This is a genomic window from Tropicibacter sp. S64 (assembly GCF_049803835.1).
Taxonomy (GTDB): Bacteria; Pseudomonadota; Alphaproteobacteria; order Rhodobacterales; family Rhodobacteraceae; genus Pacificoceanicola.
Window position 1 is genome coordinate 245,539 of sequence record NZ_JBNAGK010000005.1, and the last position, 50,593, is coordinate 296,131.

Annotated in this window: 46 protein-coding genes, 3 tRNA genes and 1 riboswitch (1 of these 50 cut by a window edge); of the genes, 19 read left to right on the forward strand and 30 right to left on the reverse strand. The window is 66.3% G+C overall.

The features are described from left to right. Positions 1 to 554, forward strand: partial view of an aldo/keto reductase gene (locus tag ACP159_RS10355; RefSeq protein ID WP_425099613.1) — the 3' portion only. Its footprint begins 445 nt before the window's first position; only the last 554 of its 999 coding nucleotides appear in the window; its start codon lies off the left edge, out of view; it ends in the stop codon at positions 552 to 554. A gap of 61 nt (positions 555 to 615) precedes the next feature. On the opposite strand, the gene ACP159_RS10360 is transcribed toward ACP159_RS10355, so the two are convergent. The 5 genes from ACP159_RS10360 to ACP159_RS10380 form a co-directional block, all read right to left on the reverse strand. Next, positions 616 to 1,206: a hypothetical protein gene (locus ACP159_RS10360; RefSeq protein ID WP_425099614.1), complete on the reverse strand. Its 591-nt coding sequence runs from the start codon at positions 1,204 to 1,206 to the stop codon at positions 616 to 618. 116 nt (positions 1,207 to 1,322) lie between these two features. Beyond that, positions 1,323 to 1,407: transfer RNA gene (locus ACP159_RS10365), tRNA-Leu, on the reverse strand. A gap of 53 nt (positions 1,408 to 1,460) precedes the next feature. Beyond that, entirely contained in the window at positions 1,461 to 2,186 is a 726-nt protein-coding gene (locus ACP159_RS10370; protein WP_425099615.1) for a LamG-like jellyroll fold domain-containing protein, read from the reverse strand. An 81-nt stretch (positions 2,187 to 2,267) separates the two neighbouring features. Further along, positions 2,268 to 2,810: a tetratricopeptide repeat protein gene (locus tag ACP159_RS10375; RefSeq protein WP_425099616.1), complete on the reverse strand. Its 543-nt coding sequence runs from the start codon at positions 2,808 to 2,810 to the stop codon at positions 2,268 to 2,270. 31 nt (positions 2,811 to 2,841) lie between these two features. Beyond that, positions 2,842 to 3,312: an Lrp/AsnC family transcriptional regulator gene (locus ACP159_RS10380; RefSeq protein ID WP_425099617.1), complete on the reverse strand. Its 471-nt coding sequence runs from the start codon at positions 3,310 to 3,312 to the stop codon at positions 2,842 to 2,844. 158 nt (positions 3,313 to 3,470) lie between these two features. On the opposite strand from ACP159_RS10380, the gene putA reads away from it, so the two are divergent. From putA to ACP159_RS10395, 3 genes are all read left to right on the forward strand, one after another. Continuing rightward, on the forward strand, positions 3,471 to 6,914 hold the full coding sequence (gene putA / locus ACP159_RS10385; protein WP_425099618.1) for a bifunctional proline dehydrogenase/L-glutamate gamma-semialdehyde dehydrogenase PutA: 3,444 nt from the start codon (positions 3,471 to 3,473) through the stop codon (positions 6,912 to 6,914). Between the two features lie 92 nt (positions 6,915 to 7,006). Beyond that, positions 7,007 to 7,744: a rhomboid family intramembrane serine protease gene (locus ACP159_RS10390; RefSeq protein ID WP_425099619.1), complete on the forward strand. Its 738-nt coding sequence runs from the start codon at positions 7,007 to 7,009 to the stop codon at positions 7,742 to 7,744. Then, positions 7,741 to 8,118, forward strand: a complete 378-nt coding sequence (locus tag ACP159_RS10395) for a GFA family protein (RefSeq protein ID WP_425099620.1) — start codon at positions 7,741 to 7,743, stop codon at positions 8,116 to 8,118. The genes ACP159_RS10390 and ACP159_RS10395 overlap by 4 nt, the downstream gene beginning before the upstream one ends. A 125-nt stretch (positions 8,119 to 8,243) precedes the next feature. Here the strand turns inward: ACP159_RS10395 and ACP159_RS10400 are convergent, their stop codons facing one another. The 5 genes from ACP159_RS10400 to ACP159_RS10420 form a co-directional block, all read right to left on the reverse strand. Next, positions 8,244 to 9,032, reverse strand: coding sequence for an inositol monophosphatase family protein (locus ACP159_RS10400; RefSeq protein WP_425099621.1), 789 nt, complete (start codon positions 9,030 to 9,032; stop codon positions 8,244 to 8,246). Between the two features lie 94 nt (positions 9,033 to 9,126). Further along, positions 9,127 to 9,450 (reverse strand): hypothetical protein, encoded by a 324-nt coding sequence (locus ACP159_RS10405; RefSeq protein WP_425099622.1) that lies wholly within the window; start codon positions 9,448 to 9,450, stop codon positions 9,127 to 9,129. 509 nt (positions 9,451 to 9,959) lie between these two features. Further along, a complete protein-coding gene (locus ACP159_RS10410) occupies positions 9,960 to 10,457 on the reverse strand; it encodes a MarR family winged helix-turn-helix transcriptional regulator (protein WP_425099623.1) in 498 nt (165 codons plus the stop codon). Between the two features lie 281 nt (positions 10,458 to 10,738). After that, entirely contained in the window at positions 10,739 to 11,002 is a 264-nt protein-coding gene (locus ACP159_RS10415) for a succinate dehydrogenase assembly factor 2 (protein WP_425099624.1), read from the reverse strand. A 1-nt stretch (position 11,003) separates the two neighbouring features. Then, positions 11,004 to 11,402 (reverse strand): helix-turn-helix domain-containing protein, encoded by a 399-nt coding sequence (locus ACP159_RS10420; protein ID WP_425099625.1) that lies wholly within the window; start codon positions 11,400 to 11,402, stop codon positions 11,004 to 11,006. Positions 11,403 to 11,526: 124 nt separating this feature from the next. Here ACP159_RS10420 and ACP159_RS10425 point away from each other — a divergent pair, with 124 nt between their 5' ends. From ACP159_RS10425 to ACP159_RS10435, 3 genes are all read left to right on the forward strand, one after another. Further along, positions 11,527 to 12,729, forward strand: coding sequence for a pyridoxal phosphate-dependent aminotransferase (locus tag ACP159_RS10425; RefSeq protein ID WP_425099626.1), 1,203 nt, complete (start codon positions 11,527 to 11,529; stop codon positions 12,727 to 12,729). Positions 12,730 to 12,745: 16 nt separating this feature from the next. After that, a complete protein-coding gene (locus tag ACP159_RS10430; RefSeq protein ID WP_425099627.1) occupies positions 12,746 to 13,147 on the forward strand; it encodes a hypothetical protein in 402 nt (133 codons plus the stop codon). A 172-nt stretch (positions 13,148 to 13,319) separates the two neighbouring features. Continuing rightward, entirely contained in the window at positions 13,320 to 14,243 is a 924-nt protein-coding gene (locus ACP159_RS10435) for an HNH endonuclease (protein ID WP_425099628.1), read from the forward strand. A 105-nt stretch (positions 14,244 to 14,348) separates the two neighbouring features. Here ACP159_RS10435 and ACP159_RS10440 read toward each other — a convergent pair whose 3' ends face one another. The 5 genes from ACP159_RS10440 to ACP159_RS10460 all read right to left on the reverse strand — a co-directional run bounded on the left by ACP159_RS10440 (position 14,349) and on the right by ACP159_RS10460 (position 18,649). Beyond that, positions 14,349 to 15,011 (reverse strand): DUF1194 domain-containing protein, encoded by a 663-nt coding sequence (locus tag ACP159_RS10440; protein WP_425099629.1) that lies wholly within the window; start codon positions 15,009 to 15,011, stop codon positions 14,349 to 14,351. Continuing rightward, positions 15,008 to 15,691 (reverse strand): DUF1194 domain-containing protein, encoded by a 684-nt coding sequence (locus ACP159_RS10445; RefSeq protein ID WP_425099630.1) that lies wholly within the window; start codon positions 15,689 to 15,691, stop codon positions 15,008 to 15,010. Before ACP159_RS10445 ends, ACP159_RS10440 begins: the two co-directional genes overlap by 4 nt. A 4-nt stretch (positions 15,692 to 15,695) precedes the next feature. Then, a complete protein-coding gene (locus ACP159_RS10450) occupies positions 15,696 to 16,130 on the reverse strand; it encodes a VOC family protein (protein ID WP_425099631.1) in 435 nt (144 codons plus the stop codon). A 77-nt stretch (positions 16,131 to 16,207) separates the two neighbouring features. After that, positions 16,208 to 17,653 carry a surface lipoprotein assembly modifier gene (locus tag ACP159_RS10455; protein ID WP_425099632.1) on the reverse strand — a complete coding sequence of 482 codons (1,446 nt, stop codon included), beginning with the start codon at positions 17,651 to 17,653 and terminating at the stop codon, positions 16,208 to 16,210. Between the two features lie 9 nt (positions 17,654 to 17,662). Further along, positions 17,663 to 18,649 carry a hypothetical protein gene (locus tag ACP159_RS10460; protein ID WP_425099633.1) on the reverse strand — a complete coding sequence of 329 codons (987 nt, stop codon included), beginning with the start codon at positions 18,647 to 18,649 and terminating at the stop codon, positions 17,663 to 17,665. Positions 18,650 to 18,856: 207 nt separating this feature from the next. Between ACP159_RS10460 and ACP159_RS10465 the strand changes: the two genes are divergently transcribed. The 4 genes from ACP159_RS10465 (at position 18,857) to parE (ending at position 23,283) form a co-directional block, all read left to right on the forward strand. Further along, complete coding sequence (locus ACP159_RS10465) at positions 18,857 to 19,648, forward strand: thymidylate synthase (RefSeq protein WP_425099634.1); 792 nt, start codon at positions 18,857 to 18,859, stop codon at positions 19,646 to 19,648. After that, entirely contained in the window at positions 19,648 to 20,121 is a 474-nt protein-coding gene (locus tag ACP159_RS10470; protein ID WP_425099635.1) for a dihydrofolate reductase, read from the forward strand. Before ACP159_RS10465 ends, ACP159_RS10470 begins: the two co-directional genes overlap by 1 nt. Positions 20,122 to 20,125: 4 nt before the next feature. Continuing rightward, positions 20,126 to 20,662, forward strand: coding sequence for a hypothetical protein (locus ACP159_RS10475; protein ID WP_425099636.1), 537 nt, complete (start codon positions 20,126 to 20,128; stop codon positions 20,660 to 20,662). A 662-nt stretch (positions 20,663 to 21,324) separates the two neighbouring features. Then, positions 21,325 to 23,283 carry a DNA topoisomerase IV subunit B gene (parE, locus tag ACP159_RS10480; protein ID WP_425099637.1) on the forward strand — a complete coding sequence of 653 codons (1,959 nt, stop codon included), beginning with the start codon at positions 21,325 to 21,327 and terminating at the stop codon, positions 23,281 to 23,283. A gap of 64 nt (positions 23,284 to 23,347) precedes the next feature. Here the strand turns inward: parE and ACP159_RS10485 are convergent, their stop codons facing one another. Next, on the reverse strand, positions 23,348 to 23,545 hold the full coding sequence (locus ACP159_RS10485; protein ID WP_425099638.1) for a CsbD family protein: 198 nt from the start codon (positions 23,543 to 23,545) through the stop codon (positions 23,348 to 23,350). A gap of 138 nt (positions 23,546 to 23,683) precedes the next feature. Between ACP159_RS10485 and ACP159_RS10490 the strand changes: the two genes are divergently transcribed. Next, positions 23,684 to 24,370 carry a hypothetical protein gene (locus ACP159_RS10490; RefSeq protein WP_425099639.1) on the forward strand — a complete coding sequence of 229 codons (687 nt, stop codon included), beginning with the start codon at positions 23,684 to 23,686 and terminating at the stop codon, positions 24,368 to 24,370. A gap of 9 nt (positions 24,371 to 24,379) precedes the next feature. Here ACP159_RS10490 and ACP159_RS10495 read toward each other — a convergent pair whose 3' ends face one another. Both ACP159_RS10495 and ACP159_RS10500 read right to left on the reverse strand, forming a co-directional pair. Further along, positions 24,380 to 24,778: a c-type cytochrome gene (locus ACP159_RS10495; RefSeq protein WP_425099640.1), complete on the reverse strand. Its 399-nt coding sequence runs from the start codon at positions 24,776 to 24,778 to the stop codon at positions 24,380 to 24,382. Positions 24,779 to 24,874: 96 nt separating this feature from the next. Further along, positions 24,875 to 26,347, reverse strand: a complete 1,473-nt coding sequence (locus ACP159_RS10500) for a hypothetical protein (RefSeq protein WP_425099641.1) — start codon at positions 26,345 to 26,347, stop codon at positions 24,875 to 24,877. 256 nt (positions 26,348 to 26,603) lie between these two features. On the opposite strand from ACP159_RS10500, the gene ACP159_RS10505 reads away from it, so the two are divergent. Beyond that, complete coding sequence (locus tag ACP159_RS10505) at positions 26,604 to 28,649, forward strand: S8 family serine peptidase (RefSeq protein WP_425099642.1); 2,046 nt, start codon at positions 26,604 to 26,606, stop codon at positions 28,647 to 28,649. Positions 28,650 to 28,970: 321 nt separating this feature from the next. Here the strand turns inward: ACP159_RS10505 and ACP159_RS10510 are convergent, their stop codons facing one another. Next, a complete protein-coding gene (locus ACP159_RS10510; RefSeq protein ID WP_425099643.1) occupies positions 28,971 to 30,053 on the reverse strand; it encodes a phosphatase PAP2 family protein in 1,083 nt (360 codons plus the stop codon). A 161-nt stretch (positions 30,054 to 30,214) separates the two neighbouring features. Here ACP159_RS10510 and ACP159_RS10515 point away from each other — a divergent pair, with 161 nt between their 5' ends. Further along, complete coding sequence (locus ACP159_RS10515; protein ID WP_425099644.1) at positions 30,215 to 31,819, forward strand: transcriptional regulator; 1,605 nt, start codon at positions 30,215 to 30,217, stop codon at positions 31,817 to 31,819. A 3-nt stretch (positions 31,820 to 31,822) separates the two neighbouring features. On the opposite strand, the gene ACP159_RS10520 is transcribed toward ACP159_RS10515, so the two are convergent. After that, a complete protein-coding gene (locus ACP159_RS10520) occupies positions 31,823 to 33,073 on the reverse strand; it encodes a lytic murein transglycosylase (RefSeq protein ID WP_425099645.1) in 1,251 nt (416 codons plus the stop codon). Between the two features lie 169 nt (positions 33,074 to 33,242). On the opposite strand from ACP159_RS10520, the gene ACP159_RS10525 reads away from it, so the two are divergent. Then, positions 33,243 to 33,485: a hypothetical protein gene (locus ACP159_RS10525; protein WP_425099646.1), complete on the forward strand. Its 243-nt coding sequence runs from the start codon at positions 33,243 to 33,245 to the stop codon at positions 33,483 to 33,485. Positions 33,486 to 33,564: 79 nt separating this feature from the next. Here the strand turns inward: ACP159_RS10525 and ACP159_RS10530 are convergent, their stop codons facing one another. The 6 genes from ACP159_RS10530 to ACP159_RS10555 all read right to left on the reverse strand — a co-directional run bounded on the left by ACP159_RS10530 (position 33,565) and on the right by ACP159_RS10555 (position 40,791). Continuing rightward, entirely contained in the window at positions 33,565 to 34,728 is a 1,164-nt protein-coding gene (locus ACP159_RS10530) for an iron-containing alcohol dehydrogenase (protein WP_425099683.1), read from the reverse strand. Positions 34,729 to 34,740: 12 nt separating this feature from the next. Beyond that, positions 34,741 to 35,178 carry a 6,7-dimethyl-8-ribityllumazine synthase gene (locus ACP159_RS10535; protein WP_425099647.1) on the reverse strand — a complete coding sequence of 146 codons (438 nt, stop codon included), beginning with the start codon at positions 35,176 to 35,178 and terminating at the stop codon, positions 34,741 to 34,743. Positions 35,179 to 35,249: 71 nt separating this feature from the next. Then, positions 35,250 to 35,389, reverse strand: a riboswitch (FMN riboswitch). Positions 35,390 to 35,467: 78 nt separating this feature from the next. Then, a complete protein-coding gene (locus ACP159_RS10540; RefSeq protein WP_425099648.1) occupies positions 35,468 to 36,376 on the reverse strand; it encodes a pirin family protein in 909 nt (302 codons plus the stop codon). Between the two features lie 313 nt (positions 36,377 to 36,689). Then, entirely contained in the window at positions 36,690 to 38,108 is a 1,419-nt protein-coding gene (locus ACP159_RS10545) for an RtcB family protein (protein ID WP_425099649.1), read from the reverse strand. Further along, positions 38,108 to 38,485 (reverse strand): hypothetical protein, encoded by a 378-nt coding sequence (locus tag ACP159_RS10550; protein ID WP_425099651.1) that lies wholly within the window; start codon positions 38,483 to 38,485, stop codon positions 38,108 to 38,110. Before ACP159_RS10550 ends, ACP159_RS10545 begins: the two co-directional genes overlap by 1 nt. A 752-nt stretch (positions 38,486 to 39,237) precedes the next feature. Continuing rightward, positions 39,238 to 40,791, reverse strand: coding sequence for a vWA domain-containing protein (locus ACP159_RS10555; RefSeq protein WP_425099652.1), 1,554 nt, complete (start codon positions 40,789 to 40,791; stop codon positions 39,238 to 39,240). A 185-nt stretch (positions 40,792 to 40,976) separates the two neighbouring features. Here ACP159_RS10555 and rtcR point away from each other — a divergent pair, with 185 nt between their 5' ends. Then, positions 40,977 to 42,545 carry an RNA repair transcriptional activator RtcR gene (rtcR, locus tag ACP159_RS10560; protein WP_425099684.1) on the forward strand — a complete coding sequence of 523 codons (1,569 nt, stop codon included), beginning with the start codon at positions 40,977 to 40,979 and terminating at the stop codon, positions 42,543 to 42,545. Positions 42,546 to 42,683: 138 nt separating this feature from the next. Here the strand turns inward: rtcR and ACP159_RS10565 are convergent. Both ACP159_RS10565 and ACP159_RS10570 read right to left on the reverse strand, forming a co-directional pair. Continuing rightward, positions 42,684 to 42,757: transfer RNA gene (locus ACP159_RS10565), tRNA-Arg, on the reverse strand. Between the two features lie 180 nt (positions 42,758 to 42,937). Continuing rightward, positions 42,938 to 43,399: a GNAT family N-acetyltransferase gene (locus tag ACP159_RS10570; protein ID WP_425099653.1), complete on the reverse strand. Its 462-nt coding sequence runs from the start codon at positions 43,397 to 43,399 to the stop codon at positions 42,938 to 42,940. Between the two features lie 357 nt (positions 43,400 to 43,756). Between ACP159_RS10570 and gspD the strand changes: the two genes are divergently transcribed. The 3 genes from gspD to ACP159_RS10585 are packed head-to-tail and all read left to right on the forward strand — an operon-like array spanning position 43,757 to position 48,292. After that, complete coding sequence (gene gspD, locus ACP159_RS10575) at positions 43,757 to 45,628, forward strand: type II secretion system secretin GspD (RefSeq protein ID WP_425099655.1); 1,872 nt, start codon at positions 43,757 to 43,759, stop codon at positions 45,626 to 45,628. Then, the gene (locus ACP159_RS10580; RefSeq protein ID WP_425099656.1) at positions 45,564 to 47,087 is read left to right on the forward strand and encodes a GspE/PulE family protein; all 1,524 of its coding nucleotides are present in this window, start codon (positions 45,564 to 45,566) and stop codon (positions 47,085 to 47,087) included. The genes gspD and ACP159_RS10580 overlap by 65 nt, the downstream gene beginning before the upstream one ends. Beyond that, positions 47,084 to 48,292 carry a type II secretion system F family protein gene (locus tag ACP159_RS10585; protein WP_425099657.1) on the forward strand — a complete coding sequence of 403 codons (1,209 nt, stop codon included), beginning with the start codon at positions 47,084 to 47,086 and terminating at the stop codon, positions 48,290 to 48,292. Before ACP159_RS10580 ends, ACP159_RS10585 begins: the two co-directional genes overlap by 4 nt. Before the next feature lie 27 nt (positions 48,293 to 48,319). Here ACP159_RS10585 and ACP159_RS10590 read toward each other — a convergent pair whose 3' ends face one another. Next, the gene (locus ACP159_RS10590) at positions 48,320 to 50,119 is read right to left on the reverse strand and encodes an ABC transporter transmembrane domain-containing protein (RefSeq protein WP_425099658.1); all 1,800 of its coding nucleotides are present in this window, start codon (positions 50,117 to 50,119) and stop codon (positions 48,320 to 48,322) included. Positions 50,120 to 50,223: 104 nt separating this feature from the next. Further along, positions 50,224 to 50,297 (reverse strand) — tRNA-Gly (locus ACP159_RS10595). Between the last annotated feature and the right edge of the window lie 296 nt (positions 50,298 to 50,593).

Consider the following 50,593-nt stretch of genomic DNA (forward strand, 5'->3'; position numbering starts at 1 on the left):
AATGCAAGCAGATCGGCTTTTCCGAGATTGCCCCCTCCTCTCTGCGCCGCGCCCATGCGGTCTACCCGGTTGCGGCAGTGCAGTCGGAATACTCGCTCGCCACCCGCTTTCCCGAACTCGGCCTCGTACAGACCTGCGCGGAGCTTGGCACGACGCTGGTGGCCTTCTCGCCGGTCTGCCGCTCGCTGCTGACCGATACGCCGCTCAGCGCCGAGATCATCCCGAGCCTGCCCTTCCTGAAATCCGCGCCGCGTTTTCAGGAGCCGAACCTGTCGGCGAACCTCGCGTTGACCGAGCCGTTCCGTGCCCTCGCCGCCGAGATGCGCCTGCCCGCGTCCGGCCTCGCCATCGCCTGGCTGCTGGCGCAAGGCGCGCACATCCTGCCGATCCCGGGCACCCGCTCCGTCAGCCATTTCCGGGAACTGGTCCAGGGGGCCAACACGGTGCTGTCTCAGGAGGACCTGCGCCGCATCGACGCCATCCTGCCGGTCGGCTGGGCTCACGGAGACCGCTACAACGACGCGCAATGGATCGGGCCGGAGCGGTATTGCTGAACGCCACGCGGTGACGGTGAGAAAATTTTTAGTCTAAAAATTTGCTCACCGTCACCGCAACTCACTCCGGCCCGGCGTCCTTCAGGCGTTCCCGGGAGGCATCGAGCCGGGCGATGTAATCCTTGCCGTCGCCGTAATCGAGGAACCCCGCGTAGCGCGGATGCGCTCCGGCCACCTTCGTCGCGTGCTTGATCGGGCACCAGAAGGCCTCGGTCCGGCCCGCCACCTCGCGCACATAGGCGACGACGCCGTTGCAGTAGCCGCAATAGGCGCAGTAGATCTTCTGGAACACATTGAGATAGGCCAGCAGATGCCGGTCGATCTTCACGAAGGCGCTGCGCCGGACCAGCGGGATGCCGTAGACCGGGAAGCAGATCCACATATAAAGCGTCACCCAGAGGTCGATGATCACAAACGGCACGATCAGGCTGAAGATCACCGGCCCGGTCAGCAGCTGCCCGATCGGTGTGCGGTGGCGCAACTCCCTGAGCGTGACCTTGTGCTTGCGGTGCTCCGCCTTCGTTTGCGCATCGAAATGCGGCTTGCCGCCCTTCATCCGAAAGCACCCGTCGCAGGCCCGCCGCGCCGTTTCGGCATCCAATTCGGCTTGCAGGCGGTCGATTTCCCGCGTGATTTCTTCAACTCTGGACATGGGGCTTCGCTCTGATTGTGTTCGCGGCGGCACTTTATCCGCTGGAGCGCCACAGTCGAGCCGGGATTTCCGGCGGCGCACCGGCCCGCCCGCATCCGCTGCTGACGAAGAAACGCTGGTACCCGCGGCCGGACTCGAACCGGCACGGCACAGGGCCTGGAGATTTTAAGTCTCCTGTGTCTACCATTCCACCACGCGGGCCAGCCGCCCCTGTCTACCAAGCGCGGCGGCGAAGTACAGATGGAATGCGCCGCTCAGCCGCGGCGGCGGCGCAGCGCGGCCACACCACCCAGACCGGCGAGCAACAGCGGGAGGGAGGCCGGGAGCGGCACTTCGGATGTCGGAACCATACCGTTCGCGAGTTCGCCCGAGTAGACCGCGAAATAGTCGATGCTGCCCCGGAAATATTCGCCGAAGCCCTGGAACTGCGCCCCGAGGCGGGTCTGCGTCGCGCCGGTGGCCGTCGAGGGGGCGAGGTTCAGCTCCGAACCGGAGAACACCTCGGTGCCGTCAATGTAGAACTTCGTGCCGAACGCGTTTCCGGAGGTCAGCACGTAGGTGTGCGCCAGCCCGTCGCTCGGCATCAGCACACCGCTGTTGATGTGATTGTCGGTCAGCCGCATCTGCCGCGTGTTGTTCGCGCTCGAGCCGGTCCCATGGCCGATGTAGAAGCCGCCACCGGATTTGCCCTGGCTGACCATCTCCATGTAGTTGGTGGAAAGCGGAAGCGTCGCCGTCGCGGTCAGCACCACGGAGAAATCAGCACCTTCCGTGGGGATCAGGTAGCCATAGAGGTCGATGTAATCCCCCGCCCCGTCGAAATGCGCCTGCCCGCCGGAGACGTAGGTGTTGCCGATCATCGTGCCGCTGACGCCGACGAAATCGGTGTTGTCGAAGGTGAATTCGTGCATCAGGGTGGCCGCATTGACGGACCCGGCACTCAGGACCACACCGGCCGCAAGCAAAAATCGTTTGAACATGGCGAACGCCTTTCGGAAAAATACCTCATAATCCTAAGCGAGCCGGGTCTTCGCGTCAATTCACGCAACTTGCCCAGCGCCTTACAATTTCTCGCCCTCTGGCTCTTTCAGAAGCCCGCGCTCCGGCAGCCAAGGATTGAGCGCCAACGCGTCGCGCAGCACCCGCTGCCCGTCCGCCTCGCGCCCCAGCTTCATCAGGGTGAGCGCTTTCCCCGCCAGCGCCGCGACATGGCCGGGGTTGATCTTCAACGCTTCATCGAGATCGGGCAGCGCCGCGAGATAATGCCCTTGCAGATAAGCGGTGAACGCCCTCTGATTGTAGCCTTCCGCATAGAACGGGCAGTAACCGACCAGCGCGTTCAGCCGCGCCTCCGCCCGCACCCAATCCGCCGAACGCATCGCCGCCATGCCTTCGTCCAGCATCCGCTGGCTGGCCTCGTCCGGTGCCTGCAGCCAGAGGTCCCACAGCTGCGCCGACAGACCCCGCGCCGTCATGTAGTCCGGCGCGGCCTGCAGCCCGAGCAGCACGTCCGCCTGCGCGGCCTCCACCTCCGGCGCGACGGGGCAGCCATCTGCGAAAGCAGGGCCAGCCAGGCCGCAAAGAACGATCAGCGTCTTCCACATGCCGTCCAGCCTGCCACAGCACCGCCTCCGATCAAGTCACATCCGCGAGACCGTCATCCTTGACTGCCTGCATGGCGACATAGGTGGAGGTCAGCGAAATCCCCGGCAGGGTCGACAGTTTCTCCGCGAGAACCCGCCGATAGGCCCGCATGTCGGCGGTGCGCACCTTCAAAAGGTAGTCGAAATTCCCGGCGATCAGATGCGCGGATTCCACCTCCGGGATCGCCGCGACCGCCTTGTTGAACGCCTCCAGCGCCGCCTCCCGCGTGTCGCTCATCCGCACCTCGACAAAGGCCACGTGATCGAGCCCGAGCCGGATCGGGTCCAGAATGGCCCGATACCCCCGGATCACGCCGCTTTCCTCCAGCCGCTTCAGCCGCGCCTGGGTCGGAGACTTTGACAAACCGATCCTGCGGGCCAATTCTGTAACGGAGATACGGCCTTCCTCGGCCAGCGCCATCAGGATTGCCCGGTCGAACGTATCCAGGGAGTCCGTATCCATCGGCATTGCGATCCCTCCGTATTGCCACTCATGCGCACTGCCAAATGCCCAAAAATCCGTTCATTCGGCTGCAGACAACAAAATCATAAGGCGAATTTCCTGCAAGGGATAGCGTAAAGAGACAGTGTATCCCGCGCCCGCAACCCGAAAGGCCGCCCATGTCGCTCGACCGTTCCGATTCTCTCTCCCCGCGCCAGCGCATCCATCACGGCACCTATGCCCACGAGCAGACGGTGGTTGACGCGCTGGTGGCGCAGGCGGCCCTCTCGCCGCAGGACCGCGCCGCGATCACCAAACGCGCCGCCGGGCTGGTCAAGGACATCCGCGGCACCTCGCACCCGGGGCTGATGGAGGTCTTCCTCGCGGAATACGGCCTGTCGACCGACGAGGGCATCGCGTTGATGTGTCTGGCCGAGGCGCTCCTGCGGGTGCCGGATGCCGAGACCATCGACGCGCTGATCGAGGACAAGATCGCGCCCTCCGACTGGGGCAAGCACATGGGGCATTCGACCTCGCCGCTGGTCAATGCCTCCACATGGGCGCTGATGCTGACCGGGAAGGTGCTCGACGACGAGCGCCCGAGCCCCGTCCGCGCCCTGCGCTCCGCCATCAAGCGTCTGGGCGAGCCGGTGATCCGCACCGCCGTCGGCCGCGCCATGAAGGAGATGGGCGCACAGTTCGTGCTGGGCGAAACCATTGAAAAGGCGATGAAACGCGGATCGGCCATGGAGGCGAAGGGTTACACCTACTCCTACGACATGCTGGGCGAGGCGGCTCGGACCGAGGGCGACGCCCGCCGCTATCACCTCGCCTATTCCCGCGCCATCGGGGCCATTGCCGAGGCCGCGAAGGGCAACGACATCCGCACCAACCCGGGCATTTCCGTCAAACTCTCCGCCCTGCATCCGCGCTATGACGAGCTTCAGAAGCAGACCGTCATGGACGAACTTGCGCCTCGTCTGCGCACCCTCTGCCAGCTTGCCCGCTCCGCCGGGATCGGCCTGAACATCGACGCGGAAGAGGCCGACCGGCTGGAAATCTCGCTCGACGTGATCGAGGAAGTCCTCGCCGAACCCTCGCTCAAGGGCTGGGAAGGTTTCGGCGTCGTGGTGCAAGCCTACGGCAAACGCGCCGCGCCGGTGCTCGACTGGCTGCACGAACTGGCCGAGCGGCTCGACCGCAAGATCATGGTGCGGCTGGTGAAAGGCGCCTACTGGGACACGGAAATCAAGCGCGCGCAGGTCATGGGTGTCGATGGTTTCCCGGTCTTCACCTCGAAGCACGCCACCGATGTGAGCTACATCGCCAACGCCCGCAAGCTGCTCGGCATGACATCCCGCATCTACCCGCAATTCGCCACCCACAACGCCCACACCGTCGCCGCCATCCTGCACATGGCAGAGGATATGGGCGTCGATTCAACCGCTTACGAGTTCCAGCGCCTGCACGGTATGGGCGAGACGCTGCATTCGCTCGTGAAGGACAAGGAAGGCACCCGCTGCCGGATCTACGCCCCCGTGGGCGCACATCGCGATCTGCTCGCCTACCTCGTGCGCCGCCTGCTGGAGAACGGTGCGAACTCGTCTTTCGTGAATCAGATCGTCGACGAGGACGTGCCGCCGGACGTCGTCGCCGCCGATCCGTTCGAGCAATTGCAGCCGGCAAAGCTGACCACCGGCCCGAACCTTTTCCAGCCGGAGCGCGTGAACTCGAAAGGCTTCGACCTGCGCAATCGTCCGACCTTGGAAGACGTGGAGAAGGGCCGCGATGCCTTCCGCACACACCGCTGGAACGCCGCCCCGCTCTGTGCCGTAGAGGCCCCCGCCGGGGAGGAAACCCCGGTGCTCAACCCCGCCGACCCCTCCGACACCGTCGGCACGGTCACATGGGCCACGCCGGAGACTGTCGCCAGGGCTGCGCAAGCCGCCAGGCCCTGGGAAGCCAGCCCGGAGGAGCGGGCGCTGACCCTCTCCCGCGCCGCCGACCTCTTCGAAGCGCATTTCGATGAATTCTTCGCTTTGCTGCACCGCGAGGCGGGCAAGACGCTGATGGACGCCGTCGCCGAACTGCGCGAGGCAGTGGATTTTCTGTGCTATTACGGTGCCCGGACGGAAGGCGCCGCCCCGCAGGGCGTCTTCACCTGCATCTCGCCGTGGAACTTCCCGCTCGCCATCTTCACCGGGCAGATCGCTGCCGCCCTCGCCGCAGGCAATGCCGTGCTGGCGAAACCCGCCGAGCAAACCTCTCTCATTGCCTATCGTGCCGTCGAACTCCTGCATGAGGCAGGTGTGCCGCAAACGGCCCTTCAACTCCTTCCCGGCGCAGGCGAAGTCGGCGGCGCGTTGACCTCCAATCCGGCCACAAACGGCGTCGCCTTCACCGGCTCCACCGACACCGCGCAGATCATCCACCGTTCGATGGCGAAACACCTCGCCCCCGGTGCACCGCTGATCGCGGAGACCGGCGGCCTCAACGCCATGATCGTCGACAGCACCGCCCTGCCCGAGCAGGCCGTGCAAGCCATCGTGGAATCCGCCTTCCAGAGCGCGGGCCAACGCTGCTCCGCCCTGCGCTGCCTCTACGTGCAGGACGACATCGCCCCGCATTTCCTCGAGATGCTGCAAGGCGCGATGGACGCGCTGCGCATGGGCAACCCGTGGGAATTGACCACGGACGTCGGCCCGGTGATCGACGAAGAGGCCCGTCAGGGCATCGTGAGCCACATCCGCAAGGCCCAGGCCGAGGGCCGCGTGCTGAAGACATACCCGACGCCGGACAACGGCTTCTTCGTCGCGCCGACCCTGATCCGCATCGGCGGCATCAAGGACCTGGAGAAGGAGATCTTCGGCCCTGTCCTGCATGTGGCGACCTTCAAGGCCAGCGAGTTGGACAAGGTCATCGCGGACATCAACGCCACCGGATACGGCCTGACTTTCGGCCTGATGACCCGCATCGACGACCGCGTGCAGCACGTCACGGACGCGGTCCACGCGGGGAACATCTACGTCAACCGCAACCAGATCGGCGCGATTGTCGGCAGCCAGCCTTTCGGCGGCGAGGGCCTCTCCGGCACCGGACCCAAGGCAGGCGGGCCGCTTTATGTCGACCGTTTCCGCAGGCACCCGGCCCCCGCCGAGGGCACCGCCTTCGACAGCCCGCAGGACCTCGATGCGCTGAAAGCCGCGCTGAAGAAGCCGGGCAAGGTGCCGGAACCGACGCGCACGGAACTCCCCGGCCCCACCGGCGAGGCGAACCAGTACGGCACCTTCGCAAGGCCGCCGGTGTTGTGCCTTGGTCCCGGCGCAGCGGCGGAGCAGCAGGCGGAGGCCATCCGCACGCTCGGCGGGCAGGCGGTCACGGCCTCCGGCGCGGTGGAGGCGAAGGCGCTCGAGACCCTGGGCGGCTTCTCGGCAACGCTCTGGTGGGGCGACACGGAGACCGCCCGCGCCTACCGGCAGGCGCTGGCCAAACGCAATGGCCCGATCCTGACACTCATCACCGGCGCACCCGACGCGGGCCACGCCCGCGCAGAACGCCACGTCTGCATCGACACCACGGCCGCGGGCGGCAACGCCGCCTTGCTGGCCGGATCGGAGAACTGACCCTCCGGAACGGTGAGCAGATTTTCAGTCCAAAAATCTGCTCACTCTTCGCACCCCCTTGACCCCGGCCAAACCGGGGTCATTCTGCACCCATGTTTCCGATCCGTGACCATAACCCCTCGGGCCGCGCACCTTACGTGACCTGGATGCTGATCGCCGCCAATATCGGCATCTTCCTAAGCACCTGGCACCTGCACGGCGACCAGCGGGCCCTGTTCGCCTTCTACGCCGACTGGGCGCTGGTTCCGGCCTTCATCTCCGACGGACAGGGGTACACGGGGCTGTTCACCTCCATGTTCCTGCACGGCGGCCTCGCCCACCTTGGCGGCAACATGCTGTTTCTCTTCATCTTCGGCGACAATGTCGAGGACGAGATGGGCCATGTCCCCTACCTGCTCTTCTACCTGGCCTGCGGCCTCGGCGCGGGCCTCGCGCATTACTTCTCCGAGCCGTTCTCCAACATCCCCACCGTCGGCGCTTCCGGCGCCATCGCCGGGGTGATGGGCGGCTACCTGCTGCTCTTCCCGAAAGCGCGGGTCGACATCCTCGTCATCCTGATCGTGGTCTTCCGCGTCATCCCCCTGCCCGCCTGGATCGTTCTGGCGCTGTGGTTCGGCATGCAGCTTTTCGGCGGCTTCGGCACACCCGCGGGCGCGGGCGGCGTGGCCTACTGGGCGCACGCGGGCGGCTTTGCCCTCGGCATCGCCCTCACCGTCCCGCTCTGGCGTCGCCTGGGAGGCCCGCGGTTCTGGGCGCGCACCCACGGCCACCCGCCCCATCCGGACGCGCGCTATTCCACCACCCGAATCCCGAGAGTGCCCCGCCGATGACCGATCCCGTCCGAGCCACCTGCCATTGCGGCGCCGTCGAACTGCGCGTCACGTTGTCCGACGGTTTCAACACCGCCCGCCGCTGCGACTGCTCCTTCTGCCGCCGCCGCTCCGTCCCGGTGGTCTCCGCCCCTCTTGACGGCATCGAGATCGTCCGGGGCGCGGACAAGCTCACGCTCTACGAATGGGGCACGAAGACCGCGAAACACCACTTCTGCTCGGTCTGCGGCATCTACATGTACCACCGCCGCCGCTCCAACCCGAACGAATACGGCGTCAACCTCTATGCCATCGAGGGGGCCGAGCCGAAGGCGTTCGAGCCGGTGCCCTGGCATGACGGGGTCAATCACCCCTCGGACCGGACCGCGGACTGAAACCGTGCATGGGTATTTGAGCCAGGAAGAAACAGATGGACGAAATACAAGGGGCGCCGCCCGCCTTCTTGCGCCGCGCCCCGTCTTCTTCTTGGTCCAAATACCCGAATCCGACCCGCCGCGGGTCAGACCGACCGGATGATCTTTGCGAAAGGGTCGAAGATGTTGTTGCTGGCGCAAAGGATAGAGCCCGACTCGAGCGGGTCCTGATCCTCGCGCACCCCTTCGAGCAGCGCTCCGGCTTCCTTGGCGATCAACGTGCCCGCTGCGATCCGGTGCAGGTCCATTTCCCGCGCCCAGAACCCGTCGAACCGGCCCGCCGCCACGTAGGCGAGGTCCAGCGCCGGGGCCCCCCACTGGCGCGCACCCGCGCATTCCGGCATCAGTTTGGCGAGATCCTTGATCGTCGCGGGCAGCGTGCGCCGGGTGCTGAACGGCACCTCCGTTGCGAACAGCGCTTCCACCATGCGGTGCCGGCCTGAGACCCGCATCCGCTTGGAATCGTTAAGCCAGGCCCCGGCGCCTTTTTCCGAGTAGAACATCTCGTCCTTGGCCGGATCGAAGACGATTGCCGAGACGATCTGTCCCTTGTGCTCCAGCGCGATCGAGATGCACCAGTGCGGCAACCCGTGCAGGAAGTTCGCCGCACCGCCGAGCGGGTCGACCAGCCAGCGGCGCGTCGGGTCCTCACCCGCGATTTCGCCCGCCTGGCCACCCACCCAGCCATAGCCGCGTGCGCCCATCAATTCCTCGCGCAGGATCTCCTCTGCCGCCGCATCGGCGCGGCTGACGAAATCGCCGGCGCCGCGCATGGACACCTGCAGGTTCTCGACTTCGCGGAAGTCCTTGACGAGGGAGCGGCCGGCCTTGCGGGCGGCCTTCATCATGATGTTGAGATTCGCGCTGCCCTGCATCGGTTCGGCCCTTCGTAAGCAATCAGGCCGCGCGTATACGCGGCCTGACCTCAAATGCCAAGAGCCGAGGCACCCGCCCCGGCCAGCATCACGTTCACCGGTAGATGACGCCCTTTTCGCCCACCGGCGCATAGGCCGCCGGGGCGCGGACCTTCTTCTTCGGCTTGTACGCCGCCTTGCCCCCGGCACGGTTGATGTACGGGCCGGCATTCGGCACGCCGCAGCAGATCACGCCGCCCAGCGTCACGGGCTGCAGCCCGGCGGGGCAGAAGTTCTCCTTCGAGGGGTAGCTGTGCATCAGGAAGTTGGAATTGGGATCGTTGGTGGCGTCGCCCCTGTACGCGTCGCCCCAGGCGAGCGCCGCCCCGGCGGTCATGGCAAAGCCCGCAGCGAGGCCGAGAGTTCCGAGAATACGCATGATGTCCCCCATCATTGATCGGCAAGAATGAAGCGTTGCCTGTCAGGCTACCAGCCATCCGGCGCAAGTCAATTTTTTCCTTTTGAAAATCCGGGATTTAATGCGCCTCGCCGCAAAACGGGGATACGGGTCCCCCCGTCGCATCCGCGTCGGGTTCGGAGCCATCCGTCAAACCGGGCTTCGGACTGCGCCGTCCTGTGCGGTGGCCCGGCCGGGCCCTGTCCAGGCCGCGCTCGGGGCCAGGGTGCGGAAGCGCAAGGCGATGCCGGACCGGGACCAGCCATGAGTCGCGGCGCCACAAAAGGCCAATGGGCCGCGGCGTGGCGTGGGTCAGCGATGGAAGGAGAGGATCGGGAAAGGATCGCGGAGATTGGCATCGGCGCCGGCAGTCCGGCGCGGGAGGGAGCGGGTGGAGCAAGAGCGGCCTTCTGCCGGTCCGACTGCTCGCTGCCTGAAGGGGCGAACCACGCGGCGTTCTGCCTGCGGGGCGCGCGGAGGTCGTCGGTCTTTCAGTAGATGTAGCGGATCTGGTCGGTCCAGTACCGCTCCACCCGGCGCAGGGAGTTGGTGATTTCGTCGATGCCATCGAGGCTCAGGACGTTCTTGCCCTGCAGGCCCTCGGCATGACGGCCGAAGAGATCGGTCACGATGTCGCGGATCTCGCGGCCGCGCTGGGTCAGGCGCACGCGCACCGACCGGCGGTCGATCTCGCAGCGCTGATGGTGCATGTAGCCCATCTCGACAAGCTTCTTGAGGTTGTAGCTGACGTTCGAGCCCTGGTAGTAGCCGCGCGACTTGAGTTCGCCCGCCGTCACCTCGTTGTCGCCGATGTTGAACAGCAGCAGCGCCTGCACCGCGTTCACGTCGATGATGCCGAGCCGCTCGAACTCGTCCTTGATGACGTCGAGCAGGAGTCGGTGCAGCCGTTCCACGAGGCTCAGCGCGTCCAGGTAGCTGGCCATGAACCCCTGCTCGCCGGGTTTGGCCACCGTTGAATGTATGCTCATGTGTGTCTCCGCCTGATTTCGGTGTCTGCGGAAACTGCCCCTTAAAGACCAATATTGCGTTAAATGACGGCGATACTGTGGAAAATGCGATCTATATTTTCGCCTCATTTCAATCGACGGGCATGGCATCGCGTGCTGCCCCGTCCGCGCGTCCCCGGAACCCGTTTCGGCGGGCGCGGGCTCCCTCCCCCATGGGGAGGGCCGGGGTGGGGGCCGAGCGCCCGGTAGCCGTCCAGAGGGCGATGTTCAGCGAGGGACAGGGGGAGACCAGGACCCGGCGGTCACCCCGCGCCCGATGCCACCGCGCGGATGCTGTCCACCAGCGGGGCATGCGCGGCCGGAGCCGGTTTCTGCCCGGAAATCCACTGGTAGAGGTCCTGATCGTTTTCTTCAAGCAGCGCCTCGTAGGCGTCGAGTTCCGCATCCCCCATCGCCGCAAGCCGCGCGTCGCGGTAGCGGATCAGCAGGATGTCCATCTCCTTGGTCCCGCGCCGCATCGAGCGCATCGCCAGCCGCTTCTTCCGTGTCTCACGGTCCTCGGACATCTCAGCCCTTCTCCTTCAGCAACAGCCGCAGCGCCTTCTCCAGGCGGCCCAGCTTTTCCGCCTGGCCCTTCATCTTCGCCCGCATGGCCCGAATCTCCGCCAGGATATCGGCGACCTCCGGCGACAGAGCCTCCTCGTCTGGTGCGCTGACCCCCTCGCCCTCGCCGGTGATCAGCCAGACCATGGAGACGTTGAGCAGACCGGACAGCATCGACAGCTTGTTGGCGCGTGGCTCGGACATGTCGTCCTCCCAGCCCTGCAGCGTGCCCAGCTTGACGCCCAGCCGCTTGGCCAGGCTTTCCTGGGTCATGCCCGAGGCCTCGCGGGCGGCGGCCAGGCGGTCGCCGAAGGTCGCCGCGTCGGGGCCGTACCAGTCGGTTTCGGTTGTGGTGTCGCTCATCGTTCTCTTCCTTCCCGGGCGGCATCCAGACGGCAGCCCCTCAATGCACCCGGCGCAAAGCCTTGTGCGCAGGCACCGTGCAAACTAAGACAGTCGGCGGCACATTACAAACGGATGACCCCGCATGTCCTTCCTCTCCGAAACGCTGGCGCGCGTGCAACCTTCGCCCACCGTCGCCATCACCGCACTTGCCGCCGATCTGGTCCGGAACGGGCGGGATGTCATCGCGCTCAGCGCCGGTGAGCCGGATTTTGACACGCCGGAGACCATCAAGGCCGCAGCGATTGCGGCAATCCAGGCCGGAAAAACGAAGTACACCGCGCCCGATGGCATTCTCGAGCTGAAACAGGCGGTCTGCGACAAGTTCGCGCGGGAGAACGGCCTGACCTACACGCCGTCGCAAATCAGCGTCTCGACCGGCGGCAAGCAGGTGCTCTACAACGCCCTCCTCGCCACGCTCAATCCCGGCGACGAGGTCATCATTCCCGCGCCCTACTGGGTCAGCTATCCGGACATCGTCCGCCTCGGCGGCGGCGCGCCGGTCATCGTCACCGGCGAGCGCCAGATGGGCTACAAGATCACCCCCGAGGCGCTGGAGGCGGCGATCACCCCCGCCACCAAGTGGTTCATCTTCAACTCGCCATCGAACCCCACCGGCGCGGGCTACACCCGGGACGAATTGAAGGCCCTCACCGACGTGCTGCTGCGCCACCCGCATGTCTGGGTGATGTCCGACGATATGTACGAACACCTCGCCTACGATGGCTTCGAGTTCTGCACCCCCGCGCAGGTCGAGCCACAGCTGTATGACCGCACCCTGACCGTCAACGGTGTCTCCAAGGCCTACGCCATGACCGGCTGGCGCATCGGATACGCCGGCGGGCCGGAAAAGCTGATCGCCGCCATGCGCAAGCTGCAATCGCAGAGCACCACCAATCCGTCGAGCATCTCGCAATGGGCGGCGGTGGAGGCGCTGAACGGCCCGCAGGACTTCCTCGCGGAGCGCTGCGCCGCCTTCCTGCGCCGTCGCGACCTCGTGGTCCGCCTGCTGAACGATTGCCCCGGCATCACCTGCCCGACGCCCGAAGGCGCGTTCTACGTCTACCCGGACATCGCGGAATGCATCGGCAAGACCAGCAAGGGCGGCACGCGGATCGAGAATGACGAGGCCTTCTGCAAGGCGCTGCTGGAAGAGAACGGCGTCGCCGTGGTCTTCGGCGCGGCCTTCGGCCTGTCACCCAACTTCCGCGTGAGCTACGCGGCGTCGGACGATGCCCTGACCGAGGCCTGCGCCCGCATCAAGACGTTCTGCGAAGGTCTCTCCTGACGGTTCCGGTGCCCCCATGTCCAGCGATCTGCCCGAGTTCTACTTCCGCACCCGCGACAACGGCGCGCTGGTCTACCGCGTCGACACCGAGAACCGGCAGCGGCGCATCGACCTGAACCAGATCGCCGTGGTCAACCTGAACAAGGGCGAGATCCGCGCGCATGGCGAGCATGTGCTGACCGAGGATGAGACGGCAGCGATCCGGGACTGGATGGACGGCCGGCAGGCGGTGCTCGCAGGCCGCGAGACCGAAGACATCCTGCGGACCATCGACGCGCTGCACACCGCCGCGCAATGGGCCCAGAGCCGCGCCACACCGGAGGCTCTGGAAGCGGTGACGGACGATCTTCTGCTGGCGATGCACGACCTGCGGCAAGTGCTGGTGCGCAAGAAGGCAGATCGGGTGCCGAAACCCTGACCGGGGCGGCATTTCTTGAAGGAAGAAATGCAGGGGGCTCCGCCCCCTCGGCTCTGGCGAGCCTCACCCCCGAGGGTATTTTCGGACCAGAGAAGCACGCGACGCGGCCTTCCCCTCAGGCTTGGGACACCAAGGCCCTTGCGTTTCTCCGTGGTGCGGTTTTCCTGGCGGCATGGTGAAACTCGTTCTCCTGCACAAGGCCGACTCGATCTACGATGACGAACCGGACGTCCGGTATGATTTCCCGCGCGCCTATCTGAAGGCCGTGAAGGAGGCCGTCGGCGACTGGGTTGTCTATTACGAGCCGGTCAAGGCAGGGCCGCGCGGGTATTTCGCCGTGGCGCAGATCCGGCAGGTGATCCCGAAGCCGGGCGTGCCGGGGCGCTATCTCGCCCTGATCGAGCCCGGAAGCTACCTGCCGCTGGACCGCGAAGTCCCCCGGCTCGTGTCAGGCCGACCGCTGGAGTCCGCCTTGATGGAGCGGGACGGCACGCCGAAGAAGGGCGGCGCGGTGCAGCTGGCGGTGCGGCGCCTGCCGGATGCGGAGTTTGCCCGCATCGTGACCCTCGGCCTGCCGCCGGACCTGGAAGACATCGAAGCCCGCCGCTACGACCCACGCCGTCCCGAAATGGATGACGGCGCCGCGATCTTCGAACGCCCGGTCCTCGAACGCCTGACCCGACGCGCTTACCGGGACGTCGCCTTCCGCCGCAAGGTCCGCGAAGCCTACGGGTATCGCTGCGCCATGTCCGGCCTGATGCTGCGCAACGGCGGCGGGCGGCCCGAGGTACAGGCGGCGCATATCCGTCCCGTCGAGCATCAGGGCAGCGACTCCGTCCGCAATGGCCTGGCCCTGTCGGGCACGCTGCACTGGATGTTCGATCGCGGGCTGATCTCCGTGGCCGACGACAATGAGACCATCCTCGTCTCGCACAACAAGGTCCCGGGTGAGGTCGTCTCCCGCCTGCTTGCGCCGGGCGGCAAACTCCTGCGGCCGGCCAACCCCCACGATCTCCCACATCCGGAAAACCTGCGCTGGCACAGGGAAAACGTGTTCGGCCGCGCTCTGCCCGAGGAACCGACGCCCTGGGGATGACCCGTCCCCGGCTTCTTCTTGGCAAAAATCCCCCGGGGAGGCTCGCGCAGCGAGACGGGGCAGAGCCCCGAACCAAAATTTTGTCCCGGCAAAATTTTCCCCGCCCTATTCCCGCTCGGACAGCACCAGGACCTGCAACTCCCGCTTCAGCTTGCGCACCATCGCGGCCTCGAAGTCCTCGAAGCCAAGAGCAGGTTCCACGAAAGCCTGTTCGCCCTCGATCACGTAGGCTTTGAAATACCCGAGCAGGGCGCCCGGTTCCTCGCCTGTCACCACCAGCGCGTTGATGGTCAAGCCGCCGGGGCGCACATCCTGCGGGCGCGGGCCGGTGTTGCTCTCGCCATCCCCGGACAGATCCAGCACCCGCCGCCAACACGCGCCCTGATCGGCAAGCATCCTTGCCCCCGCCTGTTTCGCCACGCCGATCGCCGTGGATGGATCGAGCTTGGCACGCCCGGTCCGGCGCAGCCGTTGCGCCACGGCGGCAAGGTCCGGGGCCCCGAGCACCGTCACCCACTCCTGCAGAACCCGCGGCGCGTGCGGGCCGCTCCATTCGAAAACCATCAGCCGCACCGGCGCATCGGGCATGGCGAGGAAGGCGTCGACCACCTCGCCGTTCTCCAGCGCCGCCGCCAGCCCGTCCAGTTGCAACCGATACTCCTGCGCATCCACGGACCCCGACACGTCCAGCCCCAGGGACAGTGCCTGGCGACAGGCCGCCTCCGCTGCGCCGGCCAAGACCGACAGCAGAACCAGCAGCGCCTTCATTCCAGCGCCCCGATGATCCGCACGGAGACCTCGCGCAGCAGCTTGCGCCGCATCGCCTCCTGGAAGCCTTCGTAGCCCTGCGCGGTTTCCAGGAAGGCTCCTGGCCCCTTCAGCACGAAGAACTCGTAATGCTCGCGCACGTCGGGATCGGCGCCGAGCACCGTCAGCCCGTTCACCGTCACCCCGTCGAAGGGGAAGTGCCGGTACGCCAGATCCGGGCCGAAGCCGTCGTTGGTGATACCGTCCCCGGACACGTCGATCACCTGCCGCTCGCAGGGCGGAGCGCGAGTCAGCATGGTCGCGCCGAACCCCAGCGCGTAGCCCAGGGCCGTCGGGAACCGCGAGTACGACCGCCCGGTGCGCCGCAGCACGTCCGCCGCCGCCCGCACATCCGCCTCGCTGCCCAGCAGGGTCCAGTCGAGCACCACCGTCGACTGCCGCCGTCCGCTCCACTCGTAGACCGCCAGCGCCACGGAGCCGCCGCCGCCGTCGAGGATGGCTGCCATCACCTCTGGAGACTCCAGCGCCGCCGCCGTGCCGTCCCGCTGCAACAGGTATTCGCCTTCGTCGACGGAGCTTGACACGTCCATCGCCAACAGCAGCGCCAGCCGACAGTTATCCTGCGCCCGCGCCGCCAGGGGCGACGCGCACAGCAGGACCAGCAGCCAGAGCCTCAGCACGCCATCACCAGTGCCCGGTGTTTTCCATCGACGCCCAGGGTTCCTGCGGCGGCAGGGCGTCGCCCTCCTGCAAAAGCTCGATCGACACGTTGTCGGGCGAGCGCACGAAGGCCATGTGCCCGTCGCGCGGCGGGCGGTTGATCGTGACCCCGGCGTCCATCAGCGTCTGGCACATCGCGTAGATGTCCGGCACCGTATAGGCCAGATGCCCGAAGTGCCGCGAATCCGACGGCAAGCCATCGTCACCATCCCAGTTGTAGGTCAGTTCCACGTCCGCGTGTCCGTCCGCCTGATCCGGCGGGCACAGGAACACCAGCGTGAACCGCCCCTGCTCGCTCTCCCTGCGGCGGCGTTCGACCAGCCCCAGCATCTTGTAGAATTCGATGGATTTCTCCAGATCCTTCACCCGGACCATCGTGTGCAGATAACGGATTCCCATGCGTGCTCCCCTCTGTCGCATTCCCGGCGGTGAGAAAAATCTTTGTCCAAGATTGTGCTCACCGTCCGGCCCGGACGTCAGAATACCGACTTCAGCCCCAGCCGCAAATCGGTGCTCTGCGTCTCGTAGATGGAATAATTGGAGCGCCGGTCGCGGAAGGAAACCCCCACCTCCGGCGCAAAGCCCATGTAATCCATCTTCGGCAGCAGCACGTCGACGGACAGACCCCATTCCTCGTCCTGCCGGGGGTCCACCCACCAGCCGAACGGCGACTGCGCGTAGTCTTCCGCCGCATAGCTCAGCGTCACGCTCGGCAGCAGCCCCATCACCGGCGCGGTCCGCGCGAATTTCAGCGCCGCCGTCTGGCTCTGCCGGTCCACCAGCCGCGAGTCGGAGGCGATGTCCGCACCGCCCAGGCTCAGGCTCAGCGCACTCTTGTCCCAATGCCGGGTCAGCGTCAGCGACGCCTCTTGCGTCACCGCGCTGCGCTGGCCCGCGTCCATCCGCGTCTCGTCCTCGTAGGCCAGCCGCACCGAGCCGGTCCAGCCCTCCGCGAGCCGCCGGGCGTAGCCGAGATCGAGCCGCACCGCGTCGGAGATGTGCATCCCCCCGCCCCAGTACCGCGACACCGACAGCTGCGCCGAACCCAGCCAGTCCTGCGCCGCGCCGCGCTGCTCGTATCCTATGGAAAACCCGAGCCGGTCGCGGCTGTAGTCCGCCGCGTCGATGCCCGGGACCTTGTCCTTCGCCGATTGCGAGAAACGCACGCGCTCGATCCCGCCCGTCGCCCCGAGGTTGATCCGGCTCTGCTCACCCAGCGCGATGCGGTAGGTCAGCGAGGCATCGCCGCCGAACCGCATCCCCGAGAGCGGCACCGCGGCCGTATTGGTAAAGGTCAGCCCGGCAAAGCTGAACTCGTTGGTCTTCGGCGCACCGTTCAGGTTGTCCGAGGGTTCGGCGAAGAGGCTCAGTTTCACCTGCCACGGCGTCGTGCTGCGCACGTAGCGGAAATCGCGCACCGCGACGGCCTTCATCTCGTCGTCCGGGGCAATCTCCGCCGCCCGGCGCAGCCAGTATTGGGCGAGGCCTTTCTTGCCGTCCGAGGCTTTCGCCTGCGCCGTCACCAGCGCCGCGAAGAAACGGTCCTTGTCGGTGCCGCCCGCGTTGGCCCTGGCCCGCGCCGTACCCGCCACCCGATCCGCCTCGTCGAAGCGCCCGAGGTCGCGCAGCGCCCGGCTCTTGAGCACCAGCGCCGCCACGTCATCCGGCAGACCCTTGAGAATGCCCTCCGCCAGCAGCAGCGCTTCCCGCGCCCGGCCCTGCTGGAGCAGCACCCCGGCCATGTCGCGCGCCTCGTCGATGCTGACCCGCGCTTCCGCCACCGCCGTTTGCGGGCCGAAGGCTGCGATGCCCGCCGCACCCGATCCGAGCACCGAAAGCCCGAAGATCAGCCCGCGCAGGGCCCGTCCCGCCGTTCCGCCTGTGTCCCTCCGCCCGGCTTCCGGACGAAGGGCCAATGTCACGCGCATCGCTCAGCGCGTCGCCACGAAGGCGCCAACCTCGCGCACGTCCACCTGGATATAATCGCCGGTGTTCGGGTCGATGCCGATCGGGCCGGTGCCCTCGACCACCACGATGCCCGCGACTTCCTCGCCGTTCGGACCGGTGAACAGGCCCTGCCAGGTCCCGGTCGCGCCGACGCCGTTGGTGTTGTTGCCGCCATACACGCCCGCGGTGGAGCTCTGGATCGTCCAGTTGCTGAAGTCGATCTGCGCCGTGGCCAGCGAGATGAACTCGTCCGAGCCGTTCAGGTCGTTGATCGGCACCCCGGCCTTGTCGAAGAACTGGCGGTTGGCGATGATCCCCTCGACCGCGCCGAGATCGTCGAAGTCCTCGATGTCGACGTCGATGCGCACGTCGCCGATGACATACTGGATCTCCGAGCCAGTATCCGGGTCGATGATCGTGCGCACCGCGGCATACTCGCCGTTGAAGACATAGTTCTGGTTCGCATTAGGCAGAGAGCCGTCACCGCTGAGCCGCTGCGCCGAGGCCCCGCCGAAGCCGAAGGTCACGTAATTGTCGTTGCCCACCGCGGTGACCTGCGAATACCCCGACGCCGAGCGCCGGAACACCGCGTAATAGCGGTTCGAACCCTGAACGTTGCGATAGGCCGAGAAGGGCGAACCCGCATTGCCGAGCGCTGTCGAAGCCGCCGTGTCCCGCGCATACCGGTTGTCGCCGCCGTCGAATGGCAGGTTGTTCAGCACCAGCTGCCCGGTCTGCGGATCGAAATCCACGTCGTTCATGGTCAGGTCGGCATTCGCGTCCGTGCCATAGACATCCGGCCCGGTGCTGCCGCCGGGTTCGGTCGGCACGTTTGTCGGCATCGGTTCGTCGATCAGCGGCTGTGCGCCGGTGCCGACGCCCGCGCTGTCGTCACTCTCGCTCGCCGGATTGCCGCCGTCACATGCGCCAAGCGCGCCCACCAGCGCGAGCGCAACAAAAAATCGTTTCATCTGACTGCCTCAGGTCTTGCCCGTTTATATTTTGGGGACCAGCCTGCGCATCGGCGCGGGTCCTGTCAAACCCCTGCCCCGCCACCGCCGCAGTTTCATCAAATGTGAGGCAAATCCGCCTCTACAGCATCTCGCACTCCCCCTCCGGCTCAACACCAGATATAGTCGCAGCCGACTCATTTCGTGACGCCGACCCGGAGCCTCCCCATGCAACAATACCTCGACGCCCTGCGCACCGTCCTTGACCACGGCACCCCCTCGACCGACCGCACCGGCACCGGCACCACCTCCTACTTCGGCCTCCAGGCCCGCTACCCGCTCAAGGACGGCTTCCCCCTCGTCACCACCAAGAAACTCCACCTCAAGTCCATCGTGCACGAACTTCTGTGGTTCCTCTCCGGCGACACCAACATCCGGTATCTCAAGGCAAACGGCGTCTCGATCTGGGACGAATGGGCCGACGCGGACGGCAACCTCGGCCCGGTTTACGGCCACCAGTGGCGGCACTGGCCCGGCCACACCGGCACGATCGACCAGATCGAAACCCTCCTCGACATGATCCGCACCTCCCCGGACTCCCGGCGCCTCATCGTCTCCGCCTGGAACCCCGCCGATGTCCCGGACATGGCCCTGCCCCCCTGCCACACCCTCTGGCAGGTCCGCATCTCGGGCGGCAAACTCCACCTGCAACTCTACCAGCGTTCCGCCGATATGTTCCTCGGCGTTCCCTTCAACATCGCCTCCTACGCCCTGCTCGCCCATATGCTCGCCCATGTCACCGGCTACGAACCCGGCGACTTCATCCATTCCATCGGCGACGCCCATATCTATTCGAACCACATGGATCAGGTCCGCGAACAACTCTCCCGCGCCCCCCGCCCCCTGCCAACCCTGCGCCTGACCCGCGACGTCCCGTCCCTCTTCGACTTCCGCTATGACGATTTCGCCTTCGACGGCTACGACCCCCATCCGGCCATCAAGGCCCCGGTGGCCGTCTGATGCTCACCCTCATCGCCGCCCGCGCCCGCAACGGAGCCATCGGCAAGGCCGGGGACATCCCCTGGCACGCCCCCGAAGACCTCGCCATGTTCAAACGCGAAACCCTGGGCGGGGCTTTGATCATGGGCCGCCGGACGTGGGAGTCCCTGCCCGTCAAACCGCTGAAATCCCGGCTGAACGTGGTTGTCACCTCGAACCCCGACCTTTGCGAAATCACCGCGCCCAGCGTCGAGGCCGCGCTCGCCCTTTGCCGCGCCCAAGGCTGGTTCCGCGTCTACGGCATCGGCGGCCAAAGCATCTACGAAGCCCTGCTCCCCCTGGCGGATCGCCTGCTGGTGACGGAGGTGGATCTGGTGGTCGAAGACGCCGACGCGTTTTTCCCGGCGTTCGACGAAGGCGCGTGGCGCGAAGTGGCGTCAGAGGTGTTGAGGGAAGCGGGGCCGGTGTGTAGGGTGCGGGAGTTGGTGAGGTAGAGTAATGGGCGAGATTACATTTCAAGCTGCTTTTGCAAATGCCTTTTGGGTTTTTGTTGGGGTGGTAGCTGGCGCACTTATTCAAAGTGCATTGGGATTTGTCGAACGCAATCGCCAAGGCAGTTCAGCACTCCAAGTTTTACAAATCGAGGCCCAATTCAACCTCGAAGAACTCCAAGTCTTCAAAGATGAGATCGCACGGCAAAAAGTCCTTCTCACGGCAGGAGAAATCAATTCACAACAAGTGTTCTTTCCCATGGCTAGTTTTGACTATTCTGCGTTGGGGCCAGTGAACAACTCTGGGTACCTTCATCTCTTACTCGGATCAGACCTGCTCAAAGAGCTATTGAGTTTCAGCAAGTTTTTTAACAACCGGAACGGGGAAATTCTGCATGCACAATTGCAGCAAGAAGCGGCCCAGAATCGCTCCGTGCATTTTCTAGATCGGGTCGAGAAAAGAGCTTCGGAGTTGGAGCAAGGGCTGATGAGAATCACTCAGGTGAGCAAGAGACCTTTGTCGCTTTCAGTAACTTCGAAGTAGCGCCGAGGGCCACGCCCGACCCTGGGTGGGCGTTTCGCTCCCATTGTGCCCCGCGCAGCGCTTCAACTTAGACCGACGACACCTTGAAAACCGACAGTGCAATAAACGCCCTCCCGGGGGGAGGGGTTTGAGCCGGTCCGCGCAGCGGCAAACCGTCCTGCGGACGGTTTGAGGCACAAACGGGCGAAGCCCCGGGCGGGCGTGGCCCGAGCTTTCAGCCCGCGCCGGGGTTTGTGGGACACGCCGGGCCCTCAACATCCCCGTCCCGGGCTTGACCCGGGACCTCCTCAACATCGAGCGCCGCGCCTGAAGCGACCAAAACCACCGCTGTCCCGGACAAGAACCTCCCTGTGTCGGCGTCGACACTTTTGCAAGCACAGCGCACCCGGGGCTCCGCCCGTTCGCGCCTCAAACCGTCCCCCGGACGGTTTGTCGGGCTTCGCCCGCACGGCGCTCACCCCCCGAAAGCCCCGTTTCCAAGGCGGGCAATCTGTACGAAAAAAACGCACCTGTTGTACTGACTTTCGAACAAGCCAGCCGCGCAACGGGGCAGCGACCGCTCCGTTACCGGCACCGAACGGTGCCTTAATCCGCGCTTTTCCCGCGCCCCCGGCTCTGCCATAATGACCCTCAATCCCGATAAGAACAAAAAGGGCACGAGCATGGCCGACGACCTTCTGCAAGCCGCCGTCATCAAGGAATATGACGCCTCCTCCATCGAGGTGCTCGAAGGGCTGGAGCCGGTGCGCAAGCGTCCCGGCATGTACATCGGCGGCACCGACGAGCGCGCCCTGCATCACATGGTTGCCGAGATCCTGGACAACTCCATGGACGAGGCCGTCGCGGGCCATGCGAACCGCATCGAGGTTATCCTACATGCTGATTATGCAGTGGAAATCCGCGACAACGGGCGCGGCATCCCGATTGATCCGCACCCGAAATTCCCCGGCAAATCCGCGCTCGAAGTGATCCTCTGCACCCTGCACGCGGGCGGCAAGTTCTCCGGCGATGCCTATGAGACCTCCGGCGGTCTGCACGGCGTTGGTGCCTCCGTGGTCAACGCGCTGTCGGATTCGATGGTCGTGCAGGTGGCCAAGAACAAGGAACTCTACGAGCAGCGATTCTCCCGCGGCATCCCCCTTGGCCCGGTCGAGAAGATCGGCGCCGCCCCGAACCGCCGCGGCACCGCCACAACCTTCCACGCCGACGAAGAAATCTTTGGACATCATAGGTTTAAGCCCGCCCGCCTGTTCAAGATGGTGCGCTCGAAGGCCTATCTTTTCAGTGGCGTGGAGATTCGCTGGAAGTCCGAGATCGACGACGGCGAGACACCGTGCGATTCGGTCTTCCACTTCCCCGGCGGGCTGGCTGACTACCTGACGGAAAGCCTCGGTAAGTCAATGACTTACAGCGACAAGCCCTTCTCCGGCGTGGTCGATTTCCGCGAGAAATTCGGCGTTCCGGGCAAGGTGGAATGGGCCATCAACTGGACCCCCTCCCGCGACGGCTTCATCCAATCCTACTGCAACACCGTCCCAACCCCCGAAGGCGGCACCCACGAGGCCGGATTCTGGTCCGCGATCCTGAAGGGTGTGAAGGCCTACGGCGAGTTGGTGCAAAACAAAAAAGCCAGTCAAATCAACAAGGACGACCTGCTGACCGGGGGCTGTGCGCTGGTGTCCTGCTTCATCCGGGAGCCGGAGTTCGTCGGCCAGACCAAGGACCGGCTGGCCACCACGGAGGCGCAAAGACTGGTCGAAAACGCTGTCCGCGACCACTTCGACAACTGGCTGGCCTCCGACACCAAATCCGCCGGAGCAATCCTTGATTTTCTGGTCCTCAGGGCCGAAGAGCGCCTCCGCCGCAGGCAGGAGAAGGAAACCGCGCGGAAGTCCGCGACGAAGAAACTCCGCCTGCCCGGCAAGCTGACCGACTGCACCGCAAAGAGCCGCGAGAACACCGAGCTCTTCATCGTCGAAGGCGATTCGGCCGGCGGCTCCGCCAAGGGCGCCCGTTTCAGGGAAACCCAGGCCCTCCTGCCCCTCAAGGGCAAGATCCTGAACGTCCTCGGCGCGGCCTCCAACAAGCTGACATCAAACGCAGAAATCCGTGACCTTTGCGAGGCCATGGGGGTTGGGCTCGGCACGAAGTTCAACCTCGACGACCTGCGGTACGACAAGATCATCATCATGACCGACGCCGACGTCGACGGCGCGCATATTGCCTCGCTGCTGATGACCTTCTTCTTCACCCAGATGCGCCCGCTGATTGACCAGGGCCACCTCTACCTCGCCTGCCCGCCGCTGTACCGCCTGACTCAGGGCGCGAAGCGCATCTATGTGGCGGACGATGCCGCCAAGGAGCAGGCGCTGGCCAAGGGTCTGGGCGGAAAGGGGAAAATCGACGTTCAGCGGTTCAAGGGCCTTGGCGAAATGGACGCGAAGGATCTCAAGGAAACCACGATGGACCCGGCCACGCGGACTCTGATCCGGGTGACGATCCACGAGGACGAGCCGGGCGAGACCGGCGATCTTGTCGAGCGACTCATGGGCAAGAAGCCGGAGCTGCGCTTCCAGTACATCCAGGAAAACGCCCGTTTCGTCGAAGAACTGGACGTCTGAAGACGAAAACGGGCGGGTGCCCGAGGGAAAGGCACCCGCCCGATCCGTCAATCATTTCAGCGGCTTACAATCCGGCCACGAAGCGGTCGAACTCCTGCTCGGCCTCCTCCCGGCTCTTGCCGTACTTCTCCTGGATCTTGCCGACCAGTTGCTCGCGCTCGCCGCGGGCTTCCATGACCTCGTCTTCGGTCAACTCGCCCCACTCCTCACGGACCTTGCCGGTCAGTTGCGACCATTTGCCTTTCACTTGATCCATATTCATGGCGGACCTCCTTTCAGGTTCCAGTGCCTTTGGAGGTCAAACGCGCCATGGCCCCGGAAGTTTCCTTCCCCGCAAAAAAATCGGTCAGGTTCCCCTTCCCCCCTTGCCTGATCGCCCGACACGCGGTCAGATCATCCCATGCGCAGCCTGTTGTTTTTCCTCCTGTTCCTCGCCGCCTGCGGGCGTCCGCTGACCCCGTCCGAGACGGCCTACCTCAAGGCCATCCAGGGCGATCAGATCGACACGAAGCGCATCCGCGTCATCGACGGGCATTTCGCCGGGAGTTATGTCTACACCATCCCGGTGCGGCCCCGGACCACCTGTCAGGAGCGCATCTGGCCGCCACTGGAAAAGGAGACGACCATGGAAGTGTCTCCCGCCGCCAGCGTGCTCTTCAACACCATGATGGTGCGCAAGGATCTCTATGCCGACGACCTGATGCAGGGGTGGCCGACGCAGATCGACTTGGCTTCGGCCATGCTGTTCGCCCATGAGGCCACGCACGTCTGGCAATGGCAGAACCGCAAGCGCACGAAATACCACCCGATCAAGGCGATCTCCGAGCATGCAAGCAGCGCCGATCCCTATCTCTTCGATCCCGACACGCCACAGGATTTCTTGAGTTACGGCTATGAACAGCAGGGCAGCATCGTGGAGGAATACGTCTGTTGCCGCCTGCTCGATCCCGAGGCGCCGCGCACGGCCCGGCTGCGCGAGATGATCGCGCAGCACATGCCGGTCGACGGTCTGGACCGGGCGCTTGGACCCGGCACGGTCAGGCTGCCCTGGTCCGGGGTCCAGACCGAGGGCATCTGCCGACAGTGATCGCCCGGATCATTCGATCCGCTGGATTTCCTGCAGGTAGGCGACGAGGTCTACCACTGGCCGGGATGTCATCACCGGCTGGCCCGAGGGCGCCTTGATCGCAACGTCATAGCTGCCCTCGAAATAGTCGCCGAAAACCGGCATGGGTGAGCCGTGGCTGACCAGAGGATCGCGCCCGTCGATGCGCATCACGACCCGTTCCAGCGGGAAGGTCCCGCCATTCCGGGCGCTGAGTTCTGTCAGGTTGACCGGCTTTATCAATAGCACCCCGGCCATCGGTCCGTCGCCGCGGCCTTCCAGCCCGTGACAGGTGGCACAATGGGTGTGGTAATGTGCCCGGCCGATGTCGGCGTCCTGCGCCAACACCGGCGTGGTCAGCGTGATGGCAAGTAAAGCGGCTAGTCTCATGGAAACGTCCTCCGATGCCCCATGACCACTTTGGCACAGGGCATCGGAGTGCGCCTTGATCCGCGTCAACCGGGCGGGAGGGGACCGTTTGGCGGATCAGACGACGGCGGTCAGATGTGCCCCCGGCTCCGCCGCGTCCTGCGGCCACTGGATGCCGGTGGAGCCCACCCGAAGCTCTGCGAAGCCGCGCCCGAAAGACCGGGCCTTTGCCCGCAGGCGCAAGGTCCTACCGTCGAAGTCGCGGAACGACAGGGTCGCGTCGCGGTTGTCCGCCTCCAGCACCTCGCGCAGGGCATGCAGGGCGATGGACTGGCCGAGGCGCATGTCCTGATGGTTCTCCGCCGGGAAGTATCCGGCGGTGACACAGCGGGCCAGAGCGGTGTTGGAGACCGCCTTGTCCAGTTCCAGAGCCAGGTCCATGGCATCCCCGGCACGCGCTCCGAGACGCAGGCGGCGCGGTTCGCGGGTATCCAGCACGGCCTTGAGCACGGTGGCCATGGCTCCGGCAACCACGACATGGGCGGCGGCGTCCGAAGGATGGCTCGGCGTGTTGGACGCGCCAAGCGGCAGGAAGAGTGTCCGCTCGAACCGGGCCCGCGCCCGCGCCTGCAGGTTCGCACCGCTGACCCAGCTCAAGAGATCCGGCGCGGCAAGCGCAAGTTCGTCCGCCGCCCGGCGGTACAGATCCTGCGCCGGGTCGCAATGGCGCTCCTCGCGGGCGAGGTAGACGGTCATCCGCGCCGCGGTGACCGCCGGGCGCATCAGCCGCTCCTGCACGGCAAGGCGGGTGACCGCCGCAAGCCGCGCACGGCGCTCGACCCGCGCGAGCAGCGACAGCAGGCGTCCGCCCCGCCACACCGGCGCGGCGCCAAGCCCGGCGTCCATCCCCACGTCCTGCGCCAGCGCGGAGAGGGCCGCGGCATAGTACGGCCGCCCGGCAGGCGCATCGAGGATATGACGGGCCATTTCCGCCGGCGTGTGGATCGGCGCCGAAGGGGACTTCTCTCCCGGCAGTCTCAGCCCTGCCCCGGCATGCGCCGCACACCAGCGCGACCATACCGACAGGGCAACGCTTTCCTCCGGCGCCTCGAGCGGACCCTCGACCGGCGCCACGGCGCTGTCGGTCTCGTAGATCCGCGACAGGCCGGCCCGGCCCACCGGCAGCGCGACACCGCTGCGGAACAGCGTGCCGAGCGTCAACTGCCGGTCGCCGTTCCAGCGCAGCACGCGACGCTGATGCGCCACCGGGCCATAGCCGGAGGGGCCGTCGGCCAGCGGCACGGCCGCGTCCGACCAGGCGAGCGTGCGGACCTGGCAGAGCATCTCGTGCAGGCTCACCGCAGTGCCCGGCGTCACGGCGACCACCGCATGCGGATCGGCCATGCTCTCGAACGGATGCGCGGCCACCAGACCGGCGAGGAAGAGATCCGCCATGTCCGCGGCCAGTTCCTGCGAAGACAGGATCGGCGCGGCAGGCAGGGCGACAGGGTCCGTGCGCCGGGGACGCGGACCGCGGGAACACTCGATCACCTTGAAACAACGGACTGGCTGAATGTCAGGCAGAGTCATCGAAGTCACCTTGTGGCAGCAAAGCGCGGAATCGCGCAGTTAACGAAAGGTTAACTTCACCTTGACGTTGCGGCGTGATCGCATCGCAAATCCTTCGTGAACCTTCGGTGAATCCGCGCGGCCTGGGGCGAAACCCGGTGCGATCACTGGGTTTCCTGCGTGAATTTTGCGTAAACACGGGGCGGATTCTTGACGGATCAGGGCACGCGGGACTTATCTGGTTTCATTGAATTGAATGTATGGTCGGGAGAGAACCTTGGTTTACGCTTGGACGGGGGCGCAGGACGCTGAATTCGACGATGCCTATCTGGACTGGTCCGGATTGCTGGAACGCCGCCGCGCGGCGCTGGCCCCGGCGGATCCGGACTGGGGTGCGCTCTACACGCCGATCTTCGTCCGGCTCACCGGACCCGGGGCGCGCGCCGGGTTGATCGCTGCCCTTGGTGCGGACGACTCGCTGAGCATGGATGGCCATGAGTTCGCCGAGCTGACCGCCCGGGCCGGCACAAGCGATCCGCTGGACGGCCTGCCCGACGAATACGCGCTGTACGTGAAGGCCGGGACGGCGGCGAAGGCCCACGAGACCCTCTTCACCATCCTCGACCGGGGCATGCCGGTACGCCTCGCCGCGTCCGGGCCCACCCCCGCCCAGCCACCCGCCGCGGCCCCCTCCGACACGCCCGGCGCTCCCATCGTGGCGGTGATCGACGACGGCATCGCCTTTCTCAACGCCCGTTTCCGCAAGACCCTTGCGGATGGAACACAGGTCAGCCGGTTTCACGCGCTCTGGGTCCAGACGCTGGAGCAGCGCAGCGGGAGCGACCGTGTGGCCCTCGGCAAAGTGCTGACACGCGACGAGATCACCGCGCAGCTCGGCGCCGAGGAGAGCGGAGCCTACACCGCGCTGAACGCCGAACTGTTCAGCGGCGCGGCGCGGCAGATCACCGACTTCGGCACGTCTCACGGCACGCATATCCTCGATCTGGCCGCAGGCGCCGACCCGGATGGTGCGGACGCGGCCCGCGACTGGCCGATCCTCGCCGTGCAACTGCCGCCACAGGCCATCGAGGACACCTCGGGCACCCGGTTCGAAAGCTACGCCGTGCAGGCGGTGCGCTGGGTGCTGCGGCGCGCGGCGGAGGTGGACCGGACCGCGCCGGTCATCGTCAACCTGTCGCTGGGCGTGGTGGCCGGGCCGAAGGATGGCACGCGCTTCGTCGAGTACCAGATTGCCCGGGAGGCCGCCGAATGGGAGCGCGTCACCGGCCAGCCGGTGCGGATCGTCTGGTCTTTCGGAAACAACCGCCAGAGCAAGCTGGTCTCACGCCACAACCTTACCCCGGACACGCAGCGCAGGTCGGTCTGGCGCGTGCAGCCCTCGGATCAGACCCCGAGCTACATGGAAATCCGCCTGCCCCGAACCGATCTCACAGGGCTGTCGGTGGAGGTCGAGGGGCCGGAGGGCCCGAAATCCGGGTTCGAAACGCCGGCCCCCGGCCAATACCGCACGCTGAACCGGAACGGCGCGGCGGTGGCGCGGATCTATCACGTCCCGGCCCGCGACTTCGGCAACGGCGTCGCCAGCCCGGCGCATCTGGTTCTGGCGCTTGCCCCGAGCGAGGGCCGAAAGACCGGCGAGCCGGAGGCCGCGTCCGGCGCGTGGACAGTCACCCTGCGCCATGACGGCGGCGATCCGCTGGACGTTGTGCTGCAAATCCAGCGCGACGACGGGCTGCGCGGCTATGCGGCGCAGGCGCGGCAGAGTTACTTCGACGATGACGGGGCCCATGCCTGGGACGCGGATCGGCAGGCCTACACCGGGCTTTGCCCGAAAGGGCCGATTACGCGGGACGGCACGCACAGCGCCATGGCAACGGCGCCGGGGCGACAGGTGTTCACCGTCGGGGCGGCGGTCGGTGACGGCACGGAAAACCGGGTCAGCGCGGCGCGGTACAGCGGCGCGGGCGCGGACTGGTCCGTCCCGGGCCCCACCGTCGCGACTCTTGCGGAGGAGTCGCGCGCGCACCCCGGCGTGCTTGCCTCCGGCACGTTCAGTGGCAGCACGCGCAGTCTCGGGGGCACCAGCGCCGCTGCCGCGCGTTTGACCCGCGCCCTGGCACTTTCCGCAGCGCGGCTCGCCGCCCTGCCCGCATCGCCCCACCTCGACGATCTCGACCCGCAGAGGGTGAGTCTGCTGCCTGTGGCGCCGGGCGCCGAAGCGCAACTCGGCAAGGCGGTCGTGCTCGTTGCGGATAGCAGCCGCCGGGTCTGGCGCGATGACGTCGCGGTGCCCGTGGGCTGACACCTTATCCGAAGGTCCTGACCCTGAAGCGTCCCGCCTTAAACCTGAGCCACAAATACCCTGTCGCACCTGCGGTGCTATCGGGACATTTGTGGCGCAGGTTGATTCAGGTAAAAGGCGGGACGCTGTAAGCGTTTCCGGTTGAACATGAGGCACGCATGCCCTGCCATACTCTGTATTCCCGGGACATGCGTGCCGCTCGATGTTCCAGGTCAAACCAGAACGCCGTAAACAAAACATCCGGGACGCCGCGAGGCATCCCGGAGCACTCGTGAAACTCCAGAGGGGAACGACACCCCAGCTGCTACTGATTAAGACCGATTACCACTCGCCCTTCGCGGCCTCCCACATACTGGAAAGCCACGCGGGAACCTGACCACTCGGTAAAGGCGAAGAAGAAACCTCGATCACCGAGGCATCGTTCAGGGCGGAGGAAAGCAGGGAAAGATTAAAATCACCCTTATAGCTTTCGCCGTGAAAGAGCCGCGCCGAGGTTTCCGTCTCGCCATCGAGCAGCCGCACCAGCGCCTCCGCCACCGTCACGCCCAGCACGGCGCCCGCCATGCTGTCGGTCGGGAAATGCACCCCCGCGACGGTGCGGTTTGCGGCGATGCGGGCGGCGTGGCGGTAAAGCTCGTTGCCGTTCGCGATCTCGCTCGCCGGATCGAAGGCACGGTTGTAGAACAGCCGCGTCAGCAGCGTCGCCAGCGCGAAGGATTCCGTCGCGTGGCCCGACGGCCATGAGCCGTGACCCGGGGTCTGGATGATCGGCTGGACCTTGTAGGACATGGCGATCGGGCGGGCGACGTCGAAGCCGAATTTCAGCGGCATCTCGATCGACTGCATCAGCCGCAGCACCGCGTAGTGCAGCATCAGCGTCCATTTCGTCGCCTCCGGGGACATATGCCCGACCAGCCCGAAGAAGGACCGCAGGTTGCCGATCTGTACCTTGATCTCGCCAAGGCGGTCCGGACGCAGGTCGGCGGCGGTGCGCAGGTAATGCAACTGGTGATCGGCGAGGAACTGATCCTCCGGCTTGTTGAGAGTCACGATAGTCTGGCCGAAACACTGCACCGTGCCGGTGGCGTTTGCCGCGGCCGTGTTGCCCAGCGTCACGCCGAACAGGCTCCTGAGGGTGCTGTCGAGAACATGCGCCTTCGGCTTTCCTCCCAGCGTCTGATACGCTTCCCAGCTGCCGCGCCCGGTGCTGAGCGGCGTGCGGTCGGCGGAGCCGTCCCAATAGCCGACGGTGCCATCCCGCGCCGAGCCAAGGGCACCGCTCGGAGCACCGCCGCGCCGGCCGTCATAGGCGTCATAAGCATCGTACGCATCATACGCATCATACGCGTCATAAGCATCGTACGCGTCGTAGGCATCATAGGCGTCATAGGCAGAACGCGGCATTCCAATCCCCCCGAAAATTCTTGTATTAACCTTTGTCCAAACCCGGTCCGCCGTCAAATTGGGAAACCGCATCTCCCCGAGTATTAACGGAATATTCACGGCAGTTGCCCGCTCCGGGACGGAATGGTAGCCTTGCGCAGTTTCAGGACCGATCCGGGCAAATGATTACGCAGCAAAACCGCTTACATGTCTCGGTGCTCGGCTCCTTTCACCTGACCGGGCCCGCGCAGGAGACCCTCACTCCGAAAGGCGCGAAGAACCAGGCGCTTGTGGCCCTGCTTGCGCTCAGCCCCGGCATGACCCGTCCGCGCCGCTGGCTCGAGGACAAGCTGTGGTCGACCTTCGGACCGGAGCAGGCCAGCGCCAACCTGCGCCAGGCCCTCAGCAAGCTGCGCACCGCGCTTGGCCCATGCAGCGACGTGCTCGGCGCGGATCGCACGACGGTCACGCTGGACAGCGCCCGGGTGTCCGTCGACGTGCTCGACGAGCCGCTGCCCGTAGACGAACGGCTGGAGCTCCTGCAGGGCCTCGACGTGCGCGATCCGGAATTCGAGGAATGGCTGCGGATGGAGCGCGCCGAACTCGAAGCCCGCATCAGCCGCGCCCGCCCCGTCGCCGCGACCGGCATCCTGATCAACTGTCAATCGGCCTCGGACGGCCCGATGCAGGACACCTTCGCCGGAGAAGTCCTGGCCAACCAGATCGGCGAGAGCATCAGCGAACAGATCCGGGCGTGGCGGCAGTCCCACGACTCTGCCGAGCAGGCGGACCAGATCCCCGCCGCCGACATCAGCGTGACCTCGCAGCTGCTGCGCGATGATTCCGGGCATTCGCTGTTCATCAAGGCGGTGCACCAGTCGAGCGGGCGCATCCTCTATTCCAAGCTGCAGCACGTCGACCAGCTGGGCGACATTCTCGAAACCCACGAGAAGATCGGCAAGACGATCTTCGAAGCTTCGGACCAGATCATCGGCAAGCTGCCGCAGGTGCTCGAAAGCACCCGGCCCGAAGCCCGGGCGACCGCCCTGTCGCGGCTGGCGCTCTACCGGATGTTCAGCTTCGAACGCAACGCGCTGCGCGAAGCCTATGGCCTGATGAAACAGGCCTATGACCATGACCCCAACGGGATCTACCTCGCCTGGACGGCGCTGATCCGGGCGACGCAGATCGTCGAACTGGCCGAGGACAACCCGCAGGCGCTGCGCGACGAGGCGGTGGACCTGCATTACAAGGCACTGGAACAGGGCGCGGACAACGCGCTCGTGCAGGCCATCGCGGGCAAGATACGCGGCACCACCCTGCGCGACGGCGCGGGCTTCTTCGAACTGGCGCAGCGGGCGGTGGAACGCAATCCGGCCAATGCCTTCGCCTGGAACTCCATGGCCGAGGCGCACCTGTTCGCGGGCGACCACGAAGCGGCGCTGGCCGCCTCCAAGCGCGCCAGCTTCATCGCCTCGACCTCGCCGTTCAAACATTGGTGGGACACCGGGCGCTGCCTGATCGCCATCGCCTGCAACAAACCCGACGAGGCCATCGAGGCGGGTGAGGCCGCGACCCGCGCCGCGCCGCTGTCGCGCCCGGCGCACCGGCAGTTGCTGGCGCTCTACGCGCTCAAGGGCCAGCTCGACAAGGCGCAGGCCGTCGGTGACAAGCTGGCCAAGATCGAGCCGGGCTTCTCGCTCGACCGCATCGTCAACGACGGCAACTACCCGGTCACCTTCCTGCGCAAGAACGGCATGCTGGAGCCGATCCGGGCGCTGCTCTGAGCTTCACGTCAGCCGCGCCAGCAGCGCCTTCGACGGCTGGCCGGTCACCGCAAGCCCCTCCGCCTGCTGATAGGCGCTGATCGCGGCTTCGGTCTTCTTGCCGATCACGCCGTCCGGCGTGCCCGCGTCATAGCCGCGGCGGGTCAGCCCGGCCTGGATCGCCTTGCGGTCCTCCAGTGTCAGGCCATTGCTGTCGGGGCCGAAAGTCCCGGACAACGGCCCCGCGCCGTTCAGCCGGTCCGCCATGTAGCCGACGCCAAGGCCATAGTTCTCCGATGGGTTGTAGCGCAGGATTATCGTGAAGTTGTGATAGACGAGGAAGGTCGGCCGCCCGATTCCCATCGGCGCGAGCAGCGCAGCCGGACCATGATCCGGCAGGCTCCCGCCCTTCGCCGCCCGCACGCCCAGCGCAGACCACGCGCCGACGCTTTGACGATTGCCGCGCCCGGTGGGACCGGAGTAGCCCTGCGGCACCGTCACCTCCAACCCCCAAATCTGCCCGCGCCGCCACCCGGCCCGCGACAGGAACCGCGCCGTGGTGGCCAGCGCATCGGTGGGATCGTCGGTCCAGATGTCGCGCTTGCCGTCGCCGTTGAAATCGACCGCATTCGCCTGATAGGCGTTCGGGATCAGCTGCGTATGGCCCATTGCCCCCGCCCAGCTGCCGACCAGTTGCGATGGTGTCGCGTCGCCGGTCTGCACGATCCGCAAAGCGTCCATCAGGTTGGATTCGAAGAAAGACCCGCGCCGCCCCTCCCAGGCCAGCGTCGAGGTGGCGGAGATCACCGGGATCGTGCCGCGTTTCGTGCCGAAATAGCTCTCCAGCCCCCAGACCCCGGCGAGAATATGCGGCGGCACGCCGTATTGCGCCTCGATCCGGCCAAGCGTGCCACGTTGGCGGGCGAACTGCGGGCGGCCGAACTGCACCTTTTCCTCTGGCGCGACGATGGCGAGGTAATCCTCCAGCGAGCGCTTGAACTCGGTCTGGTTGCGGTCGCGTTCCACCACGCCGGGCAGGTAGCCCTGCCCCCGGAACGCCGCATCCAGCGTCTGCACCGTGATTCCCCTGGCCATGGCCCGTTGCCGGAACGCCGCGACCCAGGTGTCGTAGGAGGCGTTCGGCTGCGGACGCAGGCCCGGATCGGTTGCCGGGTCGGGACGGGCGACATTGGGCACGCCCACCGTACCGCCGCCACATCCCGCCAGTCCGAAGGCCATGGCCCCAAGGGAAAACTGCCGCCGGTTCAATGCCATGTCTGTCTCCTGTCCGCCCTGCCCGTTACGCGTGTCCAACCCTACCGCAGCCCCTGCCCAGCGCAAGCCGTCGCAAGGCCATCGGCAGGGATCGGCACATTTCCGGCGCTCAACTCGTGCGTGTTGACAGAAGGCCGCGCCCGGCACACACTTTCGCAAGGAGGCTGCCATGATCCTTCGCAGGCTGTTGCTCATGGCGCTGGCGCTGTCCTTCGTCTGGATGGCCGCCGCGCTGGCAGAAGATCGGTTCGGGACCGCCGCGCACCGGCGGGATTGGTCCGGTCTCCTCGAAGATTTCTTCCTCGCCGCCGTCTACACGCTGATCGCGGTGCTCGCCGGGGTTCTGGCCCTGCGCAAGCGGCTTCCTCCGGACGACGAGATCGACCAGACGGACCACGAGCAGATGCTCTGAAGCGCCCCGCCTTGCGGTTGAGACACGAATACTCTGCCGCGCCTGCGGCGCTCTCGAGACATTCGTGTCACAGACTGAGTCAGGTCAAAGGCGGAGCGCTGTAACGCGCGGCGTCGAGGATCTGTCCGAGGACCGTTTCGTCCAGCGGCACGGGATTGGCCTTCATGGAAGAGGATGTCGCCGCCATGGCCGCCGCCTCGCCCCGGTGATCCGCGCTGACGCCCTGCGAGTCCAGCCCGGGCAGCCCGCAGGAGGCCGACCACTCCGCCAGCGCCGCGAAGGCCGCATCCGGCGGGCAGTCCAGCGCAGAAGCGATCCAGCCCCGGATCTCCCCGATCCGCGCCTTGATCGCCGGGTCCGTCACCGCGCGGTCGTTCGACGCCAGCCCATGCGGCAGCAACGCGCCGCAGATCGCCCCGTGAGCCGCGCCCGAGAGGCCGCCGAGCGGTCCGGCAAGGCCATGGACCACCCCAAGCCCCGCATTGGCCAGCGCAAGCCCGCCGCAAAGGCTGACCCAGGCCAGCGCATCACGGGCTTCCCGGTCTTCGCCCTGCATCAGCGCCGCAAGCGCCGCGAGCCCGCGGGGGATGGCATCGCGGCAGAGTGCATCCGTCACAGGATTGGATTTGGTGCAGATGTAAGGCTCGATCACCTGCGTCACCGCGTCCAGACCGGACGCCAGCGTGACGTCTTTCGGGCAATGATCGGTCAGGCCGGGATCGACGATGGCCAGCCTTGGCAACATCCGGACATCCCGCAAGGACACCTTCCGCCGCGCCTCCGGCACGGCGATCACCGCGTTGCGCGTCACTTCCGCACCGGTGCCTGCCGTTGTCGGCAGGGCGGCGAAGGGCAACGGGTCGGCTTGCAGCGGCAGGCCCTTGCCCACCACTTCGAGATGGTCCAGCATCGCCCCCGGCGCGGGCACCAGCGCGGCAATCGCCTTGCCCGCGTCGATCACCGCACCGCCGCCGATGGCGATGACCGACGTCACCTCGGCCTCCCGCGCCAGCGCGACTCCGGCTTCGATCATGGAGACATCCGGCTCGCCCGGCACCGGGAAAGTCGTCACGACGACGCCTTGTGCCTCAAGCGAACCCTTGAGCCAAGCCGCCCGCTCCGGCGTCCGTCCCGTGACCAGAAGAGCCCGCCTGCCGAACCCGGCAAGCGTCGGAACCGCCGCCCGCGCCGTGCCCCGGCCAAAACGGATCTCCGTGGCGGTGGCAAAGACGAAGGCGGGCAGCGGTCCCATGGCTCAGACCTCCAGCGCGGCGATCATCCGCACCGCGTCCGCCGCCTCGGCCCCTTTCTTCACGAAATGTTCGGTGAAGAAGGCGATATGCTCGTGGGTCGGCTGGAAATGGTGCGGCGTGAGAGAGACGGAGAAGGTCGGCACGCCGGTCTCCATCTGCGCCTGCATCAGCCCGTCGACGACGGCAGCGGCGACGAAATCATGGCGGTAGATCCCGCCATCCACCACCAGCGCGGCACAGACGATGGCGTCATACGTGCCGCTCTGCCCGAGTTTCTTTGCCAGCAGCGGCATCTCGAACGCCCCCGGCACGTTGTAGGACGTGATCGCGCAATCCGCGCCGACCTCCGCCATGCGGTCTTCGAAGCCTTTCAGCGCCTGATCCACGATCCCGGCGTGCCAGCGTGCCTTGATGAAGGCGATGTTCAGTGTGTCAGTCATGGAACCATCCTCGGTCTTGTCCAAAATGGTCCCAAGGCGTCTCCAGCCGGACGGGTGCAGAACACCCGCCGGTTGGTTCTCTTCCATCCGGACTATGACCGTCGGCGCCGGAATTTCACCGGACTCTGCTGACCCTTCCCGGGTTTCCCCGAAAAAGCGCTCGCGGGCTGTAACCGCCGGTAGGGAATTTCACCCCGCCCTGAGAACGCGGGCAGGTTTGGCTGGCCTCATGCGGAAAAGCAAGGGCGAAAACCGCGTTTCGCCCTTGCCGGATGGTCTCGCAAGGGGCTCAGTGCCCCTTGATGAAGGTGCCGTTGTTCAGCTCGCGCATCGCCTGCTGCAACTCGGCGCGGGTGTTCATCACGATCGGCCCGTGCCAGGCCACCGGCTCCTGGATCGGACGGCCCGTCATCAGCAGGAACCGGATACCCTCGTCGCCCGCCTGCACCGTGACCTCGTCCCCCGAGCCGAAGCGCACCAGCGTGCGGTTGCCGGTCAGGTCGCGAATGTTCAACTCGCTCCCGGCAAACTCCTTCTCCACCCGCACGCCGACCGGATCGGAGGCATCGCGGAAGGTGCCGGAGCCGGCAAAGACATAGGCCAGCGCGTTCGAGCGCGTGTCCACCGGCAGCACCTTGCGCTTGCCCGCAGGCACCGAGACGTCGAGCAGCATCGGGTTGGCGGCAATGCCGTCCACCGGACCTGTCTTGCCCCAGAAGCTGCCGATGATGACCTTCACCGAAGTGCCGTCGTCATCGACCTCGACCGGGATGTCGCTCCCGGTGATGTCCTGGTAGCGCGGCGACGTCATCTTGAGCGTCGACGGCAGGTTGGCCCAGAGCTGGAAGCCGTGCATCCGGCCCTGCGTGTCGCCCGAGGGCATCTCCTGGTGCAGGATACCGGACCCGGCGGTCATCCACTGGACGCTGCCCGGTCCGAGCAGGCCCTTGTTGCCGAGCGAATCCGCATGCTCCACCTGCCCTTCGAGGACATAGGTGATGGTCTCGATGCCCCGGTGCGGGTGCCAGGGAAAGCCCTTGGCATAGAGCCGCGGATCATCGTTGCGGAAATCGTCCATCATCAGGAACGGATCGGTGAGGGACGGATCACCGAATCCGAAAACCCGGTGCAGGTGTACGCCAGCGCCCTCCATGGTGGGCTGGGCCTGGCTGGTGGCGGCTACAGGACGGAAAGTCATCGCGTGTCTCCTTGCGTTTCGCTGATCATATGGGATCGGCGCAGGAAATTGCACTCTCCGGGCCGTCACAGGGTCTGTTGATTTTTGCAATGGACGAGAATGGCGATCTCCTCTCCGCCGGTGACGCGCGAGGAGAGCCTTCGGCAAGCAGATCGGACCGGCCTGCCCGCGCCTGAACCGTTTCATTTTGTTGCGAAACGAGGCAAACCAGCGCTGCCACCCGGACCGGCATGGGCTACGGCAACGCGGGAATGGACCGGGACAGGCACCCGCTCGCTTGCACCCGTGCAGCGGCCGGTGTCAGGCGGGCCGGTCAGGCCCGCCGTCCTTTGTTCGGCCTGGTCTTCCAGAACGGCGGCACGTCGCCCGCCATGATGCAGCCGTAAGGATCAATGTAATCCTCGATCTCGGCCAGGCCGTGCGCCTTGATCTGGCGCACGACGCTGTCCGCCTTCTTGTAGGAGGAGGGCAGCTCCGAAGCATCGACCCCGCCCGCGTGAAAGCGTACGTCGAGACCCTGCGTCTCCGCCATCAGCATCTGCTCCGGCGTCACGGACCCCATGCGCCGCCGATGCTCCGAGCGCGAGTAGTTGCGCCCAGCGCCATGCGGGCTGAACCCCAGCCCCTTTGCCGCATCCTTCCCGCGCACCACAAGAACCGGCTCCGCCATGTTCAGCGGGATGAGGGTCAGCCCGGTCGCATCCGCCGCATAGCCATCCCAGGCCGGGGTCGCCCCCTTGCCGTGGTAGAACAGGTCACCCCGCCTGAAGACGAAGTTATGCTCGTTCCAGAACCGGTCCCCCACCTCCGCACCGACGGCGTCCACCGTCGCCTGATGGATGGCGTTGTGGTTGGCCTTGGTCCATTTGCGGATCAGTTGCAGCGCCGCCCAGTAGTTCGCGCCCTCCTCGCTGTCCGCCGGAATCCAGGCGTTCTGCTTCGGCGTCTGCGGCGACAGCTGCTTGCGGAACTGCTCCGCCGCGATCATCCCCGACTTGTACAGGACCGCCCCCGGACCACGCGAGCCGTGATGGGTGACAATCGCCGTCCGGCCTGTCTTGCGCGAACGCCCGACAAACAGGAAGTGGTTGCCGTCGCCCTGCGTCCCCATGTGCTCCTGCGCCATGCGCAGCGCCTTGGGGGAGTCGAGAAACGGATTCGCCCGGAACGCATCGAGCAGCGCCAGCGAGACGGTAAAGCGCTTGCCCTGCGGCCGCCCGCCGGGGCCGAAGTGCGTCACCGCCTGCGCCGCATCCAGAACCGCCTTCGGATCGGCATGCCCCAGATCGGTGATCATCACCGAGCAACAGATATCCGCCGAGTGCATGCCCGGATGGATCGCATTCCGCGCCGCTGCCACCCCGCCAACGGGGATCGTGCCCACCGGCCCGGCCGGGCAGGCGTCGGGCATGATCGCCCCGGCCTCTATGGTGGGGGTGCGCATCAGTTCGGTCATGGTCTCGCGAACCTTCGTGACGTTGTCCTCCTCATCGGCATCCTGCGCCTCGATGGTCTCGTGAAAGGCCACAGCGCCGGGTGCGCGCAGGTCCAGGGTCGGCGGCACGGCGGGGATTTCCCCGTCGAGTTCCATGCGGATCTTCACAAGGCCATAGCCCTCTGCCCGCATCGCATTGGCGCGGGCCAGAAGCTCCGGAAACTGCTTGCCCGGACGATGCCCCCATTCCTTGAGATGCGCGCCGGTGACGGGGTCGTATGTCATCGTCTCACTCATCATCTCACATCCTTGTTTTCTGCAACGCCTGCGACCATGGCGTAGGCCTCCGATACCGGGATCGAAAAAACACCCGCCTTGCCATCGGCAAAGGCTCTGGCCCATTGACCGTATCCCTCTTCAAAACGGGTCCCCGCCGATGCCCCGGATCTGACCAGCCTTGCATGCACCAGTCCAAGGGTCTCTGCATTCAGCGGCATGTGGTCTACCGTCGGCCATCCGCTCTCTTGGGCTTGGGGATGGGGCTGGACGAATACGCCAACAACCGTTCCCCCATTCCCGTCCTCGTCGATAGAGAACACGCCAACCAAAAGCGGCGGCGCGGCTGCACTTGCAGGAACAGCCCAGAATTGCCCGATTTCGATCTCTTCACTCATAGTCTTTCCTTCCATCGTACCGGGACAAGTCTTGCGCAGGACAGTTTTTCCGCCACCGGGTTGCCCCGGGCCGGGTTTGAACCGGCAAAGCCTTGCGGCCAGAGGCTCAAAGGCCCCCGCGTCTACCTGTAGTCCTGCGGGCATTCCCCGCGTCGTCAATTCAGGTCCCGGCGACAAACTGGCCACGGGAGGTGACCGTGAGGAAACCTCCGGGACCCGCCCCGCCTGTCCGCGAACAGGCGTTTGCCGTCTAGGCGCCCGCAAGGAGGGGAATTGAACCCCATCGGCTACCCCGGATTGTGGAGCGCTGTAGTTCCCTCGGGCATTCGCCGGGACCGTTCCTTTCGTTTCTGTGTCAGGTCAGGGGGACAAACGGAGTGCGGGACATGGCTGACAGGTGTTCGACTGTAGTCCCGCAGGCATTCCCCCTGCCGATTTGATGTGAACCCCGGCGACAAGATGGGGTGTGAAACGAACCTGCTCTACCACCTGAGCTACACGCCCGAAGGCATGGCGGGACTCGAACCCGCGACCCGGAGATTAACAATCTGTAGTTCCACAGGCATTCGCCGGGGGTGTTCCTTTGTGTTGGGGTCGGGCGGACAAGGGGTTTGCGAGAGGATGAACAGGTTGCAGCTGTACTCCCGCAGGCATTCCGCCCGACGTGTTTCGTGTGTCGGTGCCCGGCGGCAGGACGTCCCGCCGCCGGATCCATGCGCATCGCAGTCCCGGACCTGATCCGGGACCTCATCTCAGACCGCGATCCTGTCGATCTCGCGGGCCCAGTGATCGCCCCCCGTGCGCCCTTCGGCGAAAGCGGCGATCTGGCCGAAGACGGCATCGGAGAAACCGCCCACGTTCAGCACGTCTTGCCGTGTCTGCACCTGCGTCGTGCCGTAGGGCGCGATGTCGATGCAGACGAGGCGGGCCTTCGGGTTGCGCCGCTTGAGCCGCTCCCATTCCGCCATCATCGCCGTCCCCTGACGACCGTTCCCGGCATCGACCCAGGACTGGTTGTCCGAGACGAAGACCACGAGGTCCGGAGACCGGCCGCGATCGTTCAGCCATTTCAGCGGCGCGGAACAGTTCGTCCCGCCCCCGGCCAGCGACGCCAGCCTCTCGGCGTTGGTCAGGATGCTGTCCTGCTTGCGCAGGCGCAGATCGCGGACCCCCACCTCGAACGGCAGCACCGTGGCGCCGCGGTTCACCCGCTGGAACGATGCCGCGACAAGCGCGGCCACGTCCACATGGCGAACCTTCGACGAGGCACCGGGTCGGTGGCCCGTGACAGGCCACAACATCGAGCCGGACACGTCCGGACAGATGACGACCTGCCCCTTCACCTTCGGCACGTTCTGCACGGCGACTTCCATCGCCTCGTGCAGGGCGTCCACGATCACCTCCGGCATCTCCGGGGACACATGCTGCGCCGCGACCATCAGCTGGTACGGGAAGGCACGCGCCTTGCGGATCGCCTCGGGGTCACGCAGCAGCGCGGCCACATGGCGGACGGTCTTGCGGTCCTCGAACGCGCCGTGGCGCAGGAAGGTGTTCAGCCCCTGCCGCACCATCTGCCACGAGCCGTTCCGCGCCAGCCCGGCCCATTGCCGGGTCGTCAGCGGCAGCTGCGTGAGCATCTGGAACGGCACATCCGGCACCGCACCCTTTCCGGCCTTGCCCCAGGCCATCCAGTCCTGCACCGCCTGCGGCAGCAGATGCGCCTCGCACGGGCGGCCCACGATCCAGGCAAACAGCGCCTCACGTTCCTTCGACGCCGGCTTCGGGTGCACCATCTTGATGACATCCGCCAGCGACGGGTCATTGCCGATCCTGGCCTGCAACAGCGCCCGGTCGGACGCCGTGTTCAGCCAATGTTGCACCATGGCCTTGGGCGCCGAGCCGAGCGACTTGCGCCCGGTCGTCCCGGAGCGGATCACCTGCACGAAGGTGCGCAGCATCTTGCCGTTGTCCACGACACGGCCAAAAACCGCCCGGAACAGCACCGGATCGCACCGCGCCAGAACCGCCAGCAACACGACCGGCATGTCCTTCATGTAGCCTTCCGTCCGGGCGTAGATCGCCGTTTTCGCAAGGGTCACCGGATCGACGGTTTCCGCCAGATCGACGACATACTCCAGTTCCTCCGCCGGATCGGTGTAGAACATGCCGCCAAAGGTGCCGGTCATGGCCACCTGCGCGAGGGCATGTGCATCGGAATGGCGGTAGGCCGGTACGCCTTCGGCGTTCACGGTGTCCGCCCTGGCGAACCGGCCCCTGATCGATGCAAATACGGATTTGTTCGCCATTGCTCTCATCCTTCTCTCTTCGGTGGACCTGTTGTGCCACGGCGGGGCGCAGGGGCCGAGAAAAAGAAGACTCTCGCACAAGCATCTGATTACATTTGACAAAATCAACATTTGCCTGAATGTTCCGGCGAATATACGATACAAGAATATCGTATCTTATATCATTGGATAGTCACTTGAGAAATGTGGTCATCGGGTTCCTCGGAACCCAGCTCGATTCCGGGAAAAGGCGCAAGTGGAAGCCCTCGCGCAGCCTGCTGGAACAAAGCAGCTTCGCCGTCGACCGCTTCGAGCTGCTCTACGATCACAAGTTCAGCCGCCTCGCGCACGGCGTCGCGCAGGAGATGCGCGCCGCGTCCCCGGACACCGAAGTGCTTCTGCAGCGCCTCGATCTCGACGATCCGTGGAACTTCCAGGAGGTCTACGGCAAGCTGTTCGATTTCGCGAAGGAGTATGGCTTCGACGAGGACCGCGAGCGCTACCACGTCCACCTGACCACCGGCACGCACGTCGCGCAGATCTGCTGGTTCCTGCTGACCGAAAGCCGCCATATCCCGGCCAGGCTGATCCAGACCGGACCGCCGCGCGAGGAAGGCGAGATCGGCACGTTCGACGTGATCGACCTCGACCTGTCGCAGTACAACGCGTTGCAACAGCGCTTCGACCAGATGTCGCGCGAATACAGCGACCAGCTGAAAGGCGGCATCGAGACGCGCAACCCGGCCTACAACGCCCTGATTGACCGCATCGAACTGGTGGCCAGCAAATCCGACGCGCCGATCCTGCTGCTGGGCGAAACCGGCACCGGCAAGACGGACCTCGCGGCGCGTATCCACAATCTGAAACTGGACCGGCGGCGGGTGAAAGGGCGCATGGTGCATGTGAACTGCGCCACGTTGAACGGGCCGGACGCGATGGCGACCCTGTTCGGCCAACGGCGCAGTCACACCGGCATCGCCGGGACCGAGCGCAACGGCCACTTGCGCGAGGCGGATGGCGGCACGCTGTTCCTCGACGAGATCGACATGCTCGGGCTGGACGCGCAGGCGGTGCTGCTGCACGCCATCGAAACCGGCAGCTATTACCCCGTCGGCTCGGATACCCTGCGATCCAGCCGGTTTCACATCATCGCCGGAGCGGGGCGCGACCTGCGCAAGCTGAGCGCCGCCGGGCTGTTTCGCCCGGACCTTCTGGCGCGGCTCGACACCTGGCGCTTCGCCTTGCCGCCCCTGCGCCGCCGCCCGGAGGATCTCGCTCCCAATCTCGCCTTCGAACTGGCACGCTCGGAACGCGAACTCGGTGTGCAGACCGGCTTCAACACCGACGCCCGCGACCACTACCTGCGCTTTGCCACCGATCCGTCGACCCCGTGGCCCGGCAACTTCCGCGACCTTTCCGGCTCCATCCGCAGGCTCTGTACCCTCGCCCCGCGCGGACGCATCACCCGCGCCATGGTGGACGAGGAAATCGGCCGCCTGCGCGAAAGCTGGCACGATGCGGCGGCGGACGACGATTACCGCCTGATCGCGGATATTCTGGGGCCGAGGGCCGCGGAGATCGACCTCTTCGACCAGGTGCAGCTGGCCCGGGTCATCCGCACCTGCCGGTCCTCGCAGACCCTGAGCGCCGCAGGACGCGCCCTCTTCGCCGCCTCACGCGCTCGTCGCTCCACCACAAACGATGCCGACCGCCTGAAGAAGTACCTCGCCCGCTTCGGTCTGGACTGGGAGGCGGTCCACCTGACCGACAGGTAAATTCGGGGCAGGCGAAAGACGCGCTCACGGCTGCAATCTGCGTGCCGACAGAGGGTTGCTTCGCCGCTCCCCGCGCGTTGCCGGATCGGTCGCCGCTGCGGTGCATTGGCACCCCACACCGTGACGGCGCAGCGCACGCGGACCCTGAAGGATTCGAACCCTCGACCTGCCGATTAGAAGTCGGCTGCTCTATCCAGCTGAGCTAAGGGTCCTCGTGCGTGGCACCACGTTTAGACGCTCCGCGTTGGGTGGGCAAGCCGTCAGACCTTTGCCCGGATCGGGGTGGTGCGGGGCGGCCCCGGATCGTCCTCGCCCGCCCTATCCGGCAAAGCCGACAGGCCGCACGCCCCGAACCGGGCGGTCTTGGAAAGCCTGCCGCGCCGTTGTGACGGTCAGAGCCTGCGCAGCATGAAGACGCTGTTCGGGTCGGGCAGGTAGTCGCCGAAGGGCGCGCAATATTCGAAGCCCGCGCGCTCATAGAGGCTCCGCGCCGCGGCAAACTCGGAATAGGAGCCGGTTTCGAGATAAGCGACCGTCGCCCCCGCGCCGCGGGCAGCGTCCAGCAGATGTCCGAGCAGGGCCGCGCCGAGCCCCCGGCCCCGCATTTCCGCCAGCACATGCATGGACTTGAGCTCCACGCCGCCGCCGCCGATCGGCTTGAGCGCCCCGACCGCACAGATCGCCCCCTCCGCGTCGCACAGCGCGTAGACCTTCGCGCCCGAGGCCCGCAGCGCGTCCGCTGTCATCACGTGGCAGCTCTCTTCGGGGCTCTGCGACCGCATCAGCGCGTGGTGGCGGGCGAGAATGGTCTCGACAGCCTCCACGGGCGTGTCGATGCAGGCGATTGTGGTCATGGCGGCGGTCCCGGAACGTGTGCCCGGAAATCCTCGCGCCGGAGGGCAACTTGCGCAAGCATTTTGCAAAAAGGGATGCAAAATTGCAGCACTTCCCCGGCAAGGCTTCGCCCAAACCACGCCCCGGCTGTCTAAAACCCGTGCGTTTGCAAAGCGTTTCGCCTAGACTCCGGTGAAAATACACAAAGCGGGGGGCCATCAGCGGCCGCAACCCCGAAGAGCAGTGAGCAGAGCATGATGCAGCGCGCGATGCGGCACGGGCCGTTTGCCGGCCACGCCCCGAGTCCATCCTCTTGGACCTTCGGGCTCAAACCGATTGTTTTCGTTATCCTTTCCCTGTTTCTCAGTCTGACTGCCATGGAGGCCCGCGCACAGGTGACGCTCAACCTGCGCGACGCGGATCTGCGCAACTTCGTCGAGATCGTCTCCGAAGCGACCGGACGCAGCTACGTGCTCGATCCCGGCGTGCGCGGCACCGTCACCGTGCTCTCGCCCGAGGAAATGTCGAGCGCGGACCTTTACGAGGTCTTCCTGTCGGTTCTGGAACTGAACCGGCTGACCATCGTCGAAGGGGTCGGCGCCGACCGGATCGTGCCGATGAACACCGCGCGCGAGCTGGCCTCCGGTGTCACCGCCCTGCCCGGCGGCTTCGAGACCCGCGTGATCCGGGTCACGAACATCACGCCGCAGGAGGCCATCGAGGTGGTCCGCCCGCTGCTGCCCTCCGAGGCGATCATCTCCTCCGTGCCGAACTCGCAGCGGCTGATCCTGTCGGACCGCGCCGCCAACATCGCCCGCATCACCGCGCTGATCGACCAGCTCGACAAGCCGCAGGCGGCCCAGCCGGTGGAGATCATCCGCCTGCAGAACGCCACCGCCGCCGACGTGCTGCAAGTTGTGCAATCCATGGAGATCATCGAAACCGGCGCGGCGGTGAGCGTCGACCGCCGCTCCAACGCGCTGCTGGTCTCCGGTTCGGAGGGCATGCGCCACCGCATCCGCGTGCTGGTCGACGAACTCGACCGGCAGGGCGACACCGTGGTCAGCCGCGCCATCGCGCTGAACTACGCCGATGCCGCCTCCATCGCCGATGTGGTCACCCGCACGCTGACGACCGAGGACCCCACCGGCACCCGCGCGCCCATCCGCATCGTGCCGGAACTGCAGACCAACTCCCTGCTGATCTCCGCCCCGCGTGAGCGCATCAACGAGATTGCCGACATGGTCCGCTACCTCGACAAGCGCCCGACGCAGGTGCTGGTGGAGGCGGTGATCTTCGAGATGACCGTCGAGGGCCTCTCGGACCTCTCCGCGCAATTCGGCGCGGTGCTCAACGACGCGCTGATCGGCGGCACGCAGTTCACCCTGCCGGGCCGCTCCTCCCTCGTGAACCTCGTCTCCAGCCTCAACGCCGGCAATGTCCCGGACCCGGGCAACGGCGGCGTGATCGGCCTCGACCGGCGGCGCGGCAACGACGGCTTCGTCGGCCTCTTGACCGCCATCACCTCCGTCAATTCCACGCGGCTGCTGTCCACCCCGTCCATCCTGACCCTGAACAACCAGGAGGCGGAAATCATCGTGGCGCAGAACGTGCCTTTCGTGACCGGCTCCTTTTCCACCGTCTCCGACACCGCCGTGGAAAATCCCTTCCAGACCATCGAACGGCAGGACGTGGGCCTGACCCTGAACGTCACGCCGCAGATCAACGCCGACCGCACCGTGCGCCTGCTCATCAAGCAGGAGGTTTCCAACCTGACCAATTCCAACGCCTCCTCGGGCGGCGAGATCACCACCAAACGGTCGCTCTCGACCACCGCATTGGTCAGCGACGGCGCGGTCATCATGCTCGGCGGTCTTCTGGAGAACGGCAACGGCACGGCGCAGCAGGCGGTGCCGGGCCTGTCCAAACTGCCGCTCCTCGGTGGGCTGTTCCGGGGCAAGAATGCCAACCGCAACCAGCGCGTGCTTCTGGTGATGATGCGCCCGCAGGTCGTCTCCAACGACCACGAGGCCCGCAGGATCTCCCAGGAAATCGCCCGCAAGGCCAAGGATACGGCGGCTTCCATTGCGCCGCTGGATGATGGACACTACCCGACATCGACGATCAACTCCCTGCCGTTCGACGGGGTTGACCTGAACCAACCTTTTGATGCCGGATTCATTGATGACGTCGCCCAAAGCCGCAACTTCCCCCCGCTCCCCGGACGCCTCCGCTTCGACGGAAAGTAACGCCAGCACCGGGCACCTGCCGTTCTCCTTCGCGCAGGACCAGCAGGTCGTGCTGGAAGGGGCGCGGGTCACGCTCGGGCCGAACGCCACGCAACTGGGCATCCGCGAGGTGCAGCGCCGGGTCGGTCTCGATCCGGTCGAGGTGGTGGAGGTCGATCAGCTGGCCTTCGACAAGGCGCTGGCCGATGCCTACCGCGATGGTGCGCACAGCCGCGCCGCCGCCGGGGACGACATCAGCTTCGATCTCGAAGAAGCCGCCTTCGCCCGCCGCCAGCGCGACCTGCTGGACGAGCCGGGCGACGCGCCGGTGATCCAGCTGGTCAACCAGCTCCTGCGCCGGGCGGTGCAGAGTGGCGCGTCCGATCTGCACATCGAACCGCACGAGGGCGGCCTGCGCGTGCGGGTGCGCATCGACGGCGTACTGCAGGAGATGATGAACCGCCCGGACGTGCCGGTGCGCCGCATCGTGTCCCGATTGAAGGTCATGGCGGGGCTGGACATCGCCGAAACCCGCCTGCCACAGGACGGCCGCATTCCCCTGTCGCTCGGCGGCAAGGTGATCGACACCCGCGTGAGCTCCCTGCCCGGCCATTACGGCGAGCGCATCGTCTTGCGGATTCTCGACCGTTCCACCGGCCTCATGCCGCTGAAGGACCTCGGCCTGTCGGAAACGCAGGAAAAACTCCTGCGCCGCCTCGCCGCCTTCCCCAACGGGGTGATCCTCGCCACCGGCCCCACCGGCGCGGGCAAGACGACGACGCTCTACAGCCTTCTGCAACTCGCGGACCGCGATGCCCGCAACATCGTGACCGTCGAAGATCCCATCGAATACGACCTGCCCGGCGTCAGCCAGAGCCAGATCAACTCCGAGATCGGCATGACCTTCGCCGCCGGTCTTCGGGCCACGCTGCGGCAGGACCCGGATGTCATCCTCGTCGGCGAGATCCGCGACGGTGAGACCGCCAGCACCGCGGCGCAGGCCGCCCTCACCGGCCATCTCGTGTTTTCTTCCCTTCACGCCAACAGTTCCGTCAGCGCCATCGTCCGCCTGCGCGATCTTGGCCTCGAAAACTTCCTCATCGCCGCCACCCTGCGCGGCGTCATCGCGCAGCGCCTGCTGCGCAAGCTCTGCCCGCATTGCTCACAGCCGCAGGCATTGGCGGACGAGGACGAACGCCTCTTCGACCGCCATCGCATCGCGCTTCCGCACGTGACGTACCATCCCGTCGGTTGCCCCGAATGCAAGGGCACCGGCCACACCGGCCGCATGGGCATCTTCGAGATCACCGAGGTGGACGAGCGCCTGCGCGCCGCCATCGACGAAGGCGAGAGCGAGGCCGCGATCAAGGCCATCGCGCTTGCCCCCGGCGATACGCTGACCGGACAGGGCCTGCTCGCCGTGACGGAGGGCAAGGTCAGCCTTGAGGAGGCGCTGCGGGTCGTCGGGGACGCCACGTGAGGGCCTACAGCTACACCGCCTACACCAGCGCCGGACGGCGCAAGACCGGCACCATCGTGGCGGAAACCGAGGCCCATGCCACCGAGCAACTGGCCCGGCAGGACCTCTTCACCTCCGACCTGACGGAGACCGGCGTGACGAAGACCGGGCGCAAGTCCCTGTTTGCCCGCAAGCTGATCCCCGATCTGCAAGCCGTGTTCACCCGCCAGATGGCGGTGATGCTGGCCGCGGAACTGCCCGTGGACGCAGCGCTGGAGGCAGTCCGGACCGGCGGGCACCCGGCGCTCGAAGCCGTCGCCGCGCAGGCGCGGGCGGAACTTCTGGACGGCGCGGCGCTCTCGGATTCGCTCGAAGGGTCCGGAGCAGGTTTTCCCCCCTACTACATCGCCGCCCTGCGCGCCGGCGAGGAGGCGGGCGAGCTGGCCGGCGTCATGGGCGAACTCGCCGACCACCTCGAAAACGAGAACACCGGCAAGGCCCAGATCGCCACCGCGCTGATCTACCCCGCCTTCGTCGCTGCCGTCTCGCTCATGGTCTGCGGCATCCTCATGGTCAATGTCGCCCCCGAGATCGTGTCGATGTTCGAGATGACCGGCCGCCCACTGCCCCCGCTGACCGTGTTTGTCATGGGCGTCTCGGATTTCATCCGGGCGCATTGGGAGATCGTGGCCGCGGTCCTCGTCGCCTGCGCCGCGCTCATCCTCGCCATCCCCCGGGTGCCTGCCCTGAAACGGGCAAAGGACCGCATCCTGCTGAAAACCCCTGTCCTCGGCCGTCTCGCCCGGCTCTCCGAAGCGGTGCAGTACATGCGCACGCTGGCGCTCGTCCTCGGCTCGCGCCACGCGGTGCTGAGCGCCGTCGACAGCGCCGCCTCCGTCCTGACCATCGAGCAGTTCCAGCACGAGGCGCGGCAGGTCGGCACCGGCGTCCGGCAGGGCCAGTCCCTCGCCTCGGCGCTCGAGGCGCTCAGCATCCTGCCGCCCGTGTCCCGCCAGTTGATCGCCGCCGGGGAGGTCTCCGTGCGTCTCGCCCGCATGACCGACCGCGCCGCCGCCCTGACCGAGCATCGCCTGACCACCGAGCGCAAGCGCATCGCCGCGCTGCTGGAGCCGATGCTGATGATGCTGGTCGGCGGGCTGGTTCTGGTGATCGTGCTGGCGATCCTGCTGCCGGTGTTCGACCTGCAGGCCGCCGTGGCCGGGTGACCGTCGCTGTCCGCGTCCGGGGTGCCGCTACTCCGCCGCCATCCCGTCAGTGAACTGCAGCCGCGCCAGCCGGGCATAGAGGCCGCCCTCGGCCACCAGCGTGTCATGCGTGCCCTGCGCCACGATGCGCCCGTCCTCCATGACCACGATGCGATCCGCCTTCTTCACCGTCGCGAGCCGGTGCGCGACGATCACCGTCGTGCGCCCCTCCGCGAGCGTGTCCACCGCCGCCTGCACCAGACGCTCGCTCGCCGCATCGAGGGCGCTCGTCGCCTCGTCCAGCAGCAGCACCGGCGCGTCCCGCAGGATCGCGCGCGCAATCGCCACCCGCTGCTTCTGCCCGCCGGACAGCATCACGCCACGCTCCCCGAGCCAGGTGTCATAGCCATCGGGCAGCGCGGCAAGGAACTCGTGCGCCGCCGCCGCCTGCGCCGCGGCCTCCACCTCCGCGTCCGTCGCACCCGGGCGGCCAAACCGGATGTTGTCCCGCGCCGAGGCGGCAAAGATCACCGGGTCCTGCGGCACAAGCGCGATGTGACGGCGGAACTCGTCCCGCGCCATCTCCGGCAGGGCCACGCCGTCGAGCCGCACTTGCCCGGCCAGCGGGTCATAGAAGCGCTGGATCAGCTGCACGATGGTGGTCTTGCCCGCGCCGGAAGGGCCGACAAGCGCGACGGTCTCACCCGGAGCGATCCGCAGGTCGATCCCGTCGAGCGCCGGAATGTCCGGCCGCGCCGGATAGTTGAACGAGACCGCGTCGAAGACGATCTCGCCCCGCACCGGCTCCGCCAGCCGCTTCGGCGTCGCGGGATCGGTCACCGTGTCCTCGACCCGCAGCAATTCCACCAGCCGCTCCGTCGCGCCCGCCGCCCGCTGCAACTCGCCGAAGACCTCCGAGAGCGCCCCGACCGAGCCTGCGACCATCACCGAATAGACCACGAACTGGATCAACGCCCCGGCGGTCATATCCCCGGCCCGCACGTCCCAGGCCCCGATCCAGAGCACGCCGACCACGCCGGTGAACACGAGGAAAATGACGATCGCCGTCATCTGCGCCCGGGTCCAGATCCGCCGCCGCGCCGCGTCGAAGCTCTTTTCCGTCACATCGGCGAAGGCGGCGCGGGACAGCGCCTCATGGGTATAGGCCTGCACCGTCTGCACCGAGGTCAGCGCCTCCGAAGCATTGCCGGAGGAGGCCGCGATCCAGTCCTGGTTCTCGCGGCTGAGCGTCCGCAGCTTCCGCCCCAGCGTCAGGATCGGCACCACCACCGCGGGCACGATCAGCAGCACGAGGCCGGTCAGCTTGGCGGAGGTCAGCGACATCAGCACCAGCCCGCCACAGAACAGCAGGATGTTGCGCAGCGCAATGGAGACGGAGGAGCCGATGACCGACTGGATCAGCGTGGTGTCCGTGGTGATCCGGCTCAACACCTCGCCGGTCATGATCTGCTCGTAGAACGCTGGCGACAAGCCGATGGCCCGGTCGAACACCGCCTTGCGGATATCCGCCACCACGCGCTCGCCCAGCCGCGTCACCAGGGCGTAGCGCAGCGCGGTGCCCAATGCGAGCAACCCGGCAAAGCCGAGCGCGGCGGCGAAATACTTGTCCAGCAGCGCCCCGTCCGAGACGTTGAAGTTGTCCACCACCCGCCGCACCGCCATCGGCAGCGCCAGCGAAATACCGGCGGTGACGACCAGCGCACAGATCGAAGCGATCATCAGCAGTTTGTAGGGCCGCAGGAACGGCCAGAGCGCTCCGAGCGAGCCCAGCCGCTTCGACTTCTCGCGTTCCGCCTCGCTCGTGTTCACAGTGGTTCCGCGCGCCATGGTCTCTCCTCGGTCCGTCATGGCCTTTTGCCACGTCAGACGGTCGGGTCAAGCACCCGGTTTGCCGCACGCACGGGGGATTTCACCGAATTTCGGGGAGATTTTGGAGCGGGCGACGGGAATCGAACCCGTATCTCTTGCTTGGAAGGCAAGGGTCTTACCATTACACAACGCCCGCGCTGTGCCCTGACTTAGGATAGCCCGCAGGAGAGGTCAAGCGGGTCGCGACGCGAACGAATGCGACTTTTGGGAAAACAAACCCACGCCGGAGAGGGCAGAACACGCAGGTTTCTTCTTGGCTGAAATACCCCTGACCGACGCCGGGACAGGCGCAACGCCGGAGTTGCGCACCAAACGCGCCTCGGGTCCGGAGCACACCGGTCCGGTCCGGGACGTCCCCCGGGGGTGCGGGGGCGGAGCCCCCGCCCTGCTTCCGGGGCTCGGTTGGCTGAGTTCCGGCCCGGCCGCGCGGGT

Coding starts and splice junctions, on each gene's coding strand:
- ACP159_RS10360 (WP_425099614.1), bottom strand. CDS start 1,206: ATGTCCAGAGTTGAAGAAATCACGCGGGAAATCGACCGCCTGCAAGCC.
- ACP159_RS10370 (WP_425099615.1), bottom strand. CDS start 2,186: ATGTTCAAACGATTTTTGCTTGCGGCCGGTGTGGTCCTGAGTGCCGGG.
- ACP159_RS10375 (WP_425099616.1), bottom strand. CDS start 2,810: ATGTGGAAGACGCTGATCGTTCTTTGCGGCCTGGCTGGCCCTGCTTTC.
- ACP159_RS10380 (WP_425099617.1), bottom strand. CDS start 3,312: ATGGATACGGACTCCCTGGATACGTTCGACCGGGCAATCCTGATGGCG.
- putA (WP_425099618.1), top strand. CDS start 3,471: ATGTCGCTCGACCGTTCCGATTCTCTCTCCCCGCGCCAGCGCATCCAT.
- ACP159_RS10390 (WP_425099619.1), top strand. CDS start 7,007: ATGTTTCCGATCCGTGACCATAACCCCTCGGGCCGCGCACCTTACGTG.
- ACP159_RS10395 (WP_425099620.1), top strand. CDS start 7,741: ATGACCGATCCCGTCCGAGCCACCTGCCATTGCGGCGCCGTCGAACTG.
- ACP159_RS10400 (WP_425099621.1), bottom strand. CDS start 9,032: ATGCAGGGCAGCGCGAATCTCAACATCATGATGAAGGCCGCCCGCAAG.
- ACP159_RS10405 (WP_425099622.1), bottom strand. CDS start 9,450: ATGCGTATTCTCGGAACTCTCGGCCTCGCTGCGGGCTTTGCCATGACC.
- ACP159_RS10410 (WP_425099623.1), bottom strand. CDS start 10,457: ATGAGCATACATTCAACGGTGGCCAAACCCGGCGAGCAGGGGTTCATG.
- ACP159_RS10415 (WP_425099624.1), bottom strand. CDS start 11,002: ATGTCCGAGGACCGTGAGACACGGAAGAAGCGGCTGGCGATGCGCTCG.
- ACP159_RS10420 (WP_425099625.1), bottom strand. CDS start 11,402: ATGAGCGACACCACAACCGAAACCGACTGGTACGGCCCCGACGCGGCG.
- ACP159_RS10425 (WP_425099626.1), top strand. CDS start 11,527: ATGTCCTTCCTCTCCGAAACGCTGGCGCGCGTGCAACCTTCGCCCACC.
- ACP159_RS10430 (WP_425099627.1), top strand. CDS start 12,746: ATGTCCAGCGATCTGCCCGAGTTCTACTTCCGCACCCGCGACAACGGC.
- ACP159_RS10435 (WP_425099628.1), top strand. CDS start 13,320: ATGGTGAAACTCGTTCTCCTGCACAAGGCCGACTCGATCTACGATGAC.
- ACP159_RS10440 (WP_425099629.1), bottom strand. CDS start 15,011: ATGAAGGCGCTGCTGGTTCTGCTGTCGGTCTTGGCCGGCGCAGCGGAG.
- ACP159_RS10450 (WP_425099631.1), bottom strand. CDS start 16,130: ATGGGAATCCGTTATCTGCACACGATGGTCCGGGTGAAGGATCTGGAG.
- ACP159_RS10460 (WP_425099633.1), bottom strand. CDS start 18,649: ATGAAACGATTTTTTGTTGCGCTCGCGCTGGTGGGCGCGCTTGGCGCA.
- ACP159_RS10465 (WP_425099634.1), top strand. CDS start 18,857: ATGCAACAATACCTCGACGCCCTGCGCACCGTCCTTGACCACGGCACC.
- ACP159_RS10470 (WP_425099635.1), top strand. CDS start 19,648: ATGCTCACCCTCATCGCCGCCCGCGCCCGCAACGGAGCCATCGGCAAG.
- ACP159_RS10475 (WP_425099636.1), top strand. CDS start 20,126: ATGGGCGAGATTACATTTCAAGCTGCTTTTGCAAATGCCTTTTGGGTT.
- parE (WP_425099637.1), top strand. CDS start 21,325: ATGGCCGACGACCTTCTGCAAGCCGCCGTCATCAAGGAATATGACGCC.
- ACP159_RS10485 (WP_425099638.1), bottom strand. CDS start 23,545: ATGAATATGGATCAAGTGAAAGGCAAATGGTCGCAACTGACCGGCAAG.
- ACP159_RS10490 (WP_425099639.1), top strand. CDS start 23,684: ATGCGCAGCCTGTTGTTTTTCCTCCTGTTCCTCGCCGCCTGCGGGCGT.
- ACP159_RS10495 (WP_425099640.1), bottom strand. CDS start 24,778: ATGAGACTAGCCGCTTTACTTGCCATCACGCTGACCACGCCGGTGTTG.
- ACP159_RS10500 (WP_425099641.1), bottom strand. CDS start 26,347: ATGACTCTGCCTGACATTCAGCCAGTCCGTTGTTTCAAGGTGATCGAG.
- ACP159_RS10510 (WP_425099643.1), bottom strand. CDS start 30,053: ATGCCGCGTTCTGCCTATGACGCCTATGATGCCTACGACGCGTACGAT.
- ACP159_RS10515 (WP_425099644.1), top strand. CDS start 30,215: ATGATTACGCAGCAAAACCGCTTACATGTCTCGGTGCTCGGCTCCTTT.
- ACP159_RS10520 (WP_425099645.1), bottom strand. CDS start 33,073: ATGGCATTGAACCGGCGGCAGTTTTCCCTTGGGGCCATGGCCTTCGGA.
- ACP159_RS10525 (WP_425099646.1), top strand. CDS start 33,243: ATGATCCTTCGCAGGCTGTTGCTCATGGCGCTGGCGCTGTCCTTCGTC.
- ACP159_RS10535 (WP_425099647.1), bottom strand. CDS start 35,178: ATGACTGACACACTGAACATCGCCTTCATCAAGGCACGCTGGCACGCC.
- ACP159_RS10540 (WP_425099648.1), bottom strand. CDS start 36,376: ATGACTTTCCGTCCTGTAGCCGCCACCAGCCAGGCCCAGCCCACCATG.
- ACP159_RS10545 (WP_425099649.1), bottom strand. CDS start 38,108: ATGAGTGAGACGATGACATACGACCCCGTCACCGGCGCGCATCTCAAG.
- ACP159_RS10550 (WP_425099651.1), bottom strand. CDS start 38,485: ATGAGTGAAGAGATCGAAATCGGGCAATTCTGGGCTGTTCCTGCAAGT.
- ACP159_RS10555 (WP_425099652.1), bottom strand. CDS start 40,791: ATGGCGAACAAATCCGTATTTGCATCGATCAGGGGCCGGTTCGCCAGG.
- ACP159_RS10570 (WP_425099653.1), bottom strand. CDS start 43,399: ATGACCACAATCGCCTGCATCGACACGCCCGTGGAGGCTGTCGAGACC.
- gspD (WP_425099655.1), top strand. CDS start 43,757: ATGGAGGCCCGCGCACAGGTGACGCTCAACCTGCGCGACGCGGATCTG.
- ACP159_RS10580 (WP_425099656.1), top strand. CDS start 45,564: ATGACGTCGCCCAAAGCCGCAACTTCCCCCCGCTCCCCGGACGCCTCC.
- ACP159_RS10590 (WP_425099658.1), bottom strand. CDS start 50,119: ATGGCGCGCGGAACCACTGTGAACACGAGCGAGGCGGAACGCGAGAAG.